Here is a 55,677-nt window from a genome sequence, read left to right as displayed (position 1 = left end):
GGCGCTGGTCACTGATCGCGGCGGCCCTGTTGACGGTGCTGGGCCATCCCGCCCTGGATCGCCTCCCACACACTGCGCCCGGCCTGCCGCAGGGTCTCTCCCGCCTGCTCGGCGAGTTGCGCCGCGCTCTGAGCTGCGGCATGCGCCTGACTCGAAACACCACCGCCACCCTGGCCACCACCGGCCTGCCCGCCGCCGCCCTGACCACCACCACGCTGGCCACCGCCTCCCTGACCGCCGGCGCCCTGACCACCACCGGCCTGCCCGCCGCTGCCCTGGCCACCACCACCCTGACCAACGCCACCCTGACCATCGCCGCCCTGACCAACGCCACCCTGACCATCGCCGCCCTGGCCGCCAGCGGCTTGCCCGGCGGGTTTGCCACCACCGCCACCCTGGCCGCCCTGATTCCCGCCGCCGGAGGCCCGCGACTCACCAGGACCGGGGGTTGGCGAGCCACCCGGCTGACCGGCGGGCTTCCCGGTCGACGAAGCAGCCGGAGCGGATCTGTCTCCCCCCGCACCACCCCCCGGTTGCTGCCGGTCCTGGCCCTCGGGCGGCCGCTGCCCCTCAAACCCCTGCCCCGCGGAGGTCGGGTGCGCCTGCGCGGAGGCCCGGTCCACCGGCCACCGGCCCTGCAACCGAGACTCCGGCCGCTGACCTTCCGCCGGGCGCGACTCCGCTCGCTGAGCTTCCGCCGGCCGGGACTCCGCCGCTCGCGACTCCGCCGGCCGGGACTCCGTTGGGTGAGGCTCCGCCGGGCGGGCGGGTCGTGCTCGCGTCTGGTCGCCGAGCGCGCCGGGCACACCCGCCTGTCGGGCCAGCTCGTCGCGTACGCCGGAGTGCTGCGCCTGCGCGGTGACCTGGGCGGCGCCGGCGGCCAACTGCTGGGTGCTGCGGTTGACGTCGTCGAGCGCGCCGCTGCCCGCCCGGGCCAGGGATTCGATGACCTGCGGGTTGTTGTCGATCGTGTCGAGTGCCCGGCCCAGGAGTGTCACCAGCTGCTCCAGGCGTACCCGTAGCTGCGCCTCGGCGTGCACCCCGTCGATGTCCAGCTCGACGCCGTTCAGGTGGACCCGTACGCCGGCGTCGAGCTGGAGCAGGTTGGCCAACCGGGCGCGCAGCGAGATGTCGGCGTCCAGCCCGTCCACGACCAGCCGGATCGAGTCGACCGACACATTCGGGATGTCGAGCAGGACGTCCGGGTCCCCGGCGTCGACGTCCCGGTCCGGATTCCGCTGCTGCGCGTTCTCGCTCATGCTCTCCCGCTCCCGTACGCCGCCCCGGTCGTCCGAGCCGTTCGGCGCGGTTACCCGCTTTCCGGCGGGGCATCCCGTGCGTGACGGCTCGGCAACCCACTGTCTGGAACCGGGCACCGCGCGAAGCTGCACACCGAGGCATCAGCCGGTATGGTCCGGGCCTATGGGACAGGGGATGACTGATCCGGCCGACATCCGGCAGGACCTGGAGCGGTTCTCCTTACGGTGCAGCCTCCTCGTCCCGGGTTCCGCAGAGCGGGCGTTCGCGGTCTTCACCGATGAGCTGACCGACTGGTGGGTCACCGAGTACACGTGGTCCGGTCCGGAGGCCCTCGCCGAGCTGGGCATGGAGCCACGGGCCGGCGGCATGCTCTACGAGATCGGCCCGTACGGCTTCCGCGCCGACTGGGGACGGGTGCTCACCTGGGATCCGCCCCGGCGGCTGGTCTTCGCCTGGCAGCTCGGTCCGGACCGGGTGCCGGTGCCGGACCCGGCGAAGGCGAGCGAGGTCGAGGTGCTGTTCCTCCCCGACGGTCCGGAACGGACCCGGGTCGAGCTGGAGCACCGACACTTCGACCGGCACGGCGAAGCGGCCGAGGGGTACCGCAAGGCGTTGACGGCGGGCTGGCACGAGTTGCTCACCCGCTACCTCGCCACCGTGTCACGCGGCCAACAAGCCGCCTGAGCAGTCAGCGGTCGAGTTGTCGACCAGCCCGGCTGCTGTCCAGGTCCCGGCCGCCCAGGTGTGCGCGGTTTCCGGCCTCCGCCCCGGAGCCGAAGCCCGTGCCGCCGAGCCGGCGTGCCGGTGCGGTCCGCAGTCGCGGGTACTCCTCGGTGAGCCGCCGTTGCACCCGGTCGGAGCGGTCGGCCAGCACCAGCGCCACCGACGGGCCACCCGACTCGCCGGCCGCTGCCGTCTCGGCCGCCCAGAGCCGGCCCCCGATCACCTCCGCGAAGCCGGCGAGCCAGGACCGCCGGAAGGCGGCCGGATGGTCGTCCGCGGGCACCGCCGTGGCGGCCAGGCCGTGTGCGGCCTGCACGAGCAGTGAGGTGAAGAGCAGGTCCACCCGTTCCAGGTCGCTGGCGAAGCCGAACAGGTGCACCGCGAACCCGTTGCCATGCCGGCGACGGACGCAGCGGCAGCGCAGCGGCTCCGCGACCGCGGCGAGCAGGCCCACCTTGTCCCGGGCGTACGGGGCGACGATGTCGAGCACCCGGTCGCCGACCGGGTCGGTGGTCGGGTCCCGGACGGCGAGCAACGCCCTGTCGACGCCGTAGCGGGCGATCAACTCGGTCGCCTTGGCGGTGAAGGCCGCCGACTCGGCGGGTGTGCAGGCCGGGTCCTCGGCCTGGGCGAGCAGCTTGCGCACCTTGCTGAGCATGGCCTCGGACATGCCCCCAGAGCTATCACACACGGCGGACGATCTGGGACCACGATCGCATTGATCGATCAGTATCATCGTCACGATCAGCTCGACCATCCAATACGGACGGTCAATTAACTGTTTCCGGAGGCACGCATGTCATCCCCGACCGCCCGCCTGCTCGCCGTCGCCACGGCCGCCGCCCTGCTCGCTACCGGCGCACCCGCCCAGGCCGCTCAGGCCGCCGCACCGGCCGCCCCCGCCGACGTCACCTCGGGGCCGAACCTCTTCGCCCCGCTCGCCACCTGTTACGGCGGGGCGGTTCGCTCGTTCTTCCAGACCGGCGGCTACGGCGGCCAGGCCGGCCCGTACCGCACCACAACCCGGTGCCGCGACATCAACGTGCGCAACGCCAGCGCGTACGGCACCGACGCCTGCGTGATCTTCATCGACAAGACCGGCAACTGCAACTACTGGACCTACCTGCCGGCCAACTCCGGCTGGGTCACCGTGGCGACCGACGTCCGGGACGGGGTCAACTTCCGGGTCCGCTTCGAGAACGTCCGCTACGAGTACGAGCCACTGGTCGCGTACCACGCCTTCTGAGCGGCCCGTGCGGGCGCGGCACCCGACGGGAGCCGCGCCCCGGGAGGCGTGGTCAGCCGGCGCGGCTGCGCAGGGTGGCGACCGTCGAGCCGGCGAGCGTGAGCAGACAGTCGGAGAGCAGCCCGTCGGCCGCGGCCGCACCGAACAGGGCCTCCCCGGTCGGCACGTCCCGGTTGGCGTACGCGCTCACGAACCGGGCCACCCAGCGGGTGTCGTAGTCCGCCTGCTCGATGCCCGGGAAGTCCAGCGCGCATCCGGTGCTCGGCGCAGCGTCACCGACCATCGTCGCCGCCAGGCACCAGGCGACCCCGTACGCGCCGGGCAGGCCGGCCCGGTCGACGACGGCGTCGAACGCACCTGTCACCGCTTCCCCATCGCCGGCCAGCGCCGAGCGGAGCACGGCGGTCGCGTCGTCGAACGTCTGCTGTGGTAGGTCCGTCACCCAGCGCACAGTAGGACGGAGGGTCAAGGCCCGCCATTTCCGTCACTCTGCGTGTTCGACGCGAGCGACCTGCGCATTTCGCCACCTCCACGGTCCCGCCGCCGGCCCGGGCACGCTAATGTGCGCAGCGGACCTTCGCCGGAGGAAGGACGACCATGCTCGTATCACGCCGCTCGCGGGTAGCCACACTGGCCGCCTGCGCGACGATCCTGCTCGCCACAAGCGCTTGCGGGGATGACAAGGCCGAGGAGGGAAGCGCCCAACAGGTGCGCCTCTACGGCACGGACGGCAACATGCTCAACTCCTACCCAGCGGAGTTGAAGGATCGCGCCGATCTCGTCGACGGGATGAAGGGGACCACGCCGCTCACCCCGCTGCCCGACGACTTCAAGAGTCGGCTACGGTCCGTCAATCCGGCGCTGACGGACTACCTCTACGCCGCCGAGACGTACGACGCTGTCGTGATCGGTGTGCTCGCCGCCCAACTGGCCGGCAGCACCGACCCGGCCGCCATCGCCAAGCAGATCGTCGGCGTGACCAACAACGGTCAGCGCTGCGAGGACCCGGCCAGTTGTCTCACGCTGGCCCGGGCCGGGCAGGACATCGAGTACCGCAGCGTCTCGCTGACCCGCGCGGGCTTCACCGACAAGGGTGAGCCGGCCACCGCGAGCTACGCCACGCTGACCTTCGACGGCCAGCAGATCAACGACGGCAAGACCGAGTTCGTCGGCGCGGGCGCCGAGTCGGCGGCGAGCACCAAGACCCCGCCGAAGGCGAAGAAGGCGCGCCCCGGTGACGCCGACGACCAGCAGCCGCTGATCGTGGGGGGCCTGCTGCCGAAGACCGGCGACCTGGCGATCGCCTACCCGCCGATGGCGGCCGGCGCGGCGCTGGCGATCCGGGAGATCAACGCCGCGGGCGGCGCGCTGGGCAAGCCGGTGACGTGGAAGGACGGCGACGACGGCACCAGCACGACGGTGGCCAAGGCGACCGTCGCCAAGCATGTGGCCGACGGGGTCAGCATCATCATCGGCGCCGGTGCCTCGGGCATCTCCCGAGAGGTGCTGCCGGACGTCGTCCGGGCCGGCAAGATTCTCTTCTCGCCGTCCAACACCGACTCCAGCCTGACCGACGTCGAGGACAAGGGCCTCTACTTCCGCACCGCCCCGCCGGACAGCCTGCAGGGTCGGGCGCTGGCCGACGTGATCCTCCGCGACGGGTCGCAGAAGATCGTCATCGTCGCCCGCAAGGATTCCTACGGTGAGGGCCTCCAGGCCACCGTCCGTGACGAGCTGGAGAAGGCCGGCATCGCCGGCGACCGACTCAAGCTGCTCACGTACGACCCGCCGGCCGACGCCTCGGCGGCGCCGGTGGACTTCACCGGTGGCGCGAAGGAGATCAAGGAATTCGGCGCGGACGCCGTCCTCATCATCGGCTTCGGTGAGTCGGCCCAGGTGATCCGGGCCCTCGCCGACACCGGGGTGCAGATCCGGCACTGAGCACCACCGCGGACCGCGACGGCCGCACCGGCTTCGGAGCCGGTGCGGCCGTCCTTCGTTTCCGCCTCAGCGGGCTCGGCGGCGCTCCAGGAACTCGGTCATGCGGCGGTGCTTCTCCTCGTCCTCGAAGAGCACCGCCTGGCTGACCAGGTCGAGCTGCGGATGTGCGGCGGCGGGCGCGTCCACCGCCAGCTTGGTGAGGCGCAACGCCAGCGGGGAGCCCTGCGCCATCTCGTCGAGCAGCCCGTGCGCCACCGTCAGCAGGTCGCCGGGCTCGTCCACCACCCGGTTCACCAGACCGATGCGCAGCGCCTCGGCGGCGTCCACCCGCCGGCCGGTGAACAGCAGTTCCTTGGCCCGGCCCTCGCCGATGAGGGCGGGCAGCCGGTGGGTCGCGCCCGCGCCGGCCAGAATGCCCAACCGCACCTCCGGCTGGCCGAAGACCGCCCGCGCCGTGCACACCCGCAGATCGCAGGCGTACGCCAGCTCCGCGCCACCGCCCAACGCCGGGCCGTCGACGGCGGCCACGCTCGGCATCGGCAGCGCCCTGATCCGGGCGAAGGCCGCCGAGTTGATCGCGGCCAGCGCGTCCGTGCGGCCTCGTTCGCGGAGCTGACCGATGTCGGCGCCGCCGGCGAAGACGCCCTCCGCGCCACCAGTCAACAGCAGCAGTCGGGGGTGCGCCTCCAGCTCGGCGCAGACCTGGTGCAGCTCGGCGATCAGGTCGGCGTCGATGGCGTTGCGCTTCTCCGGCCGGGCCAGCGTCACCACGAGCCGATCCGGCCGCTCCTCGATCCGCAGACCGCTCACCGTGCCCACCCTCCGTTCACCACCGCGCTCACCGCTTGACCCCGCCGTCCCAGTGGTAGAAGCCGTGCCCGGACTTCTTGCCCAGCCGGCCGGCGGCCACCATCTCCACCAGCAGCTCCGGCGGCGCGAAGCGGTCCCCGTACGCGGCCTGGAGGGTGCGGGCGATGTCCAGCCGCACGTCCAGGCCGACCAGGTCGGTGAGTTCCAACGGCCCGATCGGGTGTCGGTAGCCCAGCACCATCGCCTTGTCGATGTCGGCCGGGCTGGCCACCCCGTCGGCGACCATCCGGATCGCCTCCAGCCCCAGGGTGACCCCGAGCCGGGAGGTGGCGAAGCCGGGCAGGTCGCGTACGACGACGGGGTCCTTGCCGAGCCGGCCGGCGAGCGCGACGGCCGCCGCGGTGGTCTCCTCGGCGGTAGCCGGGCCGACCACGATCTCCAGCAGCGCCATCGCCCAGACCGGGTTGAAGAAGTGCAGGCCGAGGAAGCGCTCGGGCGCGTCCAGGCCCGCGGCCAACTCGCCGATGGCGATGCTCGACGTGTTGCTCGCGAGCAGGGCCGGGCTCAGGGCGGCGGCGTCCCGCAGCACCGTCCGCTTGAGGTCGAGCCGCTCCGGCACCGCCTCCACGAGCACCCCGGGAGCGGGGGCGACCTCGGCGAGGCTCGGGCGCAGCGTCACTCGCTCCCGGTTCGCGGCGGCCTCGTCGGCGGTCAGCTTGCCGCGCTGCACCGCCCGCTCCCACAGGTCGGCGAGCCGGGTCAGCGCGGTCGCGCCCCGGGCCGGGTCCACCTCGACCAGCTCGACGGCGTGCCCGGCTCCGGCCGCCACGTACGCGATGCCGAGCCCCATCGTGCCCGCACCGACGACCACGAAACGATCGTTCATCACGCCTCCCTGTCCGCCCCGGTGGCGCGCGGGGTCCCCGCCACGCCGGCCCGGGTGCTCGGCCCGCTCCGCTCGCTCATGGTGCGACCCTAAACAGCACGACGAACCCGCCCAGGCTTGGGGGAGCGCGCGATCGGGTACGTACGGCCTGTCAACCCAAAGGGAAGGACCGCATCGAGATGAGCCAGGCACCGGAGAGCGTCACCACCGGGGAGAGCACCAACTCCGAGACCGTGGAGACCCGGGGCGACGAGCGGGTCGACCTGCTGCGCGCCGACACCAACAACGACGGCAAGACCGACGTGTGGGTGGTGGACACCGACGGCGACGGCAAGGCCGACCTGTTCCAGTTCGACACCGACGGTGACGGCAAGGTGGACATCACCATGGTCGACATCGACGAGGACGGCACCCCCGACGAGGTGGTCGACGGCGATGGCGGCCTCCCGCCCGAGCAGCTGCCCCCGACCGTCCAGGTCTGATCTGCCGAAAAAGGGGGGCCCTCCGACGAGGGTCCCCCTTTCCGGTCAGCCGGCGAGGCGCAGGGTGGCCAGGTAGTAGGGGGCGTCGCGGTCGTCCACATCGGTCAGCTGCCAGTCGCTGCCGTGCACCAGCTCGGCGAACTCGTCCGGCGAGCAGACCAGATAGTCGAACCACTCGGTGCCCAGTTCCCGGTAGCGCAGCCGTAGTCGCAGCTGGCCACCGAGCCGGCCCCGGCGGCGGTTGCGCTCGTGATAGCCGGTGTGCAGCGGGTCGCGGGTGCCGTACGGGTTGGTGCCGTGCGCGATGATCTGCGCCCCCGGTCGGGCCAGCGCGGCGAGCGCGGCCAGGAACACTGGCGCCCGCTCCCGCCCCTCGAACAGCCCGAGGTTGTTGCCGAGCAGCAGGAACGTGTCGTACCGCTGCCCGTCGGCGACGTGCGTGTCCACCGTGCCGTGCACCAGCCGCCGTACGCCGCGACGCCCGCTGACCGCGAGCGCGCCCGCCGACGTGTCCAGCCCGGCGACCGGCACGCCACGCTCCTGGAGCAGCAGCGCGATCCGGCCGGCCCCGGTGCCGACGTCCAGCGTCTCGCCCCGGGCCCGGTCGACGGCCCGGTGGTCGTACGGCTGCCAGTCGGCTGGCCCGTCGAGGTAGTGCGCGGCCGGAGCGCCGTTGATCAGCCCGTCGTCCCGTTCGATGATCTCGATGACCGGCCGGGGCAGCCGCCCGCCGACCATGGGCCGGGGCCCGACCCCGGTGGCCACGGCGAGCGCGTCCCGCAGCAGTTCGCCGACCACGTCACCGATTAGAGGTTCCCCCGTCACGGGGTTCACGCTATCCGGCCACTGATTGGCCCGCGGCGGCCGTATCCTGGCGGCGTGACCACGCTGGACCGGCTGTCGGCCGAGAAATATCTTCTGCTCACGACCTTCCGCAAGGACGGTCGGGCGGTGCCGACCCCGGTCTGGGCGGTCCGCGACGGAGACGCGTTGGCCGTCTGGACCCGGGCCGACTCGGGGAAGGTGAAGCGGATCCGCCACAACGGCGAGGTGACCGTGGCCCCGTGTGACGTCCGGGGCCGGCCGCACGGGGCGGAGGTGCCCGCCCACGCGACCCTCTATGGTGGCCGCGACACGGGCCGGGTGCGCGACCTGCTCAAGCACAAGTACCGGCTGATCGGCCGCCTCAGCCTGCTCGGCAGCCGGCTGCGCCGCGGCGAGGGCGGCACGGTCGGCATCCGGGTCACGCTGACCGAGGGGCAGCGCTGAGGGCGGGCACGACAAAGGGCGGCGGATCGAGATCCACCGCCCTTTGTCGGAAAAACTCGTACCGGCTCAGTCGCCCTGCCGCTGCTGCGGGATCTGACCCTGCAGCAGCGCCCTGACCTCCGACTCGCGGTATCGACGGTGGCCACCCAGGGTGCGGATGGCACTGAGCTTGCCCGCCTTCGCCCACCGGGTCACCGTCTTCGGGTCGACACGGAACATCGACGCCACCTCGGCCGGTGTGAGTAGCGGCTCTGGTTCGTGCGTTCGCGATGCCATCGGTCACTCCTCCACATGTATAGACATCGGCCGGGGTCCCGCCGGCCGACGCGTCTCCCATGGTCCGGCTAGTCCCCGATGTCCGACATGGGCCGAACGGATGAAGGTCCCTAGACGGACGGATGAACCATGCCCGATTTTTACGACTTTTACACAGCAGAAACTACCTTATTCGGACTCATGATCACGGTTCGTGATGCGTCAACTACGAGCGCACCTCGCCTTGGGAGCGCTTCTGGGGTGAAATGCCCTAGTTGCACCGCTCCAGCAGCTGCACGGCACGCCACCGGGCCACCAACTTGTCGTACGCGGCGGACGCCTCCTCGGCCTCGCCGCGCGACAGCCCGGCAAGGCCACCGGCGACCAGCTCCGGCGAGTCGTCCGCGGCGAGGGTCTCGTCGGAGAGCAGGGCGACCAGGCCGCCGTAGTCCAGCTCCACCACCGAGCGCGGGTGGAACTCCTCCAGCCAGCGGGCCGCCTCCTCCACCGCCTCGGTGATCGGCGCCTCGCCCACCGACTTACGCAGCACCGACAGCGCCCGCGACGATCGGCGACGAGCCTTGGAGATCTCCGTCCGGTAGCGCAGCGCCCGCCGGCCCGGTTCGGTGACCAGGTCCCGTTCCGCCGGGTCGAAGAGCACGAACCACCGCAGCGGCACGCCCCAGGTGGCGATCTGCTCGTGCACCCGGGGCACACCGTGCTCCAGCACCCGGGCGCCGCTGCGCCAGTCGTCGACGACCGCCCTGGCCTGCCCGGCGAGCACCGGCGGCACGAACGCGTCGGCGAGCACCGAGGGCACCCCGTCCCGGGCGTTGAGCGCCGCCTCGGCGACCCGGATGCGCAGGTTCCAGGGGCAGACCAGCAGGCCGTCGTCCGTCTCCAGGACGTACGCCTCCTCGGGCAGGTCGGGCAGCCGGGTCCAGCCCGCGCCCAGCGCCTCGATCACCGCCGTCCGCTGGCGGCCGGGGCCCTCGACCGGGGCGACCGCCCGCCCTTCCGAGACGTAGCGGCGCCAGTAGCTCTGCCGGTCCCGGTCGAAGGCGGTCAGCGGCTCGTACACGCGCAGGTAAGAAGCGAAGAGCGACGGCACCGCGCGATCCTCCCACGAACCGCACCCGTACGGGCCCAGCGGCCGGACCACGCGCGCCGCAACGTGAGATGACGCCGGCACGTCGGGCGGCCGCTCGGCGGCCGATACTAGGCTCGACCGCACCGGCAGCATCCCCGCCGGGGTCCACCAGGTCCGCGTCCCACAAGGAACGCACACCACCGTAGGAGCCAGTCATGGGCGTATTCGCGAGCACCGACGACCCGGTATCGACCGGTCACGAACAGGTCGTCTTCTGCCAGGACAAACAGAGCGGCCTGAAGGCGATCATCGGGATCTACTCCACCGCGCTGGGGCCCGCGCTCGGCGGCACCCGCTTCTACCCCTACGACAGCGAGGACGACGCGCTCGCCGACGTGCTCGACCTGTCCCGCGGGATGGCGTACAAGAATGCTCTCGCCGGGCTGGACCTGGGCGGCGGCAAGGCCGTCATCTGGGGCGACCCGGAGCAGATCAAGAGCGAGGCGCTGCTGCGCGCGTACGGCCGCTTCGTGGAGTCGCTGGCCGGCCGCTACTACACCGCCTGCGACGTCGGCACCTACGTCGCCGACATGGACATCATCGCCCGCGAGACCCGGTACGTGACCGGCCGCAGCGTCGAGCACGGCGGCGCCGGCGACTCCTCGATCCTGACCGCGTGGGGTGTCTTCCAGGGGATGCGGGCCGCCGCCGAGCACGTCTGGGGCACGCCGAGCCTGCGTGGCCGGCGCGTCGGCGTGGCGGGCCTCGGCAAGGTCGGCAAGTACCTGACCGGGCACCTGCTGGAGGACGGCGCGGAGGTGGTCGCCACCGACGTCAACCCGAAGGCCCTGGCCTGGGTGCGCGCGAACCACCCGCAGGTCACCCTGGTGGACGACGCCACCGCGCTGGTCGCGGCGGACATCGACGTGTACGCCCCGTGCGCGCTGGGCGGCGCGCTGAACGACGACACGGTGCCGGCGCTGCGCGCGAAGGTGGTGACCGGGGCGGCGAACAACCAGCTCGCGCACCCGGGCATCGAGAAGCTGCTGGCCGACCGGGGCATCCTCTACACCCCGGACTACGTGGTCAACGCCGGCGGCGTGATCCAGGTGGCCGACGAGATCGAGGGCTTCAACTTCGAGCGGGCGAAGCTGCGGGCCACCCGGATCTACGACACCACCCGCGAGATCCTGCACCTGGCGGACGCCGAGGGCGTGCCGCCGGCGGTCGCCGCGGACCGGTTGGCCGAGCGGCGGATGGCCGAGGTCGGTCGGCTGCGCACGATCTACCTGCGCTGACCCCTGCCGGAGGCGGAGGCGGATCGACCGAGATCCGCCTCCGGGCCTCCCGCGCCGGTCCGACTCGGTAAGCTGAGGCCGGGTCAAGTTTGGCGTGTTTTGTCCGGTGTCACGGGTGCTCTTCGTTCCGCTCCTTACCAGGTACACTGGGTGACGGCCGGATCGCCGCGACGCGCAGAGCCGGCCGACGGTAACCCGAGGTGCCGAACGATGGCATCCCCATGTACCGTAAGAGCCACGAGAGATGCCTGACGTCATCGGGGCCCGCCTTCGGGCTGCCCCGCATTCTGTGCGAGGGGGTCGAGCCATGGGGCGCGGCCGTGCTAAGGCCAAGCAGACGAAGGTGGCCCGGGAGTTGAAGTACCACTCCCCGAACACCGACCTCACCGCCTTGCAGCGCGAACTGGCGGGTGCTGGTAAGTCTGAGCACCACTTCGACGACGACTCGAAAGAGTTCGTCGACGACGATGATGAGAATCACGCGGACGACGACCCGGATCCCTGGGTCCGACCGACCCGCTGACCTCTCGACGCAGCTGAGCACGCGGTGACCCCCGCGTGCTCACGCATGTGCCCATCGGGAGCGAGACCGGTGCCGATCATCAGGGGCCTGCCCTGGCCGGAGGTCACTCCGACCGGCCGACAGGCCCCTGATCACGGTCGGCCTCAGCGCGGGCGGTTGTTCCAGTTGTAGAAGGTCGGGATGTTCTCGAAGTGGTTCCAGGCGCAGACCGCGCTGACGCCGTCTCCGCCCGACACCTCCGCCCGCAGCCGCCGCGCGTCCTCGGCTTCCTGAAGCAGCGCGACGAGCCCGGGGGCGGCCTCCCGCACCCGCTTGGTCACTCCGTCCGGGGCGTCGTCCGCTTCGCGCTCAGGCCGCCGGTGACTGGTGGTCTCGGGCATGCTCCAACACTCCCTCCAATAGGCGGATCTTGCTGTTGCGGCAGTGCTCGGTCTCCGTACCGTCAAAACGCCCCAGCTCGAAGTAACGGTTGGCGGCATGACCGCCGCCGCAGAAGCCGAAGTACGGGCAGGACGCCCGGCACGCCTCCACGCCCCCCAGGAACTCGCCCACCCAGGGCGTCGACGCCGCGTCCGTCAGGATCCGGGCCAACGGAGTGGCCAGCACGTTCCCGCTGCTGAAGTCGCCGTAGTGCGGATCGGTGAACCCGGCCAGCTCCGGGGAGAGCACGGTCACCGAGCCGTCGTGCCCGATGGTCGGGATCGGGTCCAACCGACGGGGCAACACGCCGTCCGCCGCGCCGTCGAGCACCGCCGCCGCGTACCGCAGCGACCACTCGACCTCGCGAAGGTGGATCCGGGGCTCCTTGCGCCAGGCCGACACCAACTCGGCCCAGAACGCCGTCACCGCCGCCGCGTCATGGCTGTTGTCGCGGGTGTTGACGCCCTCGGTCTCCTCGATGTTGATGCCCAGCACGTCGCAGCCCAGCCCGAGGAAGTAGTCGTACAACTCGGCGGCGAGCCCCGGCGCCGGCCGGGACACCACGGCCAGCGCGGAGAAGGGCAGCCCGTGTCGGCGCAGCGCCGCCACACCGCGCAGGATCCGGTCGTACGCCGGCTGACCGCCACGGTTGACCCGGTCGCCATTGCGTTCGGCGGGCCCGTCCACGCTCACACTCACCCGCACCTCGTGCCGGGCGAAGAACGCGCACCACTCGTCGTCGATCAGCGTGGCGTTCGTCTGCACGTGGTGCTCGACCTCGGGCCCGAAGGGCGCGATCAGGTCGGCCAGGTGCTCCCGACCGGCGGCCAGCGGCTCGCCGCCGTGCCACACGACGGAAAAGCGACCGGCCGCCGCCCACGGGTTGACCGCCGCTGCCACCGCCTCGGCCACCGGCACCGACATCCGCCGGTCAGCGGCCCGAAACGGCAGGTAGCAGTACGCACAGTCGAGGTTGCAGAGGGTCGTCGGCTGCATGACGACGTACGACGGGACCGCGGCCAGACCGCGCATCCCGCTGAACGACAGTTCCCCCGCAGCCATCACCCTCCTCCGCCCAGCCTGAGCCCTTCAGGCTAGGCGGCACTGGCCACTCGGGTGAAGCCCTGATCAGGTGCCCGTACGATCACCGGAGCGTGATCATCCGCGAGTGTGCTGACCGACCATCTGCACGTTGCCGGTGCCCTCGATGATCTCGCCAGCCTGCCACGCCTCGACCCCACGGCCGGTCAGGGTGGCCAGCGCACGGTCGGCGTCCTCGGCCGAGACGATCGCGAACATGCCGACACCCATGTTGAAGGTCGACTCCATGTCGTGGTCGTCGATCCGGCCCTTCGACTGGATCAGGTCGAAGATCGGCTGCGGCTTCCAGGTGGACCGGTTGACCACCGCGTCGACGTGCTCCGGCAGCACCCGGACCAGGTTGCCGGGGATGCCGCCGCCGGTGATGTGGGACAGCGCCCGCACGTCGGCCTCGGCGATCAGCTTGAGGCAGTCCTTGGCGTAGATCTTGGTCGGGGTAAGCAGCTCCTCACCCAGGGTCCGCTGCCGACCGAAATCGTCGATCACGATGTCCAGACGCATCCGGGCCGCGCCCAGCAGCACGTGCCGGACCAGGGAGTAGCCGTTGGAGTGCAGGCCGGAGGAGCGCATCGCGATCACCACGTCGCCCACCTCGACCCGCTCGGGGCTGAGGATGTCGGCTTCCTCGACCACGCCCACGCCGGTGGCGGAGATGTCGTACTCGTCCGGGCGCAGCACACCGGGGTGCTCAGCGGTCTCCCCGCCCAGCAGCGCGCAGCCCGCGTACCGGCAGCCGTCGGCGATGCCCGCGCCGATCTCGGCCACCTTGTCCGGAACGACCTCGCCGGTGGCGATGTAGTCGAGCAGGAACAGCGGCTCGGCGCCACAGGCCACCAGGTCGTCGACGACCATCGCGACCAGGTCGATGCCGACCGTGTCGTGGATGTCCATCTGCTGGGCGATCACCAGCTTGGTGCCCACACCGTCGGTCGAGGACGCCAGGATCGGGCTCTTGTACTTCTTCGTGTCCAGCCGGAACAGGCCGGCGAAGCCGCCGAGGTCACCCAGCACCTCGGGGCGACGGGTCTGGCGCACCTTCGACTTGAGCAGCTCCACCGCGCGGTCACCCGCGTCGATGGAGACCCCGGCGTCGGCGTACGAGACCGAGCGTTTACGGGCCTGACGGCCAGCACCGCCCGTCCACGGCTGGTGGTCGCCGCCAGCGCCGGTCGGGCTGCTTCCTGCGCCGCTGCGCTCGGACACGTGCGTCACGGTTCTCCCCTTTGTGGTTCTCGGTGCCGCGCCGGCGGTGGCCGGGCCGCGCCGGTTGGTGCTACGGGCGGTTTGCGGTCACGCCACCCGGAGTGGCGACGAGCGGGCCGAAGCTGTCCGGGGCTTCCGGCGTCGCGTTGGCGACCCGGCGGCCCACCCCTTCGAGGACGTGCTTGCCGATCAGGTTGCCGGCCGGCAGCTCGATCGGGTACTCCCCATCGAAACACGCCCGACACAGCCGGGTCTTCGGCTGCTCGGTCGCGGCGATCAGGCCAGGAAGCGAGACGTAACCCAGCGTGTCGGCGCCGATGGAACGCCGGATGCCGTCGTTGTCCAACCCGTTGGCCAGCAGCTCCGCCCGAGTGGCGAAGTCGATGCCGTAGAAGCACGGCCAGCTGACCGGCGGGGAGGAGATCCGGACGTGCACCTCCAGCGCCCCCGCCTCGCGCAGCATCCGCACGATGGCCCGCTGCGTGTTGCCGCGCACGATCGAGTCGTCCACGACCACCAGCCGCTTGCCGCGGACGTTCTGCCGCAGGGGGTTGAGCTTGAGCCGGATGCCCAGCTGGCGCAGGGTCTGCGACGGCTGGATGAAGGTGCGGCCCACGTACGGGTTCTTCATCAGGCCCGCGCCGTAGGTGATGCCGGACGCCTCCGCGTAACCGATCGCGGCCGGCGTGCCGGACTCGGGCACCGGGATGACCAGATCGGCCTCCACCGGGTGCTCCTTGGCCAGCTGACGACCGATCTGCACCCGCGCCGCGTGCACGTTGCGCCCGGCGATGGTGGCGTCCGGGCGGGCGATGTAGACGTACTCGAAGAGGCAGCCCTTCGGCTCCGGCGACGCGAACCGGGTGGAGCGCAGCCCCTCCTCGTCGATCGCGATCAGCTCACCGGGCTCGACCTCGCGCACCACGCTGGCGCCGACGATGTCCAGCGCGGCGGTCTCGCTCGCCACCACCCAGCCACGCTCCAGCCGGCCGAGCACCAGCGGGCGCACGCCGTGCGGGTCGCGGGCCGCGTACAGCGTCGACTCGTCCATGAAGACGAAGCTGAACGCCCCGCGCAGCTGCGGCAGCACCTCGAGCGCGGCCGCCTCGACGGACAGGTCCGGATGGCTGGCCAGCAGCATGGTCACCAGCGAGGTGTCGTTGGTCGAGCCGTCCGCGACCAGGCCGCGCTCGGCGACCTCCTTCTCCAGCTCGGCGGTGTTGACCAGGTTGCCGTTGTGGGCCAGCGCGATGGTCGTGCCGGAACTTGTCGACCGGATGGTCGGCTGGGCGTTCTCCCAGTTGGAGGCGCCGGTCGTGGAGTAGCGGGCGTGGCCGATCGCCAGGTGGCCGCGCAGGCTGGCCAGGGTGGGCTCGTCGAAGACCTGGGCCACCAGGCCGAGATCCTTGTAGACCACCACGCCCGAGCCATCGCTCACCGCGATGCCTGCGGCCTCCTGGCCACGGTGCTGCAGGGCGTAGAGGCCGAAGTAGGTCAGATTGGCGACCTCTTCACCGGGGGCCCAGACACCGAAGACGCCGCAGGCGTCCTGGGGGCCGGGTCGTTGGGGGTCAAGGTCGTGGCTCAGCCGGCCGTCGCCTCGGGGCACTACCGCTCCCTCATGCTGGTCTGGACCGGCCTGGCGGGGATCACGGTGCGGATCCACACTCCTCGGCCGGGACCACTGTCGTCGCCTGACAGTGTACGCGAGTCGCCGTCGATACAGATAGTCACGATTTCCCTGCCGAGAGTCACGATCACTCGGACATCCGCGCAGCTAGAGGGGCAGGTACGCCGAGAGGTCCGCCCGGATGCCACTCACCTGAACGCGACCATCGGTGACCGCTTCGGCCCACGCGATCCGGCCGGTGGCCAGCCCCAACCAGGTCTGCGGGGACATCTCGACCACGTTCGGCGGGTTTCCCCTGGTGTGTCGAGGACCGGGAACGCACTGGATCGCACCGTATGGTGGGACGCGCACCTCCACCGATCGGCCGGGGGCGCGCTCCGCGAGGACGGCCAACAAGGACCGGACCGCCTCCCGGAGTACCGGCCGTTCGGGCGTACGCCCCTCGTCAAGCGCCGACAAAGCCGCCGCCACGGCGGCGGACTTACTGTGCGGAGAGGACACGACGGGACGATACGACGCACAGGTGAAGCACTCGACGCTGGCCCTGGGTCGCGCCGATCCAGTCAGACAAGGCATAGTGGCCGACGGCGTATTCGTACCGTGATGATCCCCGGCCCGGCGCCCCGCCGGTCAAGGGAAGTCAGCCCGGAAGGCGGTGGACGTGTCAACACACCGACGTGCCTGGAAGCAGCGGGCCGGTGTGGTCGTAGCGCTGGTTGCCGGCGCTCTGCTCGCCGTCCCCGCCACACCAGCGATGGCCGCGCCCAAGGTCACAAACGTCTCAGCCTCCCCAGGCACCGTTCAAGCGGGCGGCGAGACGACAGTGAGTTACACGCTCAGCTTCGACGACCCGGTCGTTCCCACCGATGTCACTGTCAGCTCCGACAATCCCAAGCTTCAGTGCATTGAGGGTTGCTCGCAGGGCAACGTGACCGAGGCCAAGACCTACACGGCCAAGTTCAGGTTGGCGGACGACGCTTCGAACGGGTCTGCCCGCATCACCGTCAAGGCCAGTGCTGGGCTCGGGAACGGACAGGGTTCGACCACGGTCAACCTCACGGCCAAGGCTGCACCGCCGCCGACGCCGCAGCAGACGCAGACCGTGAAGTCGGTGTCCGGCAAGGTGGTCAAGAAGGCCGACAACACCGCGGTGCCGAATGCCTTCGTCGTCCTGCAGGACAGCGCCGGTCACCGCTACGACGCCCTGAGCGACGGCAGCGGCAACTTCCGCTTCACCGGAAGCACCTCCGCTCCGATCGCTCCCGGGCGTATCGACCTCGGCGCGTCCTCCGACAACATCAAGGCGTTCAAGAACTTCACCGCGAGTGCCGGGCAGTCCATCACCGGCCAGCGGATCAGCCTGGAGATCAAGGTCGAGGTGACGCCCAGCGCCACGCCGTCCGCCACCGCCGAGGCCCTCCCCACCGAGGAGGCGACCGAGGAGGATGGCGAGGAGCAGCCGTCCGAGGCGGCCAGCCCGGGCGCCCCGGCGAACGCCGCCAACGAGGACGACGGCGGCGGCTTCGGGTCGTACCTGATCATCCTGCTCGGCGGCCTGCTGGTCGCGGCCGGCGTCGGCACGATCGTGCTGCTCTGGATGAAGCGCCGCGAGAACGGCGACGACGATGACGAGCCGGCGACCGCTGGCGCGGCTGGCGCCGTGCCTGCGGCCCGGGGCGCCTTCCACGGGACTGACGACCAGACCCGGGTGGTCAACCGCGCCGGTGGCGGTCCCGACCCGACCATGGTCGGCGGCGCGGCGCTGAGCGAGGCGCCGACGATGATGCACCGCCCGGTGGTCGACGACGTCCCGCCGGACCCGTACGGAGCGCCAGCGCAGCCCTACGGCGCGGCGGGCCAGCAGGGCTGGGGTGGCACCGGCTACGGCGACGAGCCCGCTCCGGGCGGCTACGGCGCCGGTGGCTACGGCAACGCGCCGTCCTCGGGCGGCGGCTACGGCACGGCGGCAACGCCGGAGGGCGGCTACGGCGCCGGCCCGGCGGGGGACCCCTACGGTGCCGCACCCGGCTCGGGCGCGGGCTACGGCGGCGCTGCCGCCCCGGGTGGCGGCTACGGCAGCCGTGACTACACCGCCCCGGCCGGTGGCGCGGGCTACCCGCCCGCTCCCGCCGGTGGGGCGGGCTACGGCGAGCGTTTCGACGAGCCGACCGGCCGCTACACCGGTGACAGCACCCAGTACCCGGCTCCGGCCGACCCGTACGCCACCGGCGTCTACCAGCCGGAGCAGGATCCGGGCTACGGCCAGCCCGATCCGACGGCCCCGTACGGCGGCGGTCGCGCGGCGGAGCCGGCTGGCGGCTACGGCCAGCAGACCAGCGCGTACGACCAGGGCGGTTACGGCCAGCAGCAGGGCGGCGGGTACGACCAGGGCGGCTACGGCCAGGAGGCCCCGCAGCAACGCGGCGCCTACGACGACCGGGGCTACGACCAGGCCGGCTACGGCCAGCAGCAGGGCGGCGGGTACGACCAGGGCGGCTACGGCAAGGAAGCCCCGCAGCAACGCGGCGCCTACGACGACCGGGGCTACGACCAGGCCGGCTACGGCCAACAGCAGGGTGGCCGGGCCCGGCCGGACGGGCCGCCGCCCACCGAGCGGGGCGGCCGACGCCTCGACTGGCTGGACGACTGACCAGCACCACGGCACCGCAGCACGGCAGAACGGCCGCCCGGATCTCCGGGCGGCCGTTCCGTTGCGGGCGCTGGTCGCCCGGTCCTCCAGCGTGATCAACTCGTCTTCCAGGAAGGCGGGCTGTCCGCGTTACCTCGACACACCGACTTCCCGGAAACCGAGTTGATCACGCCCGGCACCGGACGGGCGCGGGCGCGGCGGGACGCGGATGTGGGCGCGGCGCGAGCGGGCCGGCGACCCGCGACGGTCAGGCGGCGGAGAACACGCCCTGGCGGAGAACCGGTACGACGTCCGACACGCCCACCCGGACCGCGACGTCGACGTCGGCGCCGAAGCCGCCCTCGGTCAACTCCCGACCGGACACGCTGCCGCGCACCGCGGCGGGCACGTCCGGAGTGCTGGCCAGCGCGGCGAGCGCCATGGCCGCCTCCACGGAGAGGCCACCCGGCACACCGGACAGGGCGTCCAGCACGCTCGCCGCGCCGAGCTGGTCCTCGACCGACGGTCGTAGCGACCCGTCCGGCCACCGCTCACCCGAGGCGACGACGCCGATGGGGGCGTCCGTCGTGCCGTACCCCTGGCGGCGCAGCCAACGCCCGACGGCGCGGGCGTTGCGCAGGCACGCCGCGACCACCGGCAGCCCGGTGGCGCTGGCGGCCGCGCTGATCGCGGAGCCGTTCGGTGAGGGCAGCACCAGGTCCGCCACGACGGGCGCGGCGCTCAACGCGGCGGGTGAGAGCGACCACGGATGGTCGGCTGTCACCCGGCGACGGCCCACCGCCGCGACCGCGCCGACCCGCACCGCGTACTCGGCGGCCTGCTCGCCCCACGGGAACGGGTGCACCCGCATGCCCCGGGCGACCGCCACCTCGACGGCGGTGGTGAACGAGAGGACGTCCACCACCACCAGCGCCGCGCAGACGCGGCCGAGTTCGGCCGCCCCGGTCAGGCCCCAGTCGAAGCGGGCACCCGACCCGGGCTGGCCGTAGACGGCCGCCGTCAACGCCTCAGCGCTCGTCAGGCGACGGCTCGGCGGCACCGGGGTCAGACTCGGACGATTCGCCCGGCTGCTCCGACCCGACCGGGTCGACAGCTCCGGTCTGCGGGGACGGACCGGCCGAGGCGATCGGCTCGGAGAGCACCTCCGACGCGTCCACCGGCTCGGCCGGGGCACCCGGCAGCGGCACGGCCTCGACCGCGCCCGCCACGCCGGCGGCCGGCGCGGGCACGTCGACGGCCGCAGCGCCGCCGAAGAGGCGCGGCAGGGTCTCGGTGTGCGCGGCGCGCAGCTCGTCCAGACCGATCCGGAACTGGCCGTGCACCTCCAGCGCACCGCCGGTCGGGTCGGTGACGCCGATCAGCTCGAACGGCACCCCCCGCTCGGCGCAGAGCGCCGCGAACGCCTTGTCGTGGCCACGCGGCACCGACACCAGCGCCCGCGTGGCGGACTCGCTGAACAGGTAGACGAACGGCATCGAACCGTCGGCGAACTGCTCGGGCACGGCGATCCGTGCGCCGACGCCACGCCGCAGGCAGGACTCGACCAGGCTCTGGGCGAGGCCACCGTCGGACAGGTCGTGCGCCGAACTGAGGTGACCCACCCGGGCCGCCTCGGCCAGCAGGTCGGCCAGCGCCTTCTCGCGAAGCAGGTCGACCTGCGGCGGGATGCCGCCGAGGTGCTCGTGCGTCACCCAGGCCCACTCCGAGCCGGACAGCTCCACATTCGTCTCGCCGAGCAGGTAGAGCTGGTCGTGGTCGCCGCCGGGACGCGGGACGAAGCCCATCGGCACCCGGTCGGCCACGTTGTCCAGCACACCCAGCACACCGACCACCGGGGTCGGGTGGATGGCCGCCGCGCCGGTCTGGTTGTAGAAGCTGACGTTGCCACCGGTGACCGGGATGCCCAGCTCCAGGCAGCCGTCCGCCAGGCCGCGCACGGCCTCGGCGAACTGCCACATCACGCCCGGGTCCTCCGGGGAGCCGAAGTTGAGGCAGTTGGTGACGGCGATCGGCTTCGCGCCGGTCACCGCCACATTCCGGTACGCCTCGGCCAGGGCCAGCTTGGTGCCGTTGTACGGGTCGAGCCGGGCGTACCGGCCGTTGCCGTCGACCGACAGCGCCACGCCGAGCCCGGTCCGCTCGTCGATCCGGATCACGCCGCCGTCCTCCGGCTGCGCGAGCACTGTGTTGCCCAGCACGTAGCGGTCGTACTGCTCGGTGACCCAGGTCTTGTCGGCCAGGTTCGGCGACGCGATCATGCGCAGCACGGTCTCCCGCAGCGCCTCCGGGTCGGCCGGGCGGGGCAGCGTCTCGGCCCGGTCGGCCTGGAGCAGGATCAGGTCGGCCGGCTCCCGCATCGGTCGGGCATACACCGGGCCGTCGTCGACAAGCGAACCCGGCGGCACGTCGACGACCAGGTGGTCCTGCCAGGTGATCAGCAGTCGACCCGGGCGGCCGTCCGGCTCCGGGGCGGTGACCTCGCCGATCGCGGTGCCGAGGACGCCCCACTTCTCACAGGTCTTGAGCACCGCGTCGAGCTTGTCCGGCTCGACGACCAGCAGCATCCGCTCCTGCGACTCGCTGGCCAGGATCTCGTGCGGGTCCATCGAGGGCTCCCGCAGCGGCACCCGCTCCAGCCAGACCCGCATGCCGGTGCCGGCAGCAGCGGCAGTCTCGGTGAGCGCGCAGGTCAGGCCGGCGCCACCGAGGTCCTGGATACCGACGACCAGCTGACCGTCGTACAGCTCCAGGCACGCCTCGATCAGCAGCTTCTCGGTGAACGGGTCGCCGACCTGCACGGCCGGGCGACGGGCCTCGCTGCCCTCGTCGAAGGTGGCGCTGGCCAGCACCGACACGCCGCCGATGCCGTCCCGGCCGGTCTTGGCACCCATCAGCACCACGACGTTGCCGGGGCCCGCGGCGGCCTTGTTCTGCAGCCGGTCGACCGGCAGTACGCCCAGGCAAAGCGCGTTGAGCAGCGGGTTGCCCTGGTAGGACGGGTCGAAGACCAGCTCGCCGCCGATGTTGGGCAGGCCGAGGCAGTTGCCGTAGCCACCCACGCCGGCGACCACGCCGGTGAGCACCCGAGCGGTGTCCGGGTGGTCCGCGGCACCGAAGCGCAGCGGATCCATGACCGCGATCGGGCGGGCACCCATGGCGAGGATGTCCCGGACGATGCCGCCGACGCCGGTCGCCGCGCCCTGGTACGGCTCGACGAAGCTCGGGTGGTTGTGCGACTCGACCTTGAAGGTCACCGCCAGCTCGTCGGAGACCTGCACCACGCCAGCGTTCTCGCCGATGCCGGCGAGCAGCCGGTCGCTGTGCGGGGCCTTCTCACCGAACTGGCGCAGGTGCACCTTGCTCGACTTGTAGGAGCAGTGCTCGCTCCACATGATCGAGTACATCGCCAGCTCGGACTGCGTGGGTCGACGGCCGAGGATCTGCCGGATCCGGTCGTACTCGTCGTCGCGCAGACCCAGCTCGGTGTACGGCTGCAACTCGCCCGGCGTGCCACCGGCGCGCGGCACGGTGTCCACGCCGTCGGTCCAGTCGGCGGTCGCCGGCTGGGACGGAGCGGCGGGCTGCGCCAGCGGCTCGGTCGGCTGCGCCGGGGCGGAGTACGCCTCCGGAGTGTCCCGTACCGGGTCCGGATGGGTGGTCATGACCTCTCCTCGCTGCGCTCGTGCCCGCCTGACCGACTCCTCGCGTTCACGCGGGCGCCCCCACCAGGTGCTTGAGGACCGAGGTGAAGAAGCCCAGGCCGTCCAGCGAGGGGCCGGTGAGCGCCTCCACCGCGTGCTCGGGGTGCGGCATGATGCCGACAACGTTGCCGGCGGAGTTCGTGATGGCCGCGATGTCGCGCAGCGACCCGTTGGGGTTGCCGCCGACGTAGCGCGCGACGACCCGCCCCTCGGCTTCGAGCTGGTCCAGCGTCGCGGTGTCGGCGACGTAGCAGCCCTCGCCGTTCTTCACGGGGATGAGGATCTCCTGGCCGGGCTGGAACGCGTTGGTCCACGCCGTGCCGGCCGACTCGACGCGCAGGACCTGGTCCCGGTTGCGGAAGTGCAGGTGCTGGTTGCGGGTGAGCGCGCCGGGCAGCAGGTGCGCCTCGCAGAGGATCTGGAAGCCGTTGCAGATGCCGAGCACCGGCAGGCCACCGCGGGCGGCGTCCACGAGCGTCTCCATCACCGGGGCGAACCGGGCGATGGCGCCGCAGCGCAGGTAGTCACCGTAGGAGAAGCCGCCGGGCAGCACGACCGCGTCCACACCGTGCAGATCCTCATCGCCGTGCCAGAGCCGGACCGGCTCGGCGCCGGCGATCCGGACGGCGCGGGCGGCATCCCCGTCGTCGAGCGAGCCGGGGAAGGTGACCACACCGACCCGGGCGGTCACGAGCGGGCGTCCGCGGTCTCGTCGGTCTCGACCAGGCGGACGGTGAAGTCCTCGATGACCGGGTTGGCGAGCAGCTTGTCGGCGATCTCCCGGGCCCGGTCCAGGTCCGGTTCACCGGTGAAGTCGATCTCGATGCGCCGGCCGATCCGCACTGAGGCGACGTCGCTGACGCCGAGCCGGGGCAGCGCGTTTGCGACGGCCTGGCCCTGCGGATCGAGGATCTCGGGCTTGAGCATGACGTCGACGACGACGCGAGGCACTGGGCACTCCTGACTGTGTACGCAGTTGGGTGCCGACCCACAACGGGCGAGCGCAGCCAGCGTACCTGGCAGATACCGTCGCGGACGCACCGGCCGGGCGCAGTTCAGGCAGTGATCCACATAACCGGCGGCGGGTGCGGCCGGCGGGGCGGGACAGGCGGCCCCAGCAGGGCATATACGGCGCGCTGGGTAGCCGAATCGTTACATTCGTTGATCTCGATAAGCTTCTTGAAAACGATGCTCGTCGGCCCTACAGTACATCGACATCACTCGATGCCAGCGGCGGCGGGGATCTCCCGCTGTCGCCACCGGGCACCCGGCGACCCCGGGCCCCAGCCCCTCCAAGGAGTCCACCGATGCGCGTTCGTCCCCTGCTCGCCCTGATCAGCACCGCGCTGGTCGGCGCCCTCGCCGCCGCGTCCGGCGCGTCCGCCGCCCCGGCCGGCCCCCAACCCATCATCGGCGGCGGCACCGTGTCGTCCGCCCCCTGGGCCGCCGCCGTGCTGAGCAACGGCTCGTTCACCTGCTCGGGCAGCGTGATCGCCGCGCAGTGGGTGCTCACCGCCCGACACTGCATCAGCGGCACGATGTCGGTCCGGGTCGGCAGCGTCTACCGCGCCTCGGGCGGGGTCACCCGTACCGTCAGCGCCACCTACACCCGTAACGACCTGGCCCTCATGCGGCTCTCCAGCACCGTCAGCACCTCGGCGGTGTCCCTGGCCAGCAGCAACCCGCCCGTCGGCTCGACCAACTCGATCTACGGGTGGGGCATGACCTGCTACAGCGGGTGCGACGCCTCCAGCCAGCTCAAGACCGCCACCGTCCAGGTGACCAGCAACAGCGCCACCGACGCGTACGGCGGGCAGGCGATCCGCAGCAGCCGGATCAACGGCAACGCCTGGCGGGGCGACTCGGGCGGGCCGCAGTTCTACAACGGCCAGCAGGTCGGTGTGGCCTCCACGGCCGACGGCTCCTCCATCCAGAACTACGGCAGTGTCGCGTACAACCGGGCCTGGATCACCTCGGTGGCCGGTGTCTGACCGTTAGCGCCCGCGCGGCGCGGATGGTCGCCGGCGTGCCGACCGTCCGCGCCGCGTCGTTTTGCAGCATCCGATCAGGTGAACACGGCACCCGATCGGGTCGCGCAACTCCTGACAGCATCGGAACCGTGCTGGTCGTGACGACAGAGCAACTGCCCGGCTACGAGATCCGCCAGATTCTCGGTGAGGTGGTGTCATCGATGGCCAGGACGCGCAACCCGTACCGCGAGGGTGTCAAGAATCTGCGCGGTGGCGCGTACGACCCGATGGCGCCGGACAACCTGACCCGCTGGCGTACCGACTCCGTGACCCGCCTCGGCGAGGAGGCCCTGCGGCTCGGCGCGAACGCCGTGATCGGCATGCGCTTCGACAGCCGGGACTGCGGTGAGATGTGGATGGAGATCTGCGCGTACGGCACGGCGGTTATCGCCGTACCCACGATGCCCCAGGTCATGCCGGCCGACCAGCCGGCGGTGGCGGCGGAGACCGCCACCGACCCGGCCTTCGCCGAGTCTCTCGGCGGCATCGCCGAACCCGCAAGCGGCCCCAACCTACGAACAGCCGCAGAAACCCCCACCGGCGACTAACCCGACCCTCGCTGCCGGCCCCTCGCCACCCGGTTGATCATGAAGTTATTGCCCTGCGCGTCGGCGTGTCGCGGCAATAACTTCATGATCAACGAACGCTGGGGCGGGACGAACGCTGGGGCGCGGGGGCGAGGGGGGGGAGTCGGCGGGGTTAGAGGATGGGGGGTGGGGTGTAGGTTGCGGCTTCCGGGTGGGTTTCTACCACCTTGGTGATGCGGCGGGTTACCGCTTCCACCTGGGTCTTCGCCGCTCCGACGAAGGCGGTGCGGTCGGCGACCAGGGTGTCGATGTCGGCGCGGGACAGGCCCAGGCGGCCGTCGGCGGCCAGGCGGTCGAACAGGTCGTTCTCCGGGGCGCCCTTCTCGCGCATGGCCAGCGCCACGGCGACCGCATGCTCCTTGATCACCTCGTGCGCGACCTCCCGGCCGACGCCACGCCGGACCGCCGCCACCAGGATCTTGGTGGTCGCCAGGAAGGGCAGGAACCGCTCCAACTCCCGGTTGATCACCGCCGGGTACGCGCCGAACTCGTCGAGCACGGTCAGGAAGGTCTGGAACAGCCCGTCGGCGGCGAAGAACGCGTCCGGCAGAGCCACCCGGCGGACCACCGAGCAGGACACGTCGCCCTCGTTCCACTGGTCACCGGCCAGCTCGCCGACCATCGACAGGTAACCCCGGATGATCACCGCGAAGCCGTTCACCCGCTCCGACGAACGGGTGTTCATCTTGTGCGGCATCGCGCTGGAGCCGACCTGACCCGGCTTGAAGCCCTCGGTCACCAGCTCCTGACCGACCATCAGCCGGATCGTGGTGGCCAGCGAGGACGGCGCGGCGGCGGTCTGCGCCAGCGCCGACAGCACGTCGAAGTCCAACGAGCGCGGGTAGACCTGCCCGACGCTGTCGAGCACCCGCGCGAAGCCCAGGTGCTCGGCGACCCGTCGCTCCAGCTCGGCGACCTTGTCGGCGTCACCGTCGAAGAGGTCGAGCTGGTCGGCGGCCGTGCCAACCGGCCCCTTGATGCCGCGCAGCGGGTAGCGGTCGATCAGGTCCTCCAGCCGCTCGTACGCGATCAGCAGCTCCTCCGCCGCCGACGCGAAGCGCTTGCCAAGCGTGGTGGCCTGCGCGGCCACGTTGTGCGAGCGGCCGGTCATGACCAGCTCGGAGTGCTCGTACGCCAGCCGGGCCAACCGGGCCAGGGTGGCCACCACCCGGTCGCGGATCAGCTCCAACGAGGCCCGCACCTGGAGCTGCTCGACGTTCTCGGTGAGATCCCGGGAGGTCATTCCCTTGTGCACATGCTCGTGCCCGGCGAGGGCGCTGAACTCCTCGATGCGGGCCTTGACGTCGTGCCGGGTGACCCGCTCCCGCTCCGCGATCGAGGCGAGGTCGACCTGGTCGAGCACCCGCTCGTACGCCTCGACCACGCCGTCCGGGACGGGCACGCCGAGGTCGCGCTGGGCACGGAGCACGGCAAGCCAGAGCCGCCGCTCCATCCGGACCTTCTCCTCGGGCGACCAGAGGGCGACCAACTCGGGTGAGGCGTACCGGTTGGCGAGCACGTTCGGGATCGTCGTCACGTACCTCATTCTCGCGTACGCGCCGGTCGCAGCCCCAGCCAACCCGGCCCACCGGCCGGTCGGCGGGACGGGTCGGGTCAGGTCACACCCGCGGGGTGTCGTGCACGGCCGCACTCACGCGGCCTGGCCCTGCCGGCCCACGACGTTGCGATCCTCGCCCGGTCCGAAGACCGGGCGCAGCTTGGCGGATTTCTACTGACCGGGGCGGCGAGCCGATGTGCATTGCCTCGGTCAGGTCGCTCAGGGCTGCTTCGAAGCGACCGTCGGCAACGGCCAGCAGCCACGGGCTGGGCATTTCCCCTGGGCGGACGACCCTCAGCATTCGCGGCCTCGGTGGAGCGATTCCTCCCCTTGGTCGGACGGCAGGCCACGCAGGTTACTCCGACCGGGTTTGGTGTCAGCTCGCGTACGCCTGCATTGAAGTGATCATGGCTTGGTCGTCGAAGGTCATGGTGTCGATGACCTCTCTGGTGGGGCCGTCGGCTGGTGTGGCGCGGAAATGGAACGCGGCGTGGTGGTCGGCGATCGCCACCATGACCAGTTCCATTGTCCGTTGCTCGGTGAGCACGCCGGCAAAGTGCTGCTGGATGGCCGTTCGGCCGGTGACTGGGGATCCGCCAGCGGGGTCATACAGACGGCCATCCGGTGTGTAGAGATCCGCCAGCGCGGTAGCGTCGGCGGCGCCGACGGCGGCGAGGTGTGCCTCGATGGTGGCCCTGATCTGCTCCTTGCTGGCCACGATCAACTGTCGCTTTCCGCCGAAGGACCCGGAGCCGAGGCAGGTCGCGCTTGCCGGTCGAGGACGACGCAGAGGACCCCGGTGTAGCCGGTCGTCGGATCTCCTTGCAGGTCCAGGATCATCTGCTCACCGCCGTCGGCAAAGATGCTGTCGGTGGCGTTGGTGGTGTCGCGCTGCGGCCGGCCCCGATAGGGCGGGCGACTGAAAACCTCGTCGGTGACCCTGTCGGGAAAGTAGAGCTGCGTGGTCACCGAGCGGTCGCCGAGGTGCGCGATGAGGTGGATGTGCACGGTGCGGCTGGCGTACCAGCCCGGGTAGATCGTGTTGAACGCGCACATCCCGCGCTCGTCGGTGCGCTGGCTGCCCCGCAGGTACGTCTCACCGGCGGCGATCACGTCGTGCGGCACCGACTCCGAGGTGACCACCTGTCCCGGCCTCGCTTCGAATGGCTGGAAGCCGGAGTATCGGCCCACGTGGTCGGCCTGCCAGACTTCGACGAGGACGTCCGCGAGGGGGGTGGTGGCGTCCGCCGCCAATAGGCGTAGCCCAAGGCGCAGCGGGAGACCATCGCGGTCCTCGGTGATCTCCCGCCGCTCGGGATGCACAGCTCGGTGGTATGGGCCCTGCGTCTGCTCGACCAACAACCGGCAGGTGACTCCGGTCGAGGCCAGTAGTTCGACGAGGTCCTCCTCCACCGTGCCAGTATCGTCCGCCGTTCGTTGCGACGCCCGCGGTTTGCCGCCCGCTGCGACCGGACGACGTACAGGTTGATCGACAGGGACGCCTCAGCGCTCCAGGATCGCCGTCACGCCCTGGCCGCCGGCCGCGCAGATGGAGATCAGCCCGCGCCCGCTGCCCTTCTCGGCCAGCAGCTTGGCCAGCGTGGCCACGATCCGGCCGCCGGTGGCGGCGAACGGGTGCCCGGCGGCCAGGGACGAGCCGTTGACGTTGAGCCGGTCGGTGTCGATCGCGCCCAACGGGGCGTCCAGTCCCAGCCGGTCCTTGCAGAACTCCGGCGATTCCCAGGCGGCGAGGGTGGCCAGCACCTGCGAGGCGAACGCCTCGTGGATCTCGTAGTAGTCGAAGTCCTGCAACGTCAGCCCGGCGCGGGCCAGCATCCGCGGCACCGCGTACGCGGGGGCCATCAGCAGCCCTTCGTCGCCGTGCACGAAGTCCACGGCCGCCGTCTCCGACAGGCTGAACCAGGCCTGCACCGGCAGGTGGTGCGCGGCGGCCCACTCCTCGCTGGCCAGCAGCACCGTGGACGCGCCGTCGGTGAGCGGCGACGAGTTCCCGGCGGTCATGGTGGCGTGCTCGGCGTCCGGGCCACGGGTGCCGAAGACGGGTCGCAGCGCGCCGAGCTTGTCCAGACTGCTGTCCGGGCGGAGGTTCGCATCGCGGGTGAGCCCCAGGTAGGGCGTCATCAGATCGTCGAAGAAACCCCTGTCGTACGCGGCGGCGAGCCGCTGGTGCGAGCGCAGTGCCAGCTCGTCCTGCGAGCGCCGGTCGATCTGCCAGCGCAGCGCGGTGCGGGCGGCGTGGTCCCCCATGGACAGGCCGGTACGCGGCTCGGCGTTGCGCGGGATCTCCGGCTTGAACGGCTGGAGCGGGCGCAGCTTCGCGGCGACCTTCAGCCGCTGGCCGAGCGTCCGGGCGGAGTTGAGTTTGAGCAGCGTGCGCCGCATCTCCTCGTTGACCGCGAGCGGCGCGTCGGAGGTGGTGTCGACACCGCCGGCGACGCCGACGTCGAGCTGACCGAGGGCGATCTTGTTGGCGACGAGGATCGCCGCCTCCAGGCCGGTGCCGCAGGCCTGCTGGATGTCGTACGCGGGGGTGTGCGGGTCGAGCCGGGACCCGAGGACCACCTCGCGGGTGAGGTTGAAGTCGCGGGAGTGCTTGAGCACAGCCCCGGTGACCACCTCGCCGACCCGCTGCCCGGCCAGCCCGTACCGGGCGATCAGACCGTCGAGCGCCGCGCCGAGCAGGTCCGCGTTGGACGCGTCCGCGTAGCGGGAGTTGGAACGGGCGAAGGGGATGCGGTTGCCCCCGATGACCGCGACCCGCCGGATGCTCTGCACGATCCGCCTCCTCGACAAGTGTTGCTCGAACCTTACTCGCCAGTAGGCTACGCCCATGACCGACAGGTACGCGAGCTTCGTCCAATCGGCCGCCGGCCGCGCGCTGGTCAAGCGCCTCGGGCTGCCCGACCCGCCGCGACTGCGCCGACACCACCCCGGCGACCCGCTGCTGACCGGGCCGGTCCTGCTCGGCGCGGCCAGCGGCGGCCGGCTCGCCGAGCCGGTCACCACGATCCTGGCCGCCGCCGGGGTCGAGCTGCGCGACACCGGCACGGCCGAGGCACAGGACCGCTTCGGCGCCCTGGTGTACGACGCCACCGGCATCACCGACTCGACCCAGCTGCGTCAGCTCTACGACTTCTTCCACCCGCAGGCCCGGGCCCTGCTGCCCAGTGGCCGGGTGATCGTGCTCGGCACCCCGCCCGACGAGTGCCCGACACCGCGTGCGGCGACCGCGCAGCGCGCCCTGGAAGGGCTGGTCCGCAGCATCGGCAAGGAGTTCGGTCGGGGCACCACCGCCCAGCTCGTCTATGTGACAGGCGACACGAGCGCCGCCGGCACCCGCACAAGCCTCGAATCGACCCTCCGCTTCCTCCTGTCCGGCCGGTCGGCGTACGTCTCCGGGCAGGTCATCCGGGTCGGCGCCGGCGCGGCGAGCGCCCCGGCCGACTGGGACCGGCCGCTGGACGGGCAGGTCGTGCTGGTCACCGGGGCTGCCCGGGGTATCGGCGCGGCCCTCGCCCGGGTCCTCGCCCGCGACGGCGCGCAGGTGGTCGCCCTGGACGTCCCGGCGGCCGGGGACGCCCTCGCCGCGGTGGCGAACGAGATCGGCGGTACGGCAGTCCAGCTCGACCTGACCGCGCCGGACGCGCCGACCCGCCTCGCCGACCACCTGGCCAGCCGGCACGGTCGGGTCGACGCGGTGGTGCACAACGCCGGCATCACCCGGGACAAGACGCTCGGCCGGATGGACGCCGACCGGTGGGACCAGGTCATCGACGTCAACCTGTCCAGTCAGGAGCGGATCAACGACGTGCTGCTGGAGCGGGAGCTGATCCCGGCCGGCGGGCGGATCATCGGCGTCTCCTCGATCGCCGGGATCGCCGGTAACCGGGGGCAGACCAACTACGCCACCAGCAAGGCCGGCGTGATCGGCGTGGTCGACTCGCTCGCCCCGGCCCTGCGCGACCGGGGAATCAGCGTGAACGCGGTGGCCCCCGGCTTCATCGAGACCCGGATGACCGCCCGCATCCCGTTGGTCGTCCGCGAGGCGGGCCGGCGGATGAACAGCCTGGCTCAGGGCGGGCTGCCGGTGGACGTGGCCGAGACGATCGGCTGGCTGGCCTGGCCGGCCAGCGGCGCGGTCAGCGGCAACGTCGTCCGGGTCTGCGGCCAGAGCCTGCTGGGGGCGTGATGGGCAAACGGAGAGAGCCGGACGACCTGTCGGTCCACGAGCTGATCGAGGGCCCGACCGAGATCCTGTCGCGCGAGACGCTGGACGCGATCCGCCGGCCGGAGGCCGTCGGCGCCGACCTGAGCATCGAGCAGACGCACGACTTGAGCGCGTCGGCGGCCGAGGTGACCAGTGACCTCAGCGGTGCCGGTGCGGCCGGCGCGGGCGGCCGGACGCGCGTCGAGCTGCCCCGGATGCCCGCGCCCGGCGCGCTGTACCGGCGGGCCGCGCTCGGCGCGCTGCCCGGACTCGGTGGGCGGCGCGGCGCCGACCTGCCGGCGGTCGAGTTCACCGTGGCCGGGGTACGGACCGACCGGGCGCACCTGGCCGACTACGACCGGGTCTGCGGGTTCCGGCTCACCGATCGGCTGCCCGCGACGTTCCCGCACATCCTGGGCTTTCCGCTGACCCTGCGACTGATGACCGCGCCGGGCTTTCCCATCCCGCTGACCGGCGTGGTGCACGTCGGCAACCGGATCACCGTGCACCGCCCGATCACCGCCGACGAGGCCCTCGACTTCACGACGTTCGCCGAGAACCTGCGTCCGCACGACCGGGGGCGGCAGGTTGACGTGGTGCTGGTCGGCTCGGTCGACGGCGAGGAGGTCTGGCGCGGCGTCTCGACGTACCTGGGCCGGGAGCGCACACCCGGCGGACGGGATCGGGGCGAGCGTCCGACCGCGCCCACGGCCACGGCCCGCTGGCGGGTGGAACCCCGCGTCGGCACGGAGTACGCGCGGGTCTCCGGGGACCACAACCCGATCCACACCTCCCGGCTCGGGGCGCGGCTGTTCGGCTTCCGCCGGCCGATCGCGCACGGCATGTGGAGCAAGGCGCGCTGCCTCGCGGCGCTGGAGACCCGGCTGCCGGACGCCTGCACCGTCGAGGTGGCGTTCAAGCTGCCCGTACCGCTGCCGAGCACTGTGGACTTCACCCTCCTGCCGGACGGGGCATTCGCCCTGCACGACTCGCGCGGCCGACCGCACCTGGCGGGTCTCGTGCGCTGACGCGTCCCTGCCGATCCTGATTCGGGCTTGGCAGGGGCGTACGTCTGCGCTACGTTGTTCTCACAACGAGATGTTCTCAGGATGAGAGAGACCAGATGAACGAGCAGGACTTCCTGGCCGCGTACGACCCGCGGGCCTACCCGTCGGTCGCCGTGACCGTCGACGTGGTGGCGCTGACCATCCGCGACGGTGCCCTGCACCTGCTGCTGATCCGCCGCGGCGAGGCTCCCTTCGCGGGGCACTGGGCACTGCCCGGCGGCTTCGTCCGCCCCGACGAGGACCTGACCGCCGGCGCTCGACGGGAGCTGGCCGAGGAGACCGGGCTCGGCGGGGAGGGGCTCCGGCGCGTACACCTGGAGCAGTTGGGCAGCTATGGCGACCCCGACCGTGACCCGCGGATGCGCGTCGTCTCGATCGCCCACCTCGCGTTCGCCCCCGACCTGCCCGACCCGGCCGCCGGCACCGACGCCGACGAGGCGATCTGGCTGCCGGTGACCGCGCTGACCAGCCGGCAGCTCGCCTTCGACCACGGCCGCATCATCGACGACGCGCTGGAGCGGGCCCGGTCCAAGCTGGAGTACACCCCGCTGGCCACCCGCTTCCTGGCCGCCGAGTTCACGATCAGCGAGCTGCGCGCCGTCTACGAGACGGTCTGGGGGCACCCGCTGCACGCCGGCAACTTCCACCGCAAGGTGCTCTCCGTGCCGGGCTTCGTGGAGAGCACCGGCACCAGCACCGAGCGCGGCGGGGCCCGAGGTGGCCCGCGCGCACGGCTCTACCGGGCCGGCGACGCCCGCCTGCTGCACCCGGCGCTGCTGCGCCCCGCCCGCGAGGAGACGGTGCGGTGAGGGCCGCGGAGGCCATCGGCCTGGTCGCGGCCGCCCGCACCGACGCCGATCTGTTCGGCGCCGACCAGCCGGCCCGCCGCTACCGCGAGCTGGTCGCGGCCCTGCACCCCGACCGCCTGCCGACCGACCCGGCGGTACGCGCCGAAGCCCTCGACGCGTTCATCCACGTCACCACCCGGTGGCGGGCCCGGCGGGTCACCGTCCTCGGCGACTACCGCCTCGGCACGCCGGCCCACTCGGGCGACCTGGCCGACCTCTACGACGTGGGCGACGACCGGCTGCTCAAACTCCCCCGACGGCCCACCGACAACGACCTGATGGCCCGCGAGGCGCACGCCCTGCGCACCATCGCCGAGCGCGGCGACCCGCGCTACCTGCCGTACGTGCCTCGGCTCGTCGACGAATTCCCGCACCGCGACGCCACCTCCGGTGCCGAACGGCGGATCACCGTGCTCGCCACCGCACCCGGCCTGCACGACCTCGACGAGGTGCGGCGCGCGTACCCCGACGGGTTGGACGCCCGGGACGTGGCCTGGATGTGGCGGCGGCTGCTGGTGGTGCTCGGCCTGGCCCACCGGGCGGGCGTGGTGCACGGCGCGGTCCTGCCGCGACACGTGCTGATCGAGCCGGACGCCCACGGCGTGGTGCTTGTCGACTGGCGCTTCTCCGCAGCCGTCGGCAGCACGATCCCGGCGTTGGTGCCGGGCCAGGAGGACTGGTATCCGGAGGAGGTCCCCGGCAAACGGCCCTGCGGCCCGGGCACCGACATCGCGATGGCCAGCCGCTGCATGAGCTGGCTGATGGGGCCGCGCGCACCCCGCGAGCTGCACGCCTTCGCGCAGGGTTGCCGGCAGCGGCCCCTGGACGCCCGCCCCGACGACGCCTGGCGTCTGCTGCGCGAACTCGACCAGGTGCTGGACCGGCTCTACGGGCCACGCACCTTCCGACCGTTCACCCGCACCCCCTAGGGAGCTGTCATGGGCAGTGGAATCTGGTCCACGGACGTGTACGACGCCGCCGACCGCTACCGCCGGTCCACCGGCCGGAGCGCCTTCTCCTACAGCGACAGCGGGGCGCGCACCGTGCACCCCGCGCTCGACCCCCGCGACGCGAGCCGGGAGAGCCGGGACTCCGACGAGCACCCGCAGTCGACGCCCATCGCGGTGCTCTTCGACGTGACCGGCTCCATGCGCAGGGTGCCACGCGCCCTGCAGACCAAGCTGCCGCAGCTGCTCGGCCTGCTGCAACGGCAGGGGTACGCCAGCGATCCGCAGATCATGTTCGGCGCGATCGGCGACGCCACCTGCGACCGGGTGCCGTTGCAGGTGGGCCAGTTCGAGTCGGACAACCGGATGGACGACGACCTCGGCCGGATCGTCCTCGAAGGCGGTGGCGGCGGGCAGATGAGCGAGTCGTACGAGCTGGCGCTGTACTTCATGGCCCGGCACACCGTCACCGACAACTGGGAGAAGCGCGGCCGGCGCGGCTACCTGTTCATCATCGGCGACGAGCTGGCGTACCCGCAGGTGAAGGCTCGTGAGGTGGCCGGCCTGATCGGCGACGACCTGGCGCAGGACGTGCCGCTGCGGCAGGTCGTCGACGAGGTGACCCGCCGCTGGGACACCTACTATCTGCTCCCCGCCGGCAGCCACTACGCCGGGAACGCGAAGGTGCTCGACTTCTGGCGGGAGCTGCTCGGGCAGAACGCTGTCGTGCTCGATGACCTCGACGCCGTCTGCGAGACCATCGCGCTCACCATCGGCCTCGGCGAGCAGGCCATCGACCTGGACGAGGGCCTGCGCCACCTGGACCACGCCGGTTCCAGCGCCACCGGCACCGTCTCGAAGGCCCTGGCCCGCCTCGGCCGGGGGCGGCGGGCCGAGGTGTCGACGCTGCCGGCGTTCCGCGACACCACCGGCGGGGTGACCCGGCTGTGAGGCACGTGGCGGTGGTCGACCTCGGCTTCGGCGACGCCGGCAAGGGCACGGTCGTGGACTGGCTCTGCGCCACCCGCCCGGTGCACACGGTGATCCGCTTCAACGGGGGCGCGCAGGCGGCGCACACCGTCGTGCTGCGCGACGGGCGGCACCACACGTTCGCGCAGTTCGGCGCGGGCACGTTCCATCCCGGCGTCGGTACGCACCTGTCCCGGCACGTGGTGGTGGACCCGCTGGCACTGGCCGCCGAGGCCGACCATCTCGCCACGATCGGGGTGCCCGACGCGCTCGACCGGCTGACCGTCGACGCCGACGCGCTGCTCGCCACCCCGTACCACCGGGCCGCCAACCGCGCCCGGGAGATCGCCCGGGGAGCCGACCGGCACGGCTCCTGCGGGCTGGGGGTGGGTGAGGCCGTCGCGTACGGCCTCGCCCACCCCGACGACGCGCCCCGCGTCGCCGACTGCCACCGCCCCGCGCTGCTGCGCCGCCGGCTGACCGCCCTGCGGGACCGGCTGACCGCCGAACTCGGCCCGTTGGACGCGCCACCGGTCGACGACTGCCTGCCCGCGTTCACCGGGTTCGCCGCACGGGTCGCGGTCGTCGACCGGAGCTGGCTCGCCCGGGCGCTGCGTGCCGGCACCTGCGTCTTCGAGGGCGCGCAGGGGGTGCTGCTCGACGAGTGGCACGGCTTCCACCCGTACACGACGTGGAGCACCACCACGTTCGCCAACGCCGACAGCCTGCTCGCCGAGGCCGGTCGGTCCGGCGACCTGATCCGGCTCGGGGTGCTGCGGATCGTCACCACCCGGCACGGGGCCGGCCCGCTGGTGACCGAGGACCCGGCCCTGCCGCTGGCCGACCCGCACAACCCGACCAACCCCTGGCAGGGCCGGTTCCGGTTCGGCCACTTCGACGCGGTCGCCCACCGGTACGCCCTCGCCGCGGCCGGCGGAGTGGACGGCCTGGCGCTGACCCACCTCGACCTCGCCGGCCCCGAGCTGCGGATCTGCCGCCGCTACGACACCACCGACCGGCTCGACCCCGGCCCACCCGGCGACCTGGACCGACAGGCCGCGCTCACCGACCGCCTGCTGCGCTCCCGACCCTTGTACGACGACCCGCCGACGGACTGGAAGGAGGCGGTGGGCGCGGAGCTGGGCGCACCTGTGGTGCTTGCCTCGCACGGCCCCACCGCCGACGACAAGACCCCGCACGGCCCACTGCTCGCCCCACCCGCCCTGGTGCGCTCGGCCTGACGCCCGGGACCGAAGGGGGTGATCCGCCGACTCGGCCCACCGGGCGGCTCGCACCCGGCGAGCATGAGGGCATGGACGCCGCCCTCGACCTGCTCCGACAGCTGATCACCTCGCCGTGGGTGTACCTGCTGATCTTCGGGCTCACGGCGGTCGACGCGTTCTTTCCGGCCGTACCCGGCGAGGCGGCCGTCATCACCGCCGCCGTGCTCTCCACCGGCGGGAGCCCCAACCTGGCGGCGGTGATCGCCGTCGCCGCGGTGGGCGCCTGCGTCGGCGACCACATCTCGTACGCCATCGGACGCGGTGGCGGCGCGAACCGGCTCGCCGGGTTTCCCGACGGGAGCCGACGGCGGGCCAGCTCCGAGTGGGCCCGCCGTGCGCTGAACCGGCGCGGCGGGCTGATCCTGACCACCTCCCGCTACCTGCCGGGCGGCCGGACCGCGGTCACCCTCACCATGGGCGCGGTGCGGTATCCCCGCCGGTCGTTCCTGCTCTACGACGTGATCGCGACGGTCACCTGGGCCGTGTACTGCGGACTGCTCGGCTACTTCGGTGGGCTGGCCTTCGCGCGCCACCCCGTCAAGGGCGTCCTCGCCGGAATCGGCCTCTCGGTGCTCGTCACGCTGGGTATCGAGGCCGTCCGCTGGCTGCGCCACCGGGCGCACCGCCGCGCCGCCGCCCGCAACTGGCCGGGCGGATCGACCTGACACCCGTCACAGCAGGTCGGCCGGCGGACGCCAGGTGACGCCGTGCAGCAGTTGGGCGGCGCCGAGCCAGGCCACGTTCATCATCCGGGTGGCCGTCTTCTCCGGGTCGGCGTCCGGGTGGTCCGCGAGCCAGTCGGCCAGTGACTCGGTCGCGCCGACCAGGGCGTACGCGACGACCTCCAGGTCGAGGGCGGCGATCTCGCGGCCCTCGGCGCGCAGCGCGTGGTCGAGCATCCCGGCGACCACCTCGACCAGGCGGGCCCGCATGGTGGCCAGCTCGCCAGCGAACGGCTGCTCGCCCCGGGCCTGCCGGTAGAGCACCGCCCAGCCGTCCCGGTGCGCGCCCACGAAGCCGAAGAACGCCCGCAGCCCATGCCAGAGCCGCTCGTCGGCCGGCAGGTCGGGGGCGGCGGCACCGGCGATGGCCTGCATCATCCGGGTGCCCTCCCGGTGCAGGCAGGCGACGAACAGCTCCTCCTTCGTCCCGAGGTAGGCGTACACCATGGGCTTGGAGATGCCGGCGTCCTCCGCGATCTCGTCCATGCTGGCGGCGTGGAAGCCACGCCGGGAGAAGACCTTCACGGCCGCGTCGAGCATCTGCTGCTCGCGGACGGCGCGGGGCAGGCGCTTGAAGGCGGGGACACTGGACACCTTGCGAGCATACCTACTCGTGCGTAGGGTTACGCACGAGTAGCCAAATCTTCCCGGAAGGCGCATCTCATGACTGACTTCGACCCGGCCACCTTCGCCAACGTCGGCCCCAAGGAGTTCGCCCAGCTGGTCAAGTCCACCCCGGACGACAAGATCGCCCAGGTGATGTCCGGTGACCTGCGCGGCAAGGTCCTCGGTGAGGTCTTCGGCCGGATGCCGTCGCTGTTCCGCGCGGACCGGGCCGGCTCCACCAACGCGGTCATCCACTGGATCATCACCGGTCGTCCCGACGGCGGCAGCGACACCTACGAGGTGGTCATCGCCGACGGCAAGTGCGAGGTGAACGAGACTCCGCAGCACGACCCGAAGCTGAGCCTGACCATGGGCCCGGTGGAGTTCCTGAAGATCGTCTCCGGCGGCGCCAACCCGGTGATGATGTTCATGACCGGCAAGCTGAAGGCGAAGGGCGACCTCGGCCTCGCCGCCAACATCGCCAACCTGTTCGACATCCCCAAGGCCTGACATGGCTGAGTTCTCGCTTGACCTGAACGAGGAACAGCGGGATCTACGCGACTGGGTGCACGGCTTCGCCGCCGAGGTCGTGCGCCCGGCCGCCGCCGAGTGGGACGAGCGCGAGGACACCCCGTGGCCGGTGATCCAGGAGGCCGCCAAGGTCGGCCTCTACGGCTTCGAGTTCCTCGCCACCTGCTGGGCAGACCCGACCGGACTCTCCCTGCCCATCGCCAGCGAGGAACTCTTCTGGGGTGACGCCGGCATCGGCCTGAGCATCTTCGGCACCTCGCTCGCCGTCGCCGCCATCTACGGCGCCGGCACCCCCGAACAGATGATCGAGTGGGTGCCGCAGTGCTTCGGCGACGTGGACTCCCCGGCCGTCGCCGCGTTCTGCACCAGCGAGCCCGAGGCCGGCTCCGACGTCGGCGCGATGCGCACCCGGGCCGTCTACGACGAGGCCACCGACGAGTGGGTCCTGAACGGCCAGAAGGCGTACGCCACCAACGGCGGCATCGCCGGCGTGCACGTGGTCACCGCCTCGGTCGACCCCACGCTCGGCTCCCGGGGCCAGGCGGCGTTCGTCGTACCGCCCGGTACCCCCGGCCTGGCCGCGACCCGCAAGCTGCGCAAGCTCGGCCTGCGCGCGTCACACACCGCCGACGTCTTCCTCGACGGGGTACGCGTGCCCGGCCGCTGCCTGCTCGGCGGACGGGACGCCCTGCTGGAACGCCTGGACCGCGCCCGCACCGGGCAACGGGCCAGCGGGCAGGCCGCGATGCGCACCTTCGAGCTGTCCCGACCCACGGTTGGCGCGCAGGCGCTCGGCGTGGCCCGGGCCGCCTACGAGTACGCCCTGGATTACGCGAAGGACCGCGTCCAGTTCGGACGGCCGATCATCGAGAACCAGGCGGTCGCGTTCGCGCTGGCCGACATGCGGATGGAGATCGACGCGGCTCGGCTGCTGGTCTGGCGGGCCTCCTGGATGGGCCGCAACAACCGCCCGTTCACCGCGGGCGAGGGCTCGATGTCCAAGCTGAAGGCCGGCGAGGTGGCGGTGTCGGTCACCGAGAAGGCGGTGCAGCTGCTCGGCGGGGCCGGCTTCCTGCGCGACCACCCCGTCGAACGCTGGTACCGCGACGCCAAGATCTACACCATTTTCGAGGGTACGTCCGAGATCCAGCGACTGGTGATCTCCCGGGCGATCTCCGGCATGCAGATCCGCTGAGCCTCCGGTCAGCCACCCCCTGGCCCGACTGCCGGTCGGGCCAGGGGCGGCGTCCTACCTATCCGTGCCGTCTTCGTCACCCCATGCCGACGCCGGCTGGGCCTGATGCCGCGTCGGGTGCATGATCAAGGAAGACGCCCTGCCGGATGGGAGTCCCACTGCCCGTCCGCGTACCACCCCAAGGAGGTCTGCGGCATGGACCTGCCGTTCGTCGTCGCCACGCTGACCCGGCGCGGCCTGCTCACCCCGGGCCGCCCGATCCGGATCGCCTCACAGCTCAACGCGTTGCGCACCTGGGGGTGGAGTCTCGCCGGCGAACTGCGCCAGGCAGCCGCCCGAGACCCTGGTCGGCCGGCGATCATCGACGAGGACGGCGTCGAGCTGACCTACCAGGCGCTCCTCGACCGGGCCGAACGCATGGCCCGGTCGATGCGGTCCGGGCTCGGCGTACAGGCCGGCGACCGGATCGGCGTGCTGTGCCGCAACCACCACGGGCTGATCGAGACCATCGTCGCGGCGACCCTGCTCGGCGTCGACGCGGTCCTGGTCAACACCGGGCTCTCCGCCGCCCAACTGTCCACCGTCGCCGAGGAGCAGCGGCTGCGGCTGCTGGTGCACGACGACGAGTTCGCCGAACGGGTCCTCGGCCTCCCCGCCGAACTGCCCCGCCTCGACGAACGCGCCCGCGAGGAGCTGGTGGCCGGGGCGCTGCCCGGCGAGCTGCACCCACCGGAGCGCGACGGCCGGATCATCGTGCTCACCTCGGGCACCACCGGCGCGCCCAAGGGCGCCCGCCGGCCCACACCCAGCGGTTTCGGGCCGCTCGTGTCCATCATCGACCGCATCCCGCTGCACGCCAAGGACCGGGTGCTGATCGCCGCCCCGATCTTCCACACCTGGGGATTCGCCGCCCTGCAGGTCTGCTTCGCGTTGCGGGCCACCATCGTGCTGCACCGCCGCTTCGACCCGGCCGCCACGATCGCCGCCCTGGTGGCACACCGCTGCGACGCCCTCTTCGCCGTACCCGTGATGCTCCAACGGCTGCTGGAAGTGCCCCCACCGGACCCGCGCCCCCCGCTCAAGGTCGTCGCGGTCAGCGGATCGGCTCTGCCGGGCGGGCTCGCCCCGAAGTTCATGGACGTCTACGGAGACGTCCTCTACAACCTCTACGGCTCCACCGAGGTCTCCTGGGCGTCCATCGCCGGCCCACCGGACCTGCGCCAGGCACCCACCGCAGCCGGCCGGCCGCCGCACGGCACCCGCCTGGAAATTCTCGACGACGACGGTCAGCCGATACCGGAAGGTCGGGTCGGCCGCATCTTCGTCGGCAACGAGATGCTCTTCGAGGGCTACACCTCCGGTGCCAGCCGGGAGACCCGCGACGGCCTGCTCGACACCGGCGACCTCGGCCGGCTCAACGCCGACGGGCTGCTCTTCGTCGACGGCCGGGCCGACGACATGATCGTCTCCGGCGGCGAGAACGTGTTCCCGTCCGAGGTGGAGGACCTGCTCGCCCAACTACCGCAGGTACGCGAGGCCGCCGTGATCGGCGTACCCGACCCCGAGTACGGCCAGCGACTGGCCGCGTTCCTCGCCCTGCACCCCGGCGAGACCCTCGACCCCGAGGCGGTCCGTGAGTACGTCCGGCACTACCTGGCCCGGTTCTCCGTACCCCGGGACGTGGTCTTCGTGAAGTACCTGCCCCGCAACGCCACCGGCAAGGTGCTCACCCGGGAACTACGCCGCTACTACGGCTGAGGCGGGACCCCTCAGGTCGGGATCGTGATCCGGCCCTCGACCGCGGCGGTGGCGATGTCGGTGCGGTGCTGCGAGCCGGCCAGCTCCACCCCGTCCACCAGCGCGTACGCCGCATCCCGGGCGGCCGCCAGGTCGGGGCCGGTGGCCGTACCGCAGAGGACCCGGCCGCCGGCGGAGAGCAACGCGCCGTCGCTCGCCCGGCGGACGGTGCCCGCGTGGATGATGCCCGGCCGGTCCGCGCCGGTGATCACGTCGCCGGTGCGCGGCGCGGCAGGGTAGCCCTGCGCGGCGAGCACCACGGTCACCGCCGCGCCGTCGCGCCAGCGCAGCGGCGGGTGCTCGGCCAGCGTTCCGGTGGCCGCCGCGTGCAACAGCCCACCCAGCGGGGTCTCCAGCAGGGCGAGCACGACCTGGGTCTCCGGGTCGCCGAAGCGCGCGTTGAACTCGATCACCCGAGGGCCGGTGGTCGTCATCGCGAGGCCCACGTAGAGCAGGCCCGCGAACGGCGTGCCCCGACGGCGCAACTCCGCCAGGGTGGGGTGGACCACGTCGCGCATGACGTCGTCGACCAGGCCGGGCGGGGCCCAGGGCAGCGGCGCGTACGCGCCCATGCCGCCCGTGTTCGGGCCCGTGTCGCCGTCGCCGATCCGCTTGAAGTCCTGCGCGGGCAGCAGCGGCAGCGCCGCCTCGCCGTCGGTGACCACGAACAGGCTGACCTCCGGACCGTCGAGGAACTCCTCGACCACCACCCGGGCGCACTCCGCGGCGTGCGCCAACGCGGCGGATCGGTCGTCGGTCACCACCACGCCCTTGCCGGCGGCCAGACCGTCGTCCTTCACCACGTACGGGGCGCCGAACTCGTCCAGCGCCCGCGCGGTGGTCTCCTCGTCGGTGCAGACGTACGCCCGGGCGGTCGGCACACCGGCGGCGGTCATCACGTCCTTGGCGAACGCCTTGGAGCCCTCCAGTTGGGCGGCCTCGGCCGACGGGCCGAACACGGCGATGCCCTTGGCGCGTACCGCGTCGGCGACACCGGCCACGAGCGGCGCCTCCGGCCCGATCACCACCAGGTCAGCGGCAGTCTCCACGGCGAGCGCGGCGACAGCGGCCGGATCGGAGGCGTTCACGGCCCGCACCTCGGCAACCGAGGCGATCCCCGGATTACCAGGCGCGGCAATCAGCGCCGAAACAGCCGGATCGCGTGCCAACCCGAGCGCGAGCGCATGCTCCCGCCCACCACCACCCACCAAAAGAACCCGCACAACCGAGCATCCTACTGTCCACCCCACCCACCGCCCCGCATCGCGCCGGTGATCAAGAGCTTTGCGTCAAAATCTCGCGCGAATCTGACGCAAAGCTCTTGATCAACAGGGCGAAGGGGGCGGGGACGCCAGGCGGGGTGGGGGCCGGGGTGGGTGGGTGGGGGGTTAGGGGAGGAGGGGGTGTTGGACTACGTTTTCTTCTCGGCCTGGGCCTACGCCGATGACGCTGACCCTGGTGTTGCAGAGTTCCTCGACGCGGGCGATGTAGCGGCGGGCGTTCTCCGGCAGCTCGTCAACGGTGCGGGCCTTGGTGATGTCCTCCCACCACCCGTCGAGCTCCTCGTACACCGGCGTGGCGTGGTGGAAGTCCGTCTGGCTCATCGGCATGTCGTCGACCCGCTTGCCGTTGATCTCGTAGCCGACGCAGATCGGCACCTTGGGCAGCCCGGTGAGCACATCCAGCTTGGTGATGACCAGGTCGGTGACGCCGTTGAGGCGGCAGGCGTACCGGGCCACGACCGCGTCGAACCACCCGCACCGGCGTTCCCGGCCGGTGGTGGTGCCGTACTCCGCGCCGATCTTGCGCAGGTGCGCGCCGTTGGCGTCGAACAGTTCGGTCGGGAACGGCCCCGAACCGACCCGGGTGGTGTACGCCTTGCTCACCGCGATCACCTGGTTGATCGCGGTCGGCGGGATGCCGGCGCCCACGCAGGCGCCACCGGCCGTCGGGTTGGACGACGTCACGAAGGGGTACGTGCCGTGGTCCATGTCCAGCATGGTGGCCTGGGCGCCCTCCAGGAGCACGGTCTCGCCGCGGTCCAGCGCGTCCCAGAGCATGGCCCGGGTCTCGGCGATGTACGGCTTGAGCCGCTCCGCGTACTCCAGGTACTCCTCGACGGTGGCCTCAAGGTCGATCGCCTTGCGGTTGTAGACCTTGAACAGCATCTGGTTCTTCTCGCGCAGCGCGAGTTCCAGCTTCTTGCGCAGGATGCCCGGGTCGAGCAGGTCCTGGAGCCGAATGCCCATCCGGGCGACCTTGTCGCCGTACGCCGGGCCGATGCCCCGGCCGGTGGTGCCGATCCGGGACGAGCCGAGGTACCGCTCGACCACCCGGTCCAGAGCCCGGTGGTGCGGCATGATGAGGTGCGCGTCACCCGAGATCCGCAGCCGGGACACGTCCACGCCACGCTCGGCGAGACCGTCGATCTCGGCGAGCAGCACCTTCGGGTCGACCACCACGCCGTTGCCGATGATGATCATCGCGCTCGGCGAGAGCGCCCCGGAGGGCATCAGGTGCAGCGCGTACTTCTGGCCGTCCGGGGTGATGACCGTGTGCCCGGCGTTGTTGCCGCCGGAGTAGCGCACGACGTAGTCGACCCGCTCACCCAGCAGGTCGGTAACCTTGCCCTTGCCCTCGTCGCCCCACTGAGCGCCGATGAGCACGATCGCTGGCATCTTTTCCGCCTCCAGAAGGCTCGGGTGCCAGGTGGCGACCGGTTGGCGAGCCCGGGGTGTCAGGTTAACAAGTAGTGACGGCGCGACCGGCAGGGGTCGCGTCGAGAGGCAGGAGGCTCCTTCCGTGTACGACGTGGTGCTGCTCACCCTCTCATCGGAGCGCGACGCTCCCGGGGGCTGCGGCAGCGGCGGGGCCTGCTGCGGCGGCGCGACCGGAACCGACACCGCCGTCAAGGGGGCTGACGCTGGCACGGCGACCGACGCCGGCACCGACCCTGGCGGGACGCCGGGTGACGCCGACCGGTGCGCCACCGACCGGCCCCGGGTGCCGGTGCTGGCCTGCGCCGACGCCCTGACCGCCCGGGGCGCCCGGGTGCAGACGGTCACCGCCCGCTCGGACGCGGAGATCGACGCGGTGTTGGCCCAGCTCGACGGTCCGGCCCGCCCGGACGGTCTCACCTGGCCGGATTCGGACGGCAAGACCCGGCTGGTCGTCGCCACGGCGAGCGACGCGCAGTTGCGCGCCGTGCTGCGCCGGCTCGTCCGGCGGTACGCCCCACCGCCGAGCCGCCGTCCGGCTGACCTGCGCGGTGACCGGACCCTGCCCGACCTGCCGCCGGTCGCCGTACTCCCTCTCGACCCAGCGCGCGGCGGCACCCACCGGGACCTGGCCGCGCAGCTCGGGCTGCCCCGCGACCCGGCGGCCGTGGCCGCCGCCGTGTTGGACGGCACGCCACGCCGGCTGGACCTGCTGCGCAACGACGGCGGCTCGGTGACCCTGGACGGCGCTCTGCTCGGCGCCGCCGATGACGCGGGCCGCCCGCTGCACTGGCGGGCCCGGGTGGAGGTGGACGACGCCATCCTCACCGACGGCGACGAACCGCTGCTGGCCTGCGCGATCGGCAACGCCGGCGGGTACGCGTCGCTCGACGACGTGACGCTGCTGGCCGCGCCGGACCCGGCCGACGGCCAGGTCGAGGTCGCGGTGGCCGTCCCGGTGGTCGTCCGCTCGGCGTTGGGACGCAAGCGGGTACGCCTGGAGGTGCGGCGGGCCCGGGGACGGGCCGTGTCGGTGCTGCCCCGGGAGGGAAAGGTGCCCTACCTCGACGATGGCGTCGAGGGTGAGCTGACCCGCAAGCGCTCCTGGTGGATCGAACCGGGTGCCTGGGCGGTCTGGGTGGTCTGACCCCGACTGCGCCGATCGGCCCCGATCGGCCGGTGGGCCTATCCTCGCAGGAGGACTGGGGAGGAACCGTAATGGACAAGAACGCCGACCGGGCGCAGGTGCCCGGCCAGCAGCCGGTGCCGGAGCGGGACATCGAACCACTCTGGCCGCCGGATCCGGCCGAGCGGGGCGCGGGTGACGTGGTGCCGCCGTGGGCGGCGGTCGCCGAGCGGCGGGACGGCCCACCGCCGTCCGCGCCGTCGTCGGCCGTCTCGCCGCCGGTGACCGCGCCGCCGACCGGCCGTCCGCCGGTTCCCGGGCAGCCGGGGGCCGCAGCCCTGCCGCCGCCGTCTCCGTCGGACTACCCGTCCCTGACCGGGGCGGTGCCCCCGCCGAGCGGCTGGGGGGCCACCGGCCCGAGCGGGGCGGGTACGGGCTGGGCACCGGCGCGGCCGAGCTGGCCGCCGGCCGACGAGCCAGCCACTCCACCCACGCCAGCCACTCCGCCCGCACCACCCGTTCCGTCGACAGCACCGGTTCCGCCGGCCGTGGGTGCTCTCGTCGGGCCAGGAAGTGACACGTCGCCGCCGACCTCCGGCACTCCGGCCACCGGCACGCTGTCGGGGGCCATCCCAGCCGGAGCGACGGGCACCCCCGCCTTAGCGACGGGCACCGCAACCGGGGCGACGGGCTTCCCAGCCGGAGCGGCGCCGGACGACGAGCCTGTCCCAGGTCCGGTCACCGACCCGCCGGTCGCGTCGGGCGGCGTCGACCTGGACCTGCCGTTCTCCCTGGACCGCCCGGCGGCAGCAGCCACGCCCACCGACCGACCGACCCCGGCAGGCCCGCCCGCCACAGGTCCGGTGACGGCAGATCCCAGCACGGCAGGCCCGACCACCGCAGGGCCGACCACCGCAGGGCCGACCACCGCAGGCCCGAGCACCGCAGGGCCGACCACCGCAGGTCCGAGCATCGCAGGTCCGAGCATCGCAGGCCCGGCAGCGGCGGTGCCGGTGCCGGTGCCGGTGCCGCAGGCTGGCGGAGGAGCCGGCGCCGGGGAGGACGGCCGTGCCGTCGGGGCGGCACGGCCGGCAACCGAGTCGCCCTGGGCGTATCCGCCGCAGCGGCCGGCCAGCCCGCCCCCGTCGGCCGAGGACCAGGCCACCGTCGCGCCGCCGCCGATTCCCGCGCCGCCCGTCCCACCGCCACCGCCCGCCGTCGACCAGGGCACCGGAGCGGGGCAGACGTACGCCGGCCAGACCTACGCCGGTCAGACGTACTCGCCGACGATTCCCGGCCAGGCCGGCCCGGCACCGGTCGAGCCGCCGCAGCAGGGCGCGGTGGCGACCCCGCCGCCGGGGCCGTTCCCGCCGTCGCCGGGCTGGTATCCGCCGCCCTGGCAGCAGGGCGCGGCCGCGGTTCCACCGGCACCGCCTCAGCAGTACCAGGAGACCGACCCGGTGGCGCGGGTGCCGGCCACCGGTTACCCGGACGCCACCTGGACTCCGGAGACCACGGCCGCGCCGACGGCCGAGGACTTCGCCCGCCGCCGGCAGGTACGGCCCGCCGACCCAGTGGCGACCATGGGCGTACGCGCGGTGGTCAACAAGATGGGTCTGCTCCGGCTCTCGCCCGGGCGGCACGAGCAGGAGCTCAAGCGGGACATCGAGATGGTGCGCCGCAACTTCGGCGGGCTGCGGCAGGTGACCGTGGTCAACCCGAAGGGCGGCGCCGGCAAGACGGTGGCCATCCTGCTGCTGGCCATGACGTTCGGGCAGAAGCGCGGCGGCTACGTGCTGGCCTGGGACAACAACGAGACCCAGGGCACGCTCGGCATGCGGGCCCAGCAGGACTTCCACTCCCGCACGGTGCGGGACATGCTGCGCGACCTCGGGCAGTTCCAGGGCGCGCACGGTCGGGTCGGTGACCTGTCGCAGTACGTCCGCTCGCAGGGCGAGGGAATGTTCGACGTCCTGGCCTCGGACGAGTCGGCGACCGGTGGCGAGATGCTGACCGCTGCCGCGTTCGCCGAGATCCGCGAGGTGGTCAGCCGGTTCTACAAGCTGATCTTCGTGGACACCGGGAACAACGTGCGGGCGCAGAACTGGCAGGCGTCGATGGACGCCACCGACCAGCTCGTGGTCACCATGTCGGCCCGTAACGACTCGGCGGAGACGGCCGCCCGGATGCTCGACCACCTGGAGCAGAGCGGCCGGCAGCGGCTGGTCCGGCAGGCGGTGACGGTGGTGTCGATGCCGCCGTCGCGCAAGGAGATCGACCTTCCGGCCATCCAGGAGCACTTCGCGGCCCGGACCAGGGCGGTGCTGCTGGCGCCGTACGAGCGACTCATCGACAGCGGCGAGCCGATCCGGTACGGCGCGCTCTCCTCGGCCACCCGCGACGCCTGGTTGAAGATCGCCGCCGCGGTCGCCGAAGGGTTGTAGCCCGTCGAAGGCCGGCCCGACTCCGGGCCGGCCTTCGACGGCGGTGTCAGTTGCTGGCCAGCGCGTCCGCCGCGGCCGGGTCGCAGTCGCGCAGGAACTGGGCGCAGCGGGCCGCCTCGTCGGCCTCGCCGATCTCGTCGGCGGCCCGGGAGAGCAGGTACAGGCAGCGGAGGAAGCCCCGGTTGGGCTCGTGCGACCACGGCACGGGCCCGTGCCCCTTCCAGCCGTTGCGGCGGAGCTGGTCCAGGCCACGGTGGTAGCCGGTGCGGGCGTACGCGTACGCCGTCACCACCGCACCGGCCGCGAACGCCCGGGCCGCGAGCTCCGCCCAGGCGGCGCTGTAGGTCGGGAAGCGGGCCGCCACCTCGGCGAACGCCTCATCGGTGCCGGCCTCCTGGGCGGCGGCCAGGACGGCGTCGGCCTCGTCGTTCGCGGGCAGGAGGGTGGCCGGTGGCTCCGGCAAAAGGTTCTGCATCGCCCCATTCAACCCGCTGGACAGGGCGACACGCGAGCGGGTCGGCCGACACGTTCCGCTGAACGGCTGAGGAGTTCATCACGCCTGCGGCCTATGCCGCCGCCAGGTGTTTTCCATTACAACTAATGGTCCGGAGCCTCCCCAGGACCCGGTTACGCAGGAGCCCGGTGGCCACGACCACCGGGCTCCTGTCGCGTCCACCCCGCCCGGGGTTTGGCAGGCCCCACCGAAGGGGCAGGATGGCCAAGTGCCGACCCCACCTCCCACGGACGTCATCGAGCCGCACCTGCACGCCGACGAGATCCAGACCCGGGACGAGTTCGACCGGCAGCTGGTCACCGGCCGCCTGACCGGGCTGACCGTGCAGGGACTGCGCCTCGACCTCGCCCCGGTGCCCGACCTGACCGACATCGAGGTCACCGGCACCCTCTTCGTCGGCTGCCGGTTCGCCTCCCGGGAGGTCGGCGCCGACCTGGTCCGGCGCGGCGCGAACGTGGTGCCGCCGTTCTCCGGGCTGCCGTACCCGACCCAGCCGGCGCACCTCTACACCCCGGACGACCTGGCCGCCGGGTTCGCCGAGGGCGGGTTCGCCGGGATGTACGACACCCGGGTGTACGAGCACTACCGGGCGCACGGGGGCGCGCTGCCGGACGTGAAGGAGGCGCTCGGTCAGCGGCTGCACGACCATGGCGTGGACAACGCGCTCGCCGACGCCACCCGCGCCTGGCTGGGCGGGTACGGGCCGCAGTCGGTGGTGGGCATCATGGGCGGTCACGCGGTGCGGCGCGGCAGTGCGGCGTACCGGATGGCGGCCGTGCTGGGGTGGGAGCTGGCGCGGGCCGACCGGTTGGTGGTGACCGGCGGTGGTCCCGGGGTGATGGAGGCGGCGAACCTCGGCGCGTACCTGGCGGACCGGCCGGCGGCGGACCTGACCGCGGCGATCGACCTGCTGGCCACCGCGCCCGACTTCACCGACCACCACCGGTACACGGCCGTGGCGTTGACGGTCCGGCAGCGGTACGCGGGCGTGCCCCGCCAGCGCGCCGGGGACGCCGGGTGGGCACGGGCCGGAGGGCTGGCCATCCCGACCTGGCTGTACGGGCACGAGCCGGCGAACCTGTTCGCCGGGCGGATCGCGAAGTACTTCTCGAACGCCATCCGGGAGGACACCATCCTGCGGCTCGCCCGGGGTGGCATCGTCTTCGCGCCGGGGCGGGCGGGCACGGTGCAGGAGGTGTTCCAGGCGGCCACCAAGACCTACTACGGCACCGACGGGGCCAGCGGCGCGTACATCTTCCTGGACCGCGACTACTGGACTCGTGAGCTGCCGGTCGAGGCGCTGCTGCGCCCGCTGCTGGCCGCCTCCCCGTTCGGTGACCTGTCGTCGACGATCCACCTCACCGACGACGTCCGCGAGGCCGTCCGCCTGTTGACGACCTGACGACGACGGCCGGCTCCCCGAGGGAGAGCCGGCCGTCGGTGGAACGTCGTTACTTGGCCATCGTGGTGCCGGTGGAGCGCAGGTGCTCGCACGCCTCGACGACACGGGCGGCCAGGCCTGCCTCGGCGGCCTTGCCCCAGGCGCGCGGGTCGTACAGCTTCTTGTTGCCGACCTCGCCGTCGACCTTCAGCACGCCGTCGTAGTTGCGGAGCATGTGGTCCGCGACGGGCCGGGTGAAGGCGTACTGGGTGTCGGTGTCGATGTTCATCTTCACGACGCCGTAGTCGAGAGCCTCGCGGATCTCGCTCAGCAGGGAGCCCGAGCCGCCGTGGAAGACCAGGCTGAGCGGCTTGTCCTTGCCGTACTTGGCGCCGACCGCCTCCTGGATCTGGTTCAGGATCTCCGGGCGGAGCTTGACGTTGCCCGGCTTGTAGACGCCGTGCACGTTGCCGAAGGTCAGCGCCGCCATGTAGCGGCCCTTCTCGCCGAGGCCGAGCGCCTCGACCATGGCCAGGCCGTCCTCGGTGGTGGTGTAGAGCTTGTCGTTGATGGCGTTCTCGACGCCGTCCTCCTCGCCACCGACGACGCCGACCTCGATCTCAAGGACGACCTTGGCCTTGGCGGCCTCGTCGAGCAGCTGGGAGGCGATCTGCAGGTTCTCGGCGACCGGCACGGCCGAGCCGTCCCACATGTGCGACTGGTACAGCGGCTGCTCGCCGCGCTTCACGCGCTCCTGCGAGATGCCCAGCAGCGGACGGACGAACTTGTCCAGCTTGTCCTTCGGGCAGTGGTCGGTGTGCAGCGCGATGTTGACCGGGTACTTCTTGGCCACCTCGTGCGCGTACGCGGCGAACGCCACCGCGCCGGTCACCATGTCCTTGATCGAGGGACCGGACAGGTACTCGGCGCCACCGGTGGAGACCTGGATGATGCCGTCGCTCTCCGCGTCGGCGAAGCCCTTGAGCGCCGCGTTAAGCGTCTGGGAGGAGGTCACGTTGATCGCGGGGTACGCGTACCGGCCAGCCTTGGCGCGGTCCAGCATCTCCGCGTAGGCCTCGGGGGAAGCGATGGGCATGTGATGCGCTCCTTACTTACCACTCTCGGCCGTGCTGGCCGCTGTTGTTCACTTGTGCGCCGGACCGCGCTGTCCTCCGCCCGGCAGTATCCCGCAGGTGTGGTGCGCAGGACCAACCGAGGGGGGTGTCAGCCGCTCACCGGGTGTCCAGACGGTCCGGCACGATGACGCTGATCAGCCAGGTGACCACTGTCATCACGATCGCTCCCCAGAACGCCGCCCAGAAGCCGTCCACCTGGAACGGCAGGTCGAGCCCGCGGGCGATCCGGTCGGTGAGCAGGAAGAGCAGCGCGTTGACCACCAGCGCAAACAGGCCCAGGGTCAGCAGGTAGAACACGCAGCCGACCACCCGGATGATCGGCTTGAGCACCGCGTTGATCACGCCGAAGATGAGCGCCACCACGATCAGCGTGAGCACGGTGTTGCCACCCGAACGGCCGTGCACGTCGACGCCGGGCACGATCAGCGTGGTCACCCACAACGCGACCGCGGTGATCGCCAGTCGGATGAGGAAGCCCACGGCACCATCCTGGCATCGGCTCGCGCCATCATGGGTTGATTCCGCCGACTCGGCTTCCGCGCGCGCCGCCGACGCAGCCCGTACGGTGGTGAGAATCGTGCCCCGAGAACCCGGGAGGGACCATGGGTCAGCCCGATGAGGACTTCACCCCCGGCGACCACCTCGCCGCGGACGAACGCGACCCCGAGGCGGAGCCGGCCGACGCGGTCGAGCAGGCCACCGTGGTCGACCCGGCGCACGTCGACGTCGAGCCGCAGCGCGGCATGGAGGTCGACGACTGGGACGCCATGGAGCAGGCCCGGGTGGTCACTGCGGACGAGGACGACTACCGCTGACGGCTCAGCGAGCTTCGTCGACCAGCTTCGGGTGACGGGCCGCCCAGTCGCCGAGCCGGTCCTCCCGCAGCGCGGTCAGGAACTCCGGCGCGAGCCTCGGGTCGGTACGCAGGTAGCGGTCCTTCCCGGTCGGCCAGACGACCGGCAGGCCGATCCCGACCGGCTCCACCGATCGCAGCGTGGAGGCGAGCCGCAGCAGGTCCAGCATGGCGGCCCGGTCGGGTGACACGACGAGGTCCGGGCCGACGGTGGTCAGCAGCTTGGCGAGGCGTACCGGATCGGTGAGCACGCCCTGCTCGGTGGTCTGGCGGACCAGCCCGGCGGCGAAGAGCCGGGCGTTGCGGTCCCGGTCCTGGCTCCCCTCGGGCAGACCGTAGCGCTGGCGGAGCAGGTCGACCGACGCGGCGCCGTCGAGACGTTGGCAGCCGGCCGGGAAGACCCGCTTCGTGTGGACGGAGCGCACCCGCTCGGGCAGGCAGGCCGGCACCCCGCCAAGGGCGTCGGTCAGCGAGCGCACCGCGCGGTACGTCAGCACCACGCCAGCGTCCACCCGGACCCCGGTCAGCTCGGCCACCGTACGCCGAGTCAGTTCGTACCCCTTGGTCAGCTCGGGGCGGGTGAACCCGGCGCCGAACGGGAACGCGGCGTTCAGCTTGTCGGTCCCCTGGCCCGGAATCGGCACCCCCAGGTCACGTGGCAGCGACACCAGGTAGGGGCGACTGCGGTCGGCCGGGATGTGCACCAACAGGACCGCGTCCGCGTGTGCCGCCGTCCGGCCGTCGCCGTCGATGCCGAGCAGCAGAATGTTCAGCGCGCCGGTCGGTGTCGGCCGACCCGACTCACCGAGCAGCTCGGCGGTCGGCGGCGGCCCCGCGCGCTCCGGGGTCAGCAGGGGCACCCCGAGCCCCAGCACCCCGAGCAGGGCCAGCGCGGTGCCACCGGCCTGCCAGCGGCGTCGGCGCCGACGCCGGCCGATCGCCAGCCGGTCGATGGCGGCCCGCAGCGGGCCGGTCGGCGGGGTCAGCGGCTCGTGCCGGGCGAAGGCGGCCCGCAGGTCATCCTCGATCATGAGCGAACCTCCACATACTCGGCCCGGAGCGTGGCCAGGGCCCGGGAGATGGACGAACGTACGGTCCCGACGGCGCAGCCGAGAATGTCGGCGATCTCGGCGTCGGGTAGGTCCTCGTAGTAGCGCAGCACGAGGGTGGCGCGCTGCCTGCGTGGCAGCCGGGACAGCCAGGTCCAGATCTGGTCCCGGTCCACGGCGGACTGGGCGTGGTCGGCCGACGCCGGCAGGGACTCGTCGGGCTCCCCGCGCAGCAGCACCCGGCGCATCCACGAGCCGCGCTTCCAGTCGACGTACTGGTTGGTGAGCATCCGGCGCACGTACCGCTCGGGTGAGTCCGCGCGGACGACCCGCCGCCAGTTCAGCTGGACCCGGACCATCGTCTCCTGCACCAGATCCTGCGCCTGGTGCGGATCGCCGGTGAGCATCACCGCGTACCGCAGCAGCGGGGCAAGTCGCGTGTCCGCGAACTCCTCGTACGTCACTGCACCTCCCGGGGTCCTGCCTCAGATGACGGGAGCGGGCCGGTGGAACGTTGCGGTGACGGTGATCAACCTTTCGGTTCGTCTTGCCGACCAGGCGGTGATCAGGGGCGGCGCTGAACCTTAGCGATTCCTTAAGATCCGCAGGCTGCACCTGAATCCCCCACTTGGAGGAATCCCCCTCATGCTCACCCACTCCACCCGGCGATGGCTCGCCGGCCTGGGCGTCGCAGGCGCGTTCGTCGCCGCCTCCGCCAGTCCGGCCCTCGCCGAGCCCGCGGCCGAGTTCTACATGTTCTTCGAGAACGTCACCGTCGCCCCCGGCTCCGCCGGGGTCGTTCGTGGAGCGACCGTGCTCGGCTCCGAGCCGGCCGTGCTCAACGAGGTCACCGTCCGCTACGACTACCGCTCGCTGGCCGGCAAGGTCACCTTGGCCGGTGACACCGGCAACGACTGTTCCGCCGACGGCGACGCGGTGTTGGTCTGCATCGAACATTCCCCGCTCGTCGTCGATGAGGAATTCGGCGGGTTCCCGTCGAGGGTCGTCATCGCCCCTACCGACAAGGCAGCCGCGGGGGACACCGGCGAGCTGAAGATCAGCCTCCGGGCTGGCGGCAAGGAGGTTGCGGACTCCACCTCCCAGATCCGGATCGCCGAAGGCGTGGACCTCGCGGCTGGCCCCAACGTCGAGGTGAAGGCGGCGCCGGGCGGCTCGTTCAAGGCCCCCTTCTCGGTCCAGAACGTCGGCACGACGACTGTCGACGGTGTCGTGGCGATCTTCGACCCCGACTACGGCATCCGCAGTAAGGAGCGGTTCGACAACTGCTTCTATGTAGAGGACTACCTGCTCGCCTGCGAATTCGACGAGAAGATTCCGGCGGGCGAGGGTAGGACCGCGACCTTCAACTACGAGCTCGCCAAGGACACCTACGCACCGGGGAGCCAGGAAAGCAACGTCCGGTGGGTGGTCCCGGGAGACCTTGACGCACTCAACAGTGCGCGCAGGGAGGCCGGCGTCGCGGCAGCGCGCCAAGGCACCGGCAAGACCCTGGAACTGGCCCCGATGCCCGGCAAGCGCAATGCCCGCGCCCTCCAGACGGACGTCGACCCGTCCAACAACTGGGGCGCAGTAAATGTGCAGGTCACCGGCAAGAACGGGGCTGACCTGGAGGCCATCGGCGCCACGCTCACCGGCAAGAAGGGCGCGGTGGTGACCGCCCCGCTCGGCTTCCGCAACAACGGTCCGGCGACGCTGGACCACTTCCGCAGTGGGTCCGACGTGACCTACGTCGACGTGACGGTCCCGAAGGGCACCACCGCCGTCGAGGTGCCGTTCGAGTGCGCACCGCGGACCGGCAACGACGCCGAGTGGGAGGAGGCGGGCACCCCGGGTGCCGCCGCCTACCGCTGCTACCCCGGTCCGTTCGCCCCGGCCGGCGAGGAGCTGACCGGCGAGTTCAAGTTCCGGATCGACAAGGTCATCGCCAACGCCACCGGCACGGTCAAGGTCAACGTGCCGTGCGAGTGCGAGGGCGGCTTCTACGAGGACTTGAAGCCGGCCAACGACACCGCCAAGATCCTGGTGAACGCCGCCAGCGGTCAGGGCGGCGGCGAGGATGACGGTGGCGCGCTGCCGATCACCGGCCAGTCGACCGGCCTGATCGCCGGCATCGGCGCTCTGCTGCTCGCCGCGGGCGTCGGCGGCTACCTGGTGGCCAAGCGCCGCCGGACCCGCTTCGTCGCCTGATCAACCCCGCACCACCGGTGCCCCGCCGACCACACAGGTCGGCGGGGCACCGTCGTTTACGGCCAGCGGGTGGTAGGGCCCGGTCCGGCGCGGTGCGGGCACCGGGCTTCGGTACCCTTTGTGGCCGTGGACACAGCTGAGAAGACCCGTGCTCTCACGGAGAGCGTCGCCCTGAACCCGCTCGATCCCAAGGACCTGTTGCAGACCTTCGGGCTGGTCGGCGTCTGGGTGATCCTCTTCGCCGAGACCGGCCTGCTGGTGGGCTTCTTCTTCCCCGGCGACTCGCTGCTGTTCCTCGCCGGCGTGGCAGCCTCGCCGGTGGCGGACGCCATCTTCGGTGACGGCACCCGGCTCTCGCTGGCCGGTCTGCTGATCGGCGGGCCGATCTGCGCGATCCTCGGCGCCCAGCTGGGGCACTGGCTCGGCGCGCGGTACGGCCGGCGGATGTTCGAGCGGCCCAACTCGCGGCTCTTCAAGAAGGAGTACGTCGAGAAGGCCGAGTACTACTTCCAGAAGTTCGGCCCGGCGAAGGCCGTGGTGCTGGCGCGCTTCATCCCGATCGTGCGGACGTTCCTCAACCCGGTCGCCGGGGCGCTGGGCATGCCGGCTCGGCAGTTCCTGATGTGGAACATCGTCGGCGCGGTGCTCTGGGTGGACGGCATCCTGCTGATCGGCTATCTGCTGGCCGACCGGATCTACAAGGCCATCGGCGACAAGATCGACCACTACATCCTGCCGGTGGTCGCCCTGATCATCCTGATCTCGGTGCTGCCGATCTTCTTCGAGTTCCTGCGTGACCGGCGGGCGCGCAAGCGCGGCGAGGCGGTCGCGGTGGTCGCGGCGGCCAGCGCCGCGGGCGCGGTCGACGCGGTACGCGAGAAGTTCGACCACGACGAGCACCCGCACGACCGTCGGCACCCGGGGCACGGCCAGGAGCGCTGATCCGAGATACGACGACGGCCGGCCCCCTGGTGAGGGGGTCGGCCGTCGGCATGTCAGGCCCGCCCTCCGGCGGTGCGGCCGAGGACGAGCAGGTATCACCTACCGGTGGCGCCACCCCTGGTTCGCCACCGGACACCGCCCCGGCATGGGACGGTGCGCAGCGCCTATGTCAGCGGGCCTTCTTGGTGGCCCGCTTACGCGGCGGGGTCAGCAGGTCGGCGATCGTCGCGATCGCACTCGGGACCAGCCGGTAGTACGCCCAGACACCGCGCTTCTCCCGCTCCAGCAAGCCGGCCTCGGTGAGGATACGCAGGTGGTGACTGACCGTCGGCTGAGAGAGGCCGAGCGGCGCGGTCAAGTCACAGACGCACGCCTCGCCCTCGGGGGCCGACTGGATCAGGCTGAGCAGCCGCAACCGGGCGGGATCCGCAAGGGCCTTGAGGACCCCCGC

General features: G+C 72.1%; 56 protein-coding genes (1 of these 56 running past the window's edge). 26 read left to right on the top strand and 30 right to left on the bottom strand.

Annotated elements, in window-relative coordinates; translation table 11 throughout:
- Positions 1-8 precede the first annotated feature (8 nt).
- Positions 9-1,259 (bottom strand): hypothetical protein, encoded by a 1,251-nt coding sequence (locus ACFYPH_RS11420; protein ID WP_387181024.1) that lies wholly within the window; start codon positions 1,257-1,259, stop codon positions 9-11.
- A gap of 163 nt (positions 1,260-1,422) precedes the next feature.
- Between ACFYPH_RS11420 and ACFYPH_RS11415 the strand changes: the two genes are divergently transcribed.
- Positions 1,423-1,944: an SRPBCC family protein gene (locus ACFYPH_RS11415; RefSeq protein WP_354853515.1), complete on the top strand. Its 522-nt coding sequence runs from the start codon at positions 1,423-1,425 to the stop codon at positions 1,942-1,944.
- A 4-nt stretch (positions 1,945-1,948) separates the two neighbouring features.
- Here ACFYPH_RS11415 and ACFYPH_RS11410 read toward each other — a convergent pair whose 3' ends face one another.
- Positions 1,949-2,653: a DUF2786 domain-containing protein gene (locus tag ACFYPH_RS11410; protein WP_355134095.1), complete on the bottom strand. Its 705-nt coding sequence runs from the start codon at positions 2,651-2,653 to the stop codon at positions 1,949-1,951.
- A gap of 126 nt (positions 2,654-2,779) precedes the next feature.
- On the opposite strand from ACFYPH_RS11410, the gene ACFYPH_RS11405 reads away from it, so the two are divergent.
- Positions 2,780-3,229: a hypothetical protein gene (locus ACFYPH_RS11405; RefSeq protein WP_355134093.1), complete on the top strand. Its 450-nt coding sequence runs from the start codon at positions 2,780-2,782 to the stop codon at positions 3,227-3,229.
- Between the two features lie 52 nt (positions 3,230-3,281).
- Here ACFYPH_RS11405 and ACFYPH_RS11400 read toward each other — a convergent pair whose 3' ends face one another.
- Positions 3,282-3,671, bottom strand: a complete 390-nt coding sequence (locus ACFYPH_RS11400) for a hypothetical protein (RefSeq protein ID WP_354853507.1) — start codon at positions 3,669-3,671, stop codon at positions 3,282-3,284.
- A gap of 155 nt (positions 3,672-3,826) precedes the next feature.
- Here ACFYPH_RS11400 and ACFYPH_RS11395 point away from each other — a divergent pair, with 155 nt between their 5' ends.
- Positions 3,827-5,170 carry an ABC transporter substrate-binding protein gene (locus tag ACFYPH_RS11395; protein ID WP_355134091.1) on the top strand — a complete coding sequence of 448 codons (1,344 nt, stop codon included), beginning with the start codon at positions 3,827-3,829 and terminating at the stop codon, positions 5,168-5,170.
- A 66-nt stretch (positions 5,171-5,236) separates the two neighbouring features.
- Here the strand turns inward: ACFYPH_RS11395 and ACFYPH_RS11390 are convergent, their stop codons facing one another.
- Both ACFYPH_RS11390 and ACFYPH_RS11385 read right to left on the bottom strand, forming a co-directional pair.
- Complete coding sequence (locus ACFYPH_RS11390; RefSeq protein WP_355134089.1) at positions 5,237-5,980, bottom strand: enoyl-CoA hydratase/isomerase family protein; 744 nt, start codon at positions 5,978-5,980, stop codon at positions 5,237-5,239.
- Between the two features lie 28 nt (positions 5,981-6,008).
- Positions 6,009-6,866: a 3-hydroxyacyl-CoA dehydrogenase family protein gene (locus tag ACFYPH_RS11385; RefSeq protein ID WP_354853500.1), complete on the bottom strand. Its 858-nt coding sequence runs from the start codon at positions 6,864-6,866 to the stop codon at positions 6,009-6,011.
- Between the two features lie 179 nt (positions 6,867-7,045).
- Here ACFYPH_RS11385 and ACFYPH_RS11380 point away from each other — a divergent pair, with 179 nt between their 5' ends.
- A complete protein-coding gene (locus ACFYPH_RS11380; RefSeq protein ID WP_354853497.1) occupies positions 7,046-7,348 on the top strand; it encodes a hypothetical protein in 303 nt (100 codons plus the stop codon).
- Between the two features lie 45 nt (positions 7,349-7,393).
- Here the strand turns inward: ACFYPH_RS11380 and ACFYPH_RS11375 are convergent, their stop codons facing one another.
- Entirely contained in the window at positions 7,394-8,173 is a 780-nt protein-coding gene (locus ACFYPH_RS11375; protein WP_355134087.1) for a methyltransferase domain-containing protein, read from the bottom strand.
- A 54-nt stretch (positions 8,174-8,227) separates the two neighbouring features.
- Between ACFYPH_RS11375 and ACFYPH_RS11370 the strand changes: the two genes are divergently transcribed.
- On the top strand, positions 8,228-8,617 hold the full coding sequence (locus ACFYPH_RS11370; RefSeq protein WP_234583170.1) for a PPOX class F420-dependent oxidoreductase: 390 nt from the start codon (positions 8,228-8,230) through the stop codon (positions 8,615-8,617).
- Between the two features lie 66 nt (positions 8,618-8,683).
- On the opposite strand, the gene ACFYPH_RS11365 is transcribed toward ACFYPH_RS11370, so the two are convergent.
- Both ACFYPH_RS11365 and ACFYPH_RS11360 read right to left on the bottom strand, forming a co-directional pair.
- Entirely contained in the window at positions 8,684-8,893 is a 210-nt protein-coding gene (locus ACFYPH_RS11365; RefSeq protein ID WP_007073996.1) for a BldC family transcriptional regulator, read from the bottom strand.
- A 250-nt stretch (positions 8,894-9,143) separates the two neighbouring features.
- The gene (locus tag ACFYPH_RS11360; RefSeq protein WP_234583169.1) at positions 9,144-9,983 is read right to left on the bottom strand and encodes a hypothetical protein; all 840 of its coding nucleotides are present in this window, start codon (positions 9,981-9,983) and stop codon (positions 9,144-9,146) included.
- A 194-nt stretch (positions 9,984-10,177) separates the two neighbouring features.
- On the opposite strand from ACFYPH_RS11360, the gene ACFYPH_RS11355 reads away from it, so the two are divergent.
- Positions 10,178-11,260: a Glu/Leu/Phe/Val dehydrogenase gene (locus tag ACFYPH_RS11355; RefSeq protein WP_387181017.1), complete on the top strand. Its 1,083-nt coding sequence runs from the start codon at positions 10,178-10,180 to the stop codon at positions 11,258-11,260.
- A gap of 307 nt (positions 11,261-11,567) precedes the next feature.
- On the top strand, positions 11,568-11,783 hold the full coding sequence (locus ACFYPH_RS11350) for a DUF3073 domain-containing protein (protein ID WP_007454329.1): 216 nt from the start codon (positions 11,568-11,570) through the stop codon (positions 11,781-11,783).
- 143 nt (positions 11,784-11,926) lie between these two features.
- Here ACFYPH_RS11350 and amcA read toward each other — a convergent pair whose 3' ends face one another.
- From amcA to ACFYPH_RS11325, 5 genes are all read right to left on the bottom strand, one after another.
- Positions 11,927-12,163: a multiple cyclophane-containing RiPP AmcA gene (gene amcA / locus ACFYPH_RS11345; protein ID WP_354853483.1), complete on the bottom strand. Its 237-nt coding sequence runs from the start codon at positions 12,161-12,163 to the stop codon at positions 11,927-11,929.
- Positions 12,132-13,235 (bottom strand): cyclophane-forming radical SAM peptide maturase AmcB, encoded by a 1,104-nt coding sequence (gene amcB / locus ACFYPH_RS11340; RefSeq protein ID WP_354853903.1) that lies wholly within the window; start codon positions 13,233-13,235, stop codon positions 12,132-12,134. The genes amcA and amcB overlap by 32 nt, the downstream gene beginning before the upstream one ends.
- Positions 13,236-13,361: 126 nt before the next feature.
- Entirely contained in the window at positions 13,362-14,516 is a 1,155-nt protein-coding gene (gene purM, locus ACFYPH_RS11335; RefSeq protein WP_354853480.1) for a phosphoribosylformylglycinamidine cyclo-ligase, read from the bottom strand.
- A 61-nt stretch (positions 14,517-14,577) separates the two neighbouring features.
- Positions 14,578-16,116 carry an amidophosphoribosyltransferase gene (gene purF / locus ACFYPH_RS11330; protein ID WP_354853477.1) on the bottom strand — a complete coding sequence of 513 codons (1,539 nt, stop codon included), beginning with the start codon at positions 16,114-16,116 and terminating at the stop codon, positions 14,578-14,580.
- Between the two features lie 168 nt (positions 16,117-16,284).
- Entirely contained in the window at positions 16,285-16,608 is a 324-nt protein-coding gene (locus tag ACFYPH_RS11325; protein WP_354853900.1) for a sterol carrier family protein, read from the bottom strand.
- Between the two features lie 352 nt (positions 16,609-16,960).
- Between ACFYPH_RS11325 and ACFYPH_RS11320 the strand changes: the two genes are divergently transcribed.
- Positions 16,961-18,787 (top strand): carboxypeptidase-like regulatory domain-containing protein, encoded by a 1,827-nt coding sequence (locus ACFYPH_RS11320; RefSeq protein WP_355064648.1) that lies wholly within the window; start codon positions 16,961-16,963, stop codon positions 18,785-18,787.
- Positions 18,788-19,034: 247 nt separating this feature from the next.
- Here ACFYPH_RS11320 and ACFYPH_RS11315 read toward each other — a convergent pair whose 3' ends face one another.
- Genes ACFYPH_RS11315 through purS form a run of 4 tightly spaced genes read right to left on the bottom strand, consistent with a single transcriptional unit; the run spans position 19,035 to position 23,439 of the window.
- Positions 19,035-19,790: a 2-phosphosulfolactate phosphatase gene (locus tag ACFYPH_RS11315; RefSeq protein WP_354853897.1), complete on the bottom strand. Its 756-nt coding sequence runs from the start codon at positions 19,788-19,790 to the stop codon at positions 19,035-19,037.
- A gap of 4 nt (positions 19,791-19,794) precedes the next feature.
- Positions 19,795-22,449, bottom strand: a complete 2,655-nt coding sequence (purL, locus tag ACFYPH_RS11310; RefSeq protein ID WP_355064646.1) for a phosphoribosylformylglycinamidine synthase subunit PurL — start codon at positions 22,447-22,449, stop codon at positions 19,795-19,797.
- Positions 22,450-22,495: 46 nt separating this feature from the next.
- Positions 22,496-23,179 (bottom strand): phosphoribosylformylglycinamidine synthase subunit PurQ, encoded by a 684-nt coding sequence (gene purQ, locus ACFYPH_RS11305; protein WP_355064644.1) that lies wholly within the window; start codon positions 23,177-23,179, stop codon positions 22,496-22,498.
- Positions 23,176-23,439 carry a phosphoribosylformylglycinamidine synthase subunit PurS gene (purS, locus tag ACFYPH_RS11300; protein WP_007454310.1) on the bottom strand — a complete coding sequence of 88 codons (264 nt, stop codon included), beginning with the start codon at positions 23,437-23,439 and terminating at the stop codon, positions 23,176-23,178. Before purS ends, purQ begins: the two co-directional genes overlap by 4 nt.
- A 356-nt stretch (positions 23,440-23,795) precedes the next feature.
- Here purS and ACFYPH_RS11295 point away from each other — a divergent pair, with 356 nt between their 5' ends.
- Both ACFYPH_RS11295 and ACFYPH_RS11290 read left to right on the top strand, forming a co-directional pair.
- The gene (locus ACFYPH_RS11295) at positions 23,796-24,479 is read left to right on the top strand and encodes a trypsin-like serine protease (protein ID WP_354853466.1); all 684 of its coding nucleotides are present in this window, start codon (positions 23,796-23,798) and stop codon (positions 24,477-24,479) included.
- Positions 24,480-24,502: 23 nt separating this feature from the next.
- Positions 24,503-25,066, top strand: a complete 564-nt coding sequence (locus ACFYPH_RS11290) for a YbjQ family protein (RefSeq protein WP_354853464.1) — start codon at positions 24,503-24,505, stop codon at positions 25,064-25,066.
- 151 nt (positions 25,067-25,217) lie between these two features.
- On the opposite strand, the gene purB is transcribed toward ACFYPH_RS11290, so the two are convergent.
- The 4 genes from purB to ACFYPH_RS11270 form a co-directional block, all read right to left on the bottom strand.
- Entirely contained in the window at positions 25,218-26,642 is a 1,425-nt protein-coding gene (gene purB / locus ACFYPH_RS11285; protein ID WP_355064642.1) for an adenylosuccinate lyase, read from the bottom strand.
- Positions 26,643-27,039: 397 nt separating this feature from the next.
- Entirely contained in the window at positions 27,040-27,381 is a 342-nt protein-coding gene (locus tag ACFYPH_RS11280) for a nuclear transport factor 2 family protein (RefSeq protein WP_355064640.1), read from the bottom strand.
- Between the two features lie 2 nt (positions 27,382-27,383).
- Positions 27,384-28,076, bottom strand: coding sequence for a hypothetical protein (locus tag ACFYPH_RS11275; protein ID WP_354853457.1), 693 nt, complete (start codon positions 28,074-28,076; stop codon positions 27,384-27,386).
- A gap of 90 nt (positions 28,077-28,166) precedes the next feature.
- Positions 28,167-29,459 carry an acetyl-CoA C-acetyltransferase gene (locus ACFYPH_RS11270; RefSeq protein ID WP_387181008.1) on the bottom strand — a complete coding sequence of 431 codons (1,293 nt, stop codon included), beginning with the start codon at positions 29,457-29,459 and terminating at the stop codon, positions 28,167-28,169.
- A gap of 55 nt (positions 29,460-29,514) precedes the next feature.
- Between ACFYPH_RS11270 and ACFYPH_RS11265 the strand changes: the two genes are divergently transcribed.
- The 7 genes from ACFYPH_RS11265 to ACFYPH_RS11235 all read left to right on the top strand — a co-directional run bounded on the left by ACFYPH_RS11265 (position 29,515) and on the right by ACFYPH_RS11235 (position 36,670).
- Positions 29,515-30,873 (top strand): 3-oxoacyl-ACP reductase, encoded by a 1,359-nt coding sequence (locus ACFYPH_RS11265; protein WP_354853451.1) that lies wholly within the window; start codon positions 29,515-29,517, stop codon positions 30,871-30,873.
- On the top strand, positions 30,873-31,919 hold the full coding sequence (locus ACFYPH_RS11260) for a MaoC/PaaZ C-terminal domain-containing protein (RefSeq protein ID WP_354853449.1): 1,047 nt from the start codon (positions 30,873-30,875) through the stop codon (positions 31,917-31,919). Before ACFYPH_RS11265 ends, ACFYPH_RS11260 begins: the two co-directional genes overlap by 1 nt.
- A gap of 95 nt (positions 31,920-32,014) precedes the next feature.
- Positions 32,015-32,767 (top strand): NUDIX domain-containing protein, encoded by a 753-nt coding sequence (locus ACFYPH_RS11255; protein WP_354853446.1) that lies wholly within the window; start codon positions 32,015-32,017, stop codon positions 32,765-32,767.
- The gene (locus ACFYPH_RS11250; protein ID WP_387181004.1) at positions 32,764-33,735 is read left to right on the top strand and encodes a serine/threonine protein kinase; all 972 of its coding nucleotides are present in this window, start codon (positions 32,764-32,766) and stop codon (positions 33,733-33,735) included. The genes ACFYPH_RS11255 and ACFYPH_RS11250 overlap by 4 nt, the downstream gene beginning before the upstream one ends.
- Before the next feature lie 9 nt (positions 33,736-33,744).
- Entirely contained in the window at positions 33,745-34,704 is a 960-nt protein-coding gene (locus tag ACFYPH_RS11245) for a hypothetical protein (protein ID WP_355064634.1), read from the top strand.
- Complete coding sequence (locus tag ACFYPH_RS11240) at positions 34,701-35,963, top strand: adenylosuccinate synthetase (RefSeq protein ID WP_355064632.1); 1,263 nt, start codon at positions 34,701-34,703, stop codon at positions 35,961-35,963. The genes ACFYPH_RS11245 and ACFYPH_RS11240 overlap by 4 nt, the downstream gene beginning before the upstream one ends.
- Positions 35,964-36,034: 71 nt before the next feature.
- Positions 36,035-36,670, top strand: coding sequence for a DedA family protein (locus ACFYPH_RS11235; RefSeq protein WP_354853434.1), 636 nt, complete (start codon positions 36,035-36,037; stop codon positions 36,668-36,670).
- Positions 36,671-36,676: 6 nt separating this feature from the next.
- On the opposite strand, the gene ACFYPH_RS11230 is transcribed toward ACFYPH_RS11235, so the two are convergent.
- Positions 36,677-37,321: a TetR/AcrR family transcriptional regulator gene (locus tag ACFYPH_RS11230; protein WP_355064630.1), complete on the bottom strand. Its 645-nt coding sequence runs from the start codon at positions 37,319-37,321 to the stop codon at positions 36,677-36,679.
- A gap of 69 nt (positions 37,322-37,390) precedes the next feature.
- Between ACFYPH_RS11230 and ACFYPH_RS11225 the strand changes: the two genes are divergently transcribed.
- The 3 genes from ACFYPH_RS11225 (at position 37,391) to ACFYPH_RS11215 (ending at position 40,817) form a co-directional block, all read left to right on the top strand.
- Complete coding sequence (locus tag ACFYPH_RS11225) at positions 37,391-37,843, top strand: SCP2 sterol-binding domain-containing protein (RefSeq protein ID WP_354853428.1); 453 nt, start codon at positions 37,391-37,393, stop codon at positions 37,841-37,843.
- Position 37,844: 1 nt separating this feature from the next.
- Positions 37,845-39,059 carry an acyl-CoA dehydrogenase family protein gene (locus ACFYPH_RS11220; protein WP_355064628.1) on the top strand — a complete coding sequence of 405 codons (1,215 nt, stop codon included), beginning with the start codon at positions 37,845-37,847 and terminating at the stop codon, positions 39,057-39,059.
- Positions 39,060-39,254: 195 nt separating this feature from the next.
- Entirely contained in the window at positions 39,255-40,817 is a 1,563-nt protein-coding gene (locus ACFYPH_RS11215) for an AMP-binding protein (RefSeq protein ID WP_354853422.1), read from the top strand.
- Positions 40,818-40,828: 11 nt separating this feature from the next.
- Here the strand turns inward: ACFYPH_RS11215 and purD are convergent, their stop codons facing one another.
- Positions 40,829-42,079, bottom strand: coding sequence for a phosphoribosylamine--glycine ligase (gene purD / locus ACFYPH_RS11210; protein ID WP_387180997.1), 1,251 nt, complete (start codon positions 42,077-42,079; stop codon positions 40,829-40,831).
- A gap of 165 nt (positions 42,080-42,244) precedes the next feature.
- The gene (locus ACFYPH_RS11205) at positions 42,245-43,534 is read right to left on the bottom strand and encodes an adenylosuccinate synthase (RefSeq protein ID WP_354853416.1); all 1,290 of its coding nucleotides are present in this window, start codon (positions 43,532-43,534) and stop codon (positions 42,245-42,247) included.
- 124 nt (positions 43,535-43,658) lie between these two features.
- On the opposite strand from ACFYPH_RS11205, the gene ACFYPH_RS11200 reads away from it, so the two are divergent.
- Both ACFYPH_RS11200 and ACFYPH_RS11195 read left to right on the top strand, forming a co-directional pair.
- Complete coding sequence (locus ACFYPH_RS11200) at positions 43,659-44,720, top strand: hypothetical protein (RefSeq protein ID WP_363942122.1); 1,062 nt, start codon at positions 43,659-43,661, stop codon at positions 44,718-44,720.
- A gap of 71 nt (positions 44,721-44,791) precedes the next feature.
- The gene (locus ACFYPH_RS11195; RefSeq protein WP_387180995.1) at positions 44,792-47,143 is read left to right on the top strand and encodes a chromosome partitioning protein; all 2,352 of its coding nucleotides are present in this window, start codon (positions 44,792-44,794) and stop codon (positions 47,141-47,143) included.
- A 46-nt stretch (positions 47,144-47,189) separates the two neighbouring features.
- On the opposite strand, the gene ACFYPH_RS11190 is transcribed toward ACFYPH_RS11195, so the two are convergent.
- Positions 47,190-47,618, bottom strand: coding sequence for a DUF3151 domain-containing protein (locus tag ACFYPH_RS11190; RefSeq protein ID WP_387180992.1), 429 nt, complete (start codon positions 47,616-47,618; stop codon positions 47,190-47,192).
- A gap of 247 nt (positions 47,619-47,865) precedes the next feature.
- On the opposite strand from ACFYPH_RS11190, the gene ACFYPH_RS11185 reads away from it, so the two are divergent.
- Complete coding sequence (locus ACFYPH_RS11185) at positions 47,866-49,059, top strand: hypothetical protein (protein ID WP_363942511.1); 1,194 nt, start codon at positions 47,866-47,868, stop codon at positions 49,057-49,059.
- Between the two features lie 49 nt (positions 49,060-49,108).
- Here the strand turns inward: ACFYPH_RS11185 and fbaA are convergent, their stop codons facing one another.
- On the bottom strand, positions 49,109-50,134 hold the full coding sequence (fbaA, locus tag ACFYPH_RS11180) for a class II fructose-bisphosphate aldolase (protein ID WP_363941653.1): 1,026 nt from the start codon (positions 50,132-50,134) through the stop codon (positions 49,109-49,111).
- A 136-nt stretch (positions 50,135-50,270) separates the two neighbouring features.
- Positions 50,271-50,654 carry a phage holin family protein gene (locus tag ACFYPH_RS11175; RefSeq protein WP_354860252.1) on the bottom strand — a complete coding sequence of 128 codons (384 nt, stop codon included), beginning with the start codon at positions 50,652-50,654 and terminating at the stop codon, positions 50,271-50,273.
- Positions 50,655-50,776: 122 nt separating this feature from the next.
- Between ACFYPH_RS11175 and ACFYPH_RS11170 the strand changes: the two genes are divergently transcribed.
- Positions 50,777-50,989, top strand: a complete 213-nt coding sequence (locus tag ACFYPH_RS11170) for a hypothetical protein (RefSeq protein WP_354860249.1) — start codon at positions 50,777-50,779, stop codon at positions 50,987-50,989.
- Between the two features lie 4 nt (positions 50,990-50,993).
- Here the strand turns inward: ACFYPH_RS11170 and ACFYPH_RS11165 are convergent, their stop codons facing one another.
- Both ACFYPH_RS11165 and ACFYPH_RS11160 read right to left on the bottom strand, forming a co-directional pair.
- On the bottom strand, positions 50,994-52,058 hold the full coding sequence (locus tag ACFYPH_RS11165) for an LCP family protein (protein WP_363941650.1): 1,065 nt from the start codon (positions 52,056-52,058) through the stop codon (positions 50,994-50,996).
- Positions 52,055-52,540: a SigE family RNA polymerase sigma factor gene (locus ACFYPH_RS11160; RefSeq protein WP_354860244.1), complete on the bottom strand. Its 486-nt coding sequence runs from the start codon at positions 52,538-52,540 to the stop codon at positions 52,055-52,057. The genes ACFYPH_RS11165 and ACFYPH_RS11160 overlap by 4 nt, the downstream gene beginning before the upstream one ends.
- A gap of 181 nt (positions 52,541-52,721) precedes the next feature.
- Here ACFYPH_RS11160 and ACFYPH_RS11155 point away from each other — a divergent pair, with 181 nt between their 5' ends.
- Both ACFYPH_RS11155 and ACFYPH_RS11150 read left to right on the top strand, forming a co-directional pair.
- Positions 52,722-54,284, top strand: coding sequence for an LPXTG cell wall anchor domain-containing protein (locus tag ACFYPH_RS11155; protein WP_355064612.1), 1,563 nt, complete (start codon positions 52,722-52,724; stop codon positions 54,282-54,284).
- Between the two features lie 120 nt (positions 54,285-54,404).
- Entirely contained in the window at positions 54,405-55,226 is an 822-nt protein-coding gene (locus ACFYPH_RS11150) for a DedA family protein (RefSeq protein WP_354860239.1), read from the top strand.
- Positions 55,227-55,395: 169 nt separating this feature from the next.
- On the opposite strand, the gene ACFYPH_RS11145 is transcribed toward ACFYPH_RS11150, so the two are convergent.
- Positions 55,396-55,677, bottom strand: the 3' portion of a protein-coding gene (locus ACFYPH_RS11145; RefSeq protein ID WP_007454255.1) for a helix-turn-helix transcriptional regulator. Its footprint extends 96 nt past the window's final position; 282 of the gene's 378 nt are visible here — the last part of the coding sequence; its start codon lies beyond the right edge, outside the window — the gene reads right to left on this strand; the stop codon is at positions 55,396-55,398.

It is taken from the genome of Micromonospora sp. NPDC005252, from assembly GCF_042872475.1.
Lineage (GTDB): Bacteria > Actinomycetota > Actinomycetes > Mycobacteriales > Micromonosporaceae > Micromonospora.
Note: the sequence above shows the minus strand (reverse complement) of the source record. Positions and strands in the feature narration are given on the sequence as shown.

What these genes read in the sequence shown, in the direction of transcription:
- ACFYPH_RS11215 (WP_354853422.1), top strand. Translation starts at nt 39,255, where the DNA reads ATGGACCTGCCGTTCGTCGTCGCCACGCTGACCCGGCGCGGCCTGCTC.
- ACFYPH_RS11295 (WP_354853466.1), top strand. Translation starts at nt 23,796, where the DNA reads ATGCGCGTTCGTCCCCTGCTCGCCCTGATCAGCACCGCGCTGGTCGGC.
- ACFYPH_RS11395 (WP_355134091.1), top strand. Translation starts at nt 3,827, where the DNA reads ATGCTCGTATCACGCCGCTCGCGGGTAGCCACACTGGCCGCCTGCGCG.
- ACFYPH_RS11255 (WP_354853446.1), top strand. Translation starts at nt 32,015, where the DNA reads ATGAACGAGCAGGACTTCCTGGCCGCGTACGACCCGCGGGCCTACCCG.
- ACFYPH_RS11225 (WP_354853428.1), top strand. Translation starts at nt 37,391, where the DNA reads ATGACTGACTTCGACCCGGCCACCTTCGCCAACGTCGGCCCCAAGGAG.
- ACFYPH_RS11245 (WP_355064634.1), top strand. Translation starts at nt 33,745, where the DNA reads ATGGGCAGTGGAATCTGGTCCACGGACGTGTACGACGCCGCCGACCGC.
- ACFYPH_RS11290 (WP_354853464.1), top strand. Translation starts at nt 24,503, where the DNA reads ATGGTCGCCGGCGTGCCGACCGTCCGCGCCGCGTCGTTTTGCAGCATC.
- ACFYPH_RS11385 (WP_354853500.1), bottom strand. Translation starts at nt 6,866, where the DNA reads ATGAACGATCGTTTCGTGGTCGTCGGTGCGGGCACGATGGGGCTCGGC.
- ACFYPH_RS11410 (WP_355134095.1), bottom strand. Translation starts at nt 2,653, where the DNA reads ATGTCCGAGGCCATGCTCAGCAAGGTGCGCAAGCTGCTCGCCCAGGCC.
- ACFYPH_RS11350 (WP_007454329.1), top strand. Translation starts at nt 11,568, where the DNA reads ATGGGGCGCGGCCGTGCTAAGGCCAAGCAGACGAAGGTGGCCCGGGAG.
- ACFYPH_RS11380 (WP_354853497.1), top strand. Translation starts at nt 7,046, where the DNA reads ATGAGCCAGGCACCGGAGAGCGTCACCACCGGGGAGAGCACCAACTCC.
- ACFYPH_RS11405 (WP_355134093.1), top strand. Translation starts at nt 2,780, where the DNA reads ATGTCATCCCCGACCGCCCGCCTGCTCGCCGTCGCCACGGCCGCCGCC.
- ACFYPH_RS11155 (WP_355064612.1), top strand. Translation starts at nt 52,722, where the DNA reads ATGCTCACCCACTCCACCCGGCGATGGCTCGCCGGCCTGGGCGTCGCA.
- purL (WP_355064646.1), bottom strand. Translation starts at nt 22,449, where the DNA reads ATGACCACCCATCCGGACCCGGTACGGGACACTCCGGAGGCGTACTCC.
- ACFYPH_RS11355 (WP_387181017.1), top strand. Translation starts at nt 10,178, where the DNA reads ATGGGCGTATTCGCGAGCACCGACGACCCGGTATCGACCGGTCACGAA.
- ACFYPH_RS11365 (WP_007073996.1), bottom strand. Translation starts at nt 8,893, where the DNA reads ATGGCATCGCGAACGCACGAACCAGAGCCGCTACTCACACCGGCCGAG.
- amcB (WP_354853903.1), bottom strand. Translation starts at nt 13,235, where the DNA reads ATGCGCGGTCTGGCCGCGGTCCCGTCGTACGTCGTCATGCAGCCGACG.
- ACFYPH_RS11190 (WP_387180992.1), bottom strand. Translation starts at nt 47,618, where the DNA reads ATGCAGAACCTTTTGCCGGAGCCACCGGCCACCCTCCTGCCCGCGAAC.
- ACFYPH_RS11415 (WP_354853515.1), top strand. Translation starts at nt 1,423, where the DNA reads ATGGGACAGGGGATGACTGATCCGGCCGACATCCGGCAGGACCTGGAG.
- ACFYPH_RS11165 (WP_363941650.1), bottom strand. Translation starts at nt 52,058, where the DNA reads ATGATCGAGGATGACCTGCGGGCCGCCTTCGCCCGGCACGAGCCGCTG.
- amcA (WP_354853483.1), bottom strand. Translation starts at nt 12,163, where the DNA reads ATGCCCGAGACCACCAGTCACCGGCGGCCTGAGCGCGAAGCGGACGAC.
- ACFYPH_RS11420 (WP_387181024.1), bottom strand. Translation starts at nt 1,259, where the DNA reads ATGAGCGAGAACGCGCAGCAGCGGAATCCGGACCGGGACGTCGACGCC.
- ACFYPH_RS11170 (WP_354860249.1), top strand. Translation starts at nt 50,777, where the DNA reads ATGGGTCAGCCCGATGAGGACTTCACCCCCGGCGACCACCTCGCCGCG.
- ACFYPH_RS11265 (WP_354853451.1), top strand. Translation starts at nt 29,515, where the DNA reads ATGACCGACAGGTACGCGAGCTTCGTCCAATCGGCCGCCGGCCGCGCG.
- ACFYPH_RS11235 (WP_354853434.1), top strand. Translation starts at nt 36,035, where the DNA reads ATGGACGCCGCCCTCGACCTGCTCCGACAGCTGATCACCTCGCCGTGG.
- ACFYPH_RS11220 (WP_355064628.1), top strand. Translation starts at nt 37,845, where the DNA reads ATGGCTGAGTTCTCGCTTGACCTGAACGAGGAACAGCGGGATCTACGC.
- fbaA (WP_363941653.1), bottom strand. Translation starts at nt 50,134, where the DNA reads ATGCCCATCGCTTCCCCCGAGGCCTACGCGGAGATGCTGGACCGCGCC.
- ACFYPH_RS11260 (WP_354853449.1), top strand. Translation starts at nt 30,873, where the DNA reads ATGGGCAAACGGAGAGAGCCGGACGACCTGTCGGTCCACGAGCTGATC.
- ACFYPH_RS11205 (WP_354853416.1), bottom strand. Translation starts at nt 43,534, where the DNA reads ATGCCAGCGATCGTGCTCATCGGCGCTCAGTGGGGCGACGAGGGCAAG.
- ACFYPH_RS11195 (WP_387180995.1), top strand. Translation starts at nt 44,792, where the DNA reads ATGGACAAGAACGCCGACCGGGCGCAGGTGCCCGGCCAGCAGCCGGTG.